Here is a 44252-nt window from a genome sequence, read left to right on the forward strand (position 1 = left end):
AAGTCCGGCATGCTGGCCGCCGAGTCGGTCTTTGCCGCGCTGGGCGAGAGCCGCCAGCACGACGAACTGGCCAGCTACCCGGTCGCCTTCGAGCAATCGTGGCTGCACGAAGAGCTGCACGTGGCGCGCAACGTCAAGCCTTACCTGAACATGGGCCTGTACGTGGGCGCCCTGATGACGGGCATCGACCAGATCATCTTCCGCGGCAAGGCGCCATGGACGCTGCACCACAGCCACGCCGACCACGAGTGCCTGAAGCCGGCCAGCCAGTTCCAGCCCATCGTCTACCCCAAGCCGGACGGCAAGCTGACCTTCGACCGCCTGTCCTCGGTGTTCATTTCCAACACCAACCACGCGGAAGACCAGCCCGTGCACCTGACGCTGAAGAACGCCAGCGTGCCGGTGGACATCAACCTGCGCCAGTATGCGGGCCCGGAGGCGCGCTACTGCCCGGCCGGCGTGTATGAGTTCATGAAGACGGACGATGGCCAGGACCGGCTGCAGATCAACGCCCAGAACTGCGTCCACTGCAAGACGTGCGACATCAAGGACCCGACCCAGAACATCGTCTGGATCACGCCGGAAGGCGGCGGCGGCCCGAACTACCCGAACATGTAAGCAGTAGATAGCAACTTGACAGCGCGGCGTGCTTGCACCCCGCGCTGTTTTTTTTCGCCAAGGGCATCAGAAAGCGGCCATAATCGAGCCGTGGCACGCCTACAGACGGGCTCAGGCGGCACCCGTGACAAATATTTTTAAAAATTTCCACGAAGCATTTAATGTCCCACCCGAAACGGTCGTCTTGTACTTGGGAGAGCACAAAGAGTCCGTTGCTCCGAACTGAATCCACCTACCAGGAGTTATTTCATGCTGAGCCTTCACACCAATGCTGCGGCCCTTTCCGCACAGAACTCGATCACGCGCACCCAGGGCAGCCTGTCGACTTCGCAGACCCGCCTGAGCACCGGTTTCCGCATTAACTCGGCAATGGACGACGCTGCCGGCCTGCAGATCGCAACCCGTCTGAAAGCACAGACCAGCGGTATGGCTGTGGCAATGCGCAACACCCAGAATTCGATTTCCATGATGCAAACGGCCGAAGGCGCGCTGGATGAGACCACCAACATCCTGATCCGCATGAAAGACCTGGCCACCCAGGCAGCAGACGGCTCGTCCAACGCTTCGGACAAGACCGCCATGCAGTCTGAATTCGACGCGCTGACCCAGGAACTGACCAACATCGTCGGCAATACCTCGTTCGGCGGCCAGAAGCTGATGAACGATACCACCGGCACCTTCGCTGTCGCTGCCGGCGTCGACTTCCAGATCGGCGCATCGACCGCGGAAAAGATGAACGTGAATGTGTCGACCCAGATCAGCACCATGCACGCATCGATCCTGGCCGCCGCTTCCGGCTATGTCAGCACCGGCGTTGCCGCCACCCCTTCCGGCACGGAACTGACCGCCTCCGCGGGCGCCACCATCGACCTGCTGAAGACCGCAATCGATGACGTCGGCACCGTCCGCTCGCAACTGGGTGCAGCATCGAACCGCCTGGACCACGTGTACAACAACCTGGCCAACGTCTCGACCAACACCAAGGCCGCAACCGGCCGTATCATGGACACCGACTTCGCGACCGAATCGTCGAACATGACCTCGAGCCAGATGCTGCTGCAAGCCGGTACCGCGATGCTGAAGCAAAGCAACAGCACCTCGTCGCTGGTTATGTCCCTGCTGCAATAACTGTAGCGCTGCCCTGATCTGCCTGCAGACAGGAGCACCAGGAGCCAACCGGCGATCCGGTTGGCTTTTTTTTGGCCTGCGAGACACGAGTTAGCACCATGGCATTTGACCGCATCGGACCCACCACCGCACCGCTGAGCGTGCCGGACCGCCCCCACCCGCAGCCGCAGCCGGGTGCGGCCACCGGCGGCGATGGCGGCGACTATCCGCTCGCCCCCGCCCTGCCGGTCGAGGCCGGCCTGCTGGTCGATGGCGCCGAAGGCCTGCCCCTGCCGCATGCCGGGCTCGACACCCTGGCCGCCCAGCTGGCGGCCGACACCCCCAACGCCGGCGATCCGGCCGCCATGCACCCCAACCAGGTCTTCCTGTCGCGCCAGCTGGTCTGGGCCCCGCCCGACACGGCCAGCATGGCCGGCTCCTGGGCCGTCATGGTCTACACCTACGCCCAGCAACGCGCCGCCCTGCAGGAACAGGCCAACGGCCAGCACGTCCCGTCCAGCCTGTTCATGGCCGACCACACGCCGGCCGTGCTGCGCGAAGGCCGCGGGGCGCCGCCCCTGGTGACGGAACTGGAGCCGTGGCGTTTCGCCGTCTATGCCTGGGGCGCCGAGCAACTGGTGCTGCGGGTGGTCATCCGGGACCAGGATGGCGACGACGACCATCCGCGCCGGCGCGGCCCGCGCGTGGCGTTACGGCTGGAATTGATGCTGCCCGGCATAGGCCGGGTGGTGATCCAGATGGAGCCGGCCGGTGGCGGCGTGGTGCTGGAAGTGGGCGCCCAGCAAAGTTCGGCCATGCAGCACATGCGTGAAATGCTGCCCCAGGTGGCGGCCACGGTCAGCCGGGCCGGCCTGACCATCATCCGCTGCCGCCTGGTGCGCGAAGTGCCGCTGGCGACCCATCACTACCCGGAGCGGGCCCAGATCGCCGCCCTGACCCCGATCGTCTTCAAGGCCATGGCCGAAGTGGCCGTGCTGCTGTCCCACCCCCTGCCGCCGGACGACCTGTACTCCGAATCGGCCTGAAAAAAAACGGGACGAAAAAATGGGGACGTACCCCATTTCCGCGGAAATGGGGTACGTCCCCATTTTTTCCCCGGCTTCCAAACCGTGTTACGTCCCCGGTTCTTGCTAGCCCACCGTGCCGATGATGCTCACTTCCCGGTTCTCGGGGATCTCGTTGTAGGACAGCACGTGCAGGCCGGGCGCGAACAGGCGGGCGTAGCGCGCCAGCAGCGGCCGGATCTGCGGCAACACCAGCAACAACGGCGGCGTGGCCTGCTGCTTCATCTGCTCGCGCGCCACCGGCATGTTGACCTGCAGCTGGGCCAGCAGGTGCGGGTCGATCGGGTAGTTGTCCAGCACCACCTTGCCGCTCTGGCGCGCCTGGTTGAGCGAACCGAGCAGCATGTTCTCCAGCTCGCCACCGAGATTGAAGGCCTGCATCTCCGTCTTCTGCCCGAACAGGCCGGTGACGATCTGGCGCCGCAGCGCGCAGCGCACTTCGGCCGCCAGCAGGATGGGGTCCTTGGTGGTCTCCGAACTGTCGACCAGGGTGGTGGCGATGGGCACGATATCCTTCAGCGACACGTTCTCGGCCAGCAGCACGCGGAACACGCGCAGGATCTGGGTGTGGGTCAGGGCCTTGTCGAGCGCCGAAGCGAGCTTGGGCGAGAGCGCCGTCAGCCGCTCCATCATGGCCGGCACGTCTTCATGGCGGAACAGTTCGGGCAGGTATTCGCGGATCAGCTTGGACAAGTGGGTGGCGATGGCGCTGGGCGCCTCCACCACCTGGTAACCGAGCCCCAGCGCGTTGGCCTTCTCGCCCGCTTCGATCCACGTGACGGGCATGCCATAGGCCGGCTCGACGCCGGGGATGCCGTCGATCTGGCCATACACATTGGGCGACGGGATGGCCATCAGCCGGTCCGGGAACACTTCAGCCTGGGCCACCACGCTGCCCGACAGCACCACGGCATACTGGGACGGCTTCAAGCCCAGGTCGTCGCGCACGGTGATGGGCGGCAGCAGCAAGCCCATCGCTTCGGACAGGCTCTGGCGCACGCCCTTGACCCGCTTGGCCAGCGGCTCGCCATGGGCCTTGTCGATCAGGCCCACCAGTTTGTAGCCCAGCGTCACCTGCAGCGGCTGCACGGCCGGCAGGCTTTGCCAGTCCAGTTCCGCCACCTTTTCGTCGCGCAGGGCCGCCTCGATGGCGGCCAGCGCGTCCGTCTCGGGCGCCTTGACCCGCTGGCCCAGGCGGTAGCCGACATAGGCCAGCACGGCGGCAAAGGTGAGGAACATGGCCCACGGCATGCCCGGCACCAGGGCCAGCACGAACATCATGCCGGACGCCGACAGGATCACGGACGGCGAGGCCAGCAGCTGGCTGCCCACCTGCTGCTCGAAGTCGCCCGCGTCGCTGATGCGGGTCACCAGGATGGCGGCCGCGGCCGACAACAGCAGGGCCGGCACCTGGGCCACCAGGCCGTCACCGATGGTCAGCAGCGCGTACTGGCGGAACGCATCGCCGAAACTGAGGTCGTGCATCACGGCGCCGATTGCCACCCCGCCCACCATGTTGATGATGAGCACCAGGATGCTGGCCACGGCGTCGCCTCGCACGAACTTGGAGGCGCCATCCATGGCGCCGTAGAAGTCGGCCTCGGCCGCCACTTCCAGCCGGCGCGCCTGGGCTTTTTCCTGGTTGATCAGGCCGGCGTTCAGGTCGGCATCGATGGCCATCTGCTTGCCCGGCAGCGCGTCCAGCGTGAAGCGGGCCGACACTTCCGAAATGCGCTCGGCGCCCTTGGTGACGACGACGAAGTTGATGATCATCAGGATCACGAACACCACCATGCCGACCACGTAATTGCCGCCGATGACGACCTTGCCGAACGCTTCGATCACCAGGCCGGCGGCGGCCGTGCCTTCGTGGCCATGCAGCAGCACCACCCGGGTCGAGGCCACGTTCAGCGTCAGGCGCAGCATGGTGGTGGCCAGGATCACCGTGGGGAACACGGAGAAGTCCAGCGGCCGCCTTGCCGTCACGCTGACCAGGATCACGATCAGGGCCAGCACGATGTTGAAGGTGAACATGACGTCCAGCAGCGCCGGCGGCAGCGGCAGGATGATCATGGCCAGGATCACCATCAGGAAGGCCGGGGTGGCGAACTTGTGGCGGCGCATTTCGGCGACCAGGCGGTTCAGGAAATTCATGACGGGACAACCTCGCTCAATGCCGGTGGTACGACCACCTCGTTAGGGAATGCTGGCTGGACGGCGCGCCGCCCAGTACGGAATGCCTGCAGCTGCAGCACATAGTTCAACACCTGCGACACGGCCTGGTACAGCTGCACCGGGATCTGCTGGTTGACCTGGCTGGTGTTGTAGATGGCCCGCGCCAGCGGCGGCAGGGGCAGCACCTCGATCTTGAATTCGACGGCCAGCTGGCGGATGTAGAGCGCCATCTCGTCCACCCCCTTGGCCACCACAAAGGGCGCCTCGGCCTTGTTCAGGTCGTACTTCAGGGCCACCGCGTAGTGCTCCGGGTTGACGATCACGACGTCGGCCGTGGGCACCGTCTTGCGCGCGCTGCGCCGGGCCAGCTGGCGCTGCAGCTGGCGGATGCGGTTTTTCACCTCGGGCCGGCCTTCGTTGCTTTTGTGCTCTTCCTTCATGTCCTGCTTGCTCATGCGCTGGTTCTTGGCGAAGAAATACGCCTGGGCCGGCACGTCGATCACGGCGAAGATGATAAACACGGACACCAGCGACATCAAGCCGTCCAGCATCAGGCTCGAGCCGGCCATCATGGCCTGGCCCATGGCCATGTGCTCGAGCTGAGTGTAATCCTTGACGGTGGAACGGGCCACGTGCACCAGCACCCAGATCAGCACGCTAGCCTTGCCGACCGACACCAGCAACTCGAAACCATGCTTGGACGAGAACAGCCGGCCCAGGTTGGCCGCCGGACTGAGGCGCTCCATCTTCGGTTCCCAGTGGCTCATGCTGATGACCCAGCCGCCCGGCACCATGGCGCCCAGCACGATGAACAGCGGCACCACGAACAGCGGCAGCACCATCTGCACCAGCAGCCACATGGCTTCGCCGAACACCACCGACAGCGCGTTGTCGATGGCGCCCACGCTGCCCAGCGGCGCGAAACCGAGTTCGAAGATGGCCTGAAACTGGCGGAAATACGACGGCAGCAGGTAGACGAACAGCTTGAGGCTGACCAGGATGCCGATCGCCGTCGACAGGTCGCGCGAGCGCACCACCTGCCCTTCCTGGCGCGACTTCTTCAGCTTCTGCTGTGACGCCTTTTCGGTCTTGTCGCCCGTACTCGATTCAGCCATGGCCCGCCGCCTGCATCTGTTGCCGTATCAGTTCCAGCACCTGGCCCGTCATGCGCACATAGTGCTCGGGGACGAAACGCACCACCTGCCCCAGCATCAACAGGCCGAACAGGGTGATGACGGAAAAGCCCAGCGCGAACAGGTTCAGGGTGGGCGCCACCCGGTTCAGGAAGCCGAAGCCCAGCTGCACCACCAGGGTCGAGAACACGACGGGCATGGCCAGCAGCATGGCGGCCGAGAAGATCCAGGCCGCGTTGTAGGCCACGCTTTGCAGCAGCAGCGGGCCGTAGCCATGGCCCAGCGGCCAGGCCTTGAAGCTTTGCCCGATCACGCCGGCCACCACCAGGTGGCCGTCGATGGAAAAGAACACGATGATGGCCAGCACCGACAGCAGGGCCGACACCACGTCCGACGACTGGCCGTTCATGGGGTCGTTCATCACGGCCATGGAAAAGCCCACCTGGGACGAGACGAGAAAGCCGAGCACGCCGATCACGGACATGGCGAAGTGGAACGCCAGCCCCAGCACGCCGCCGATCACGGCCTGCTCCAGCGTGGCCAGCACGCCCTGCAGCGACAGCGGGTCGATCACGGCCGCGCCCTGGGTCAGCGGCAGCATCAGGATGGCCAGCACCAGCGCGGCCAGGATGCGCACCGTGACGGGCGTGACGGCCTCGCCCAGCACCGGCACGGCCGTCAGCATGGCCAGCACGCGGCAGAACGGCCACCACAGCGCGTTGAGCAGGGGCAGCAGCTGGTCCAGGACGTGTTCCATGGTGCGCGCGGGGCCGCTAGCCGACCAGGGTGGCGGCGCGGGTGAAGATGGAGACGCAGAAATCCATCAGGTAGCCCGACATCCAGCGGCCCATGAGGATGATGGCCAGCAGCGTCACCAGCAGGCGCGGCAGGAAACTCAAGGTCTGCTCGTTGATCTGGGTGGCCGCCTGCACCAGCGCCACCAGCAAGCCCGTCACCAGGCCCGGCACCACCAGCAGCACCACCAGCAGCATCACGATGTGCAGCGCTTCCACGATCAGGTCGACGGCAACTTCAGGAGTGAGCATAGGGCGCCTGTCAGTAAGCCTGGATGCTCGTCACGAGCGTGTTGACGGTCAGGGTCCAGCCATCGACGAGCACGAACAGCAGCAGCTTGAACGGCAGCGAAATGACCAGCGGCGACAGCATCATCATGCCCATCGCCATCAGCACCGACGACACCACCAGGTCGATCACGAGAAACGGAATGAACAGCATGCAGCCGATCTGGAACGCCGTCTTCAGCTCCGACAGCACGAAGGCGGCCAGCTTGACGGTAAAGGCGTGCTCGGCCGGCACGGCCACCTTGTCCTCGCCGGCCAGGTGGGCGATCTGGGCCAGCGCGGCCTTGCTGGTCTGGGCCAGCATGAAGCGCGAGACGGGCTTTTCGGCGATCTTCAGGGCCTCTTCCAGGCCGATCTTGTCCTTGTCATAGGGCACGAAGGCATCCGTCCACACCTGGTCGCCGATGGGGCGCATCACCAGCAGCGTGAGGATCAGGGCCACGCCGGTGACGATGCGGTTGGGCAGGCCCTGCTGCAGGCCCAGGGCCTGGCGCAGCAGCGACAGCACGATGACGAAGCGGGTGAAGCTGGTCATCATCATCACCATCACGGGCAGCAAGCCCAGCAAGGTCATGATGATGAGGATCTGGGTCTTGACCGTCAGTTCGGTCTTGGCGCCGGGCACCACATTGGCCAGCAAGTCCACCGCCTGGGCGGGCGCCCAGCAGCACAGCAGCAACAGCGACAAACCGGCGGCCGCCAGCGCCGGCCACCGGCGCCGGCGCACCGGCAACATCGGCCACCACGTCATGGCGCCATCATGTCGAGATTGAGTCCGTCCAGGTCGATCACTTTGAGTCCGTAATTCTCGCCGGCCACCACCACTTCGGCGCGGCCGATGGCCGTGCCGTTGACCTTGATGACGAGCGGCTCGCCGGCCAGCACGTCGAGCTCGACGACGCTGTCGGGCCCGATGGCCATCAGTTCCTGCAGCGAGATGCGGGCCGAGCCCACCTCCAGCGTCAGCGTGACGGGGATCTTGCGCATCATTTGCGGCAGGTCGCGGCGCGGACGGGGCTCGGGCTCGTCGGCCAGCGTGCCGCCCACCTGGTCGATGATCATTTCATCGGACAAGTCTTCCAGCAGGGCGTCGCTCGGCGTGGTTGCGTTCATGTTCATCATGTTATTCGACATCTTCAAAAGAGGTTAAACAGAGTTTGCCCTTGTGCTCGGTGACGGCGGCCGTAAACAGGCGCGAATCGTCGAGCAAGACGTCGGCCCGGTGCAGGCTGACGGGAATGATGTCGCCCACCTGCAGGTCGAACAGGCTGCCCAGCGCCACTTCCTTGCTCACCAGCCGGCCTTGCAGGCCCACTTGCAGACGCTGGGCCAGCGGCCCGGCGCTCTTGTTTTTCTTGCCCTGCTCCCGTTCCGGCAGCAGGCCGCGCAGCACGCTGGCCATCAGGCTCTTGTCGAGCGCGAACCAGAAGCGCCCGGGCACGCCGCCCTCCGTCTCGGCCACGGTGACGGTGACGATCCACGTCCCCTTGGGCGGATGGTTGCCCGTGGCCGGCTTGAATTCGTCGCTGGCGGGCAAGGCCGCCTTGTCCGACTGGGGCAGGTTCAGTTCGATGCGTCCGGCCAGGGTGCCGGCCAGTTGTTGCCCCAACACCACAGCGAGCCGCTCCTCGGTGGCCGTCACCCGCACGGCGCTCTCGTCGACGGGCGCGGCCGCCTCGTTCTTGTTGCGGCCATAGCGGAAGTTGAGCACGCTCAGCAGCACCTTGCGCTCGAGCGAAAAGGCGATGTTGCCGGCCGGCGCGGCGAAGCTGAGCCAGCGGGTGCGCGGCTCATGCCCTTCGAGCCGGCTGAACGCGACGTCCTCGACGTGGAACGCGCCCCAGTAACGGCGGTTCATGTTCAGGCGCATGGCCTGGGCCAGGTCGTCGCGCAGCTGGGCCGCGAAGATGTGCAGCAAATGGACGGGCCGCCCCAACAGGCAAGGATCGAGCACTTGATACGGCGCAGTCTGTTTCATGGTAGTCATCTAGTGGTCTGGGCGGCAGCCCCATGGCGCCAGGCCATCCCCCATGCCGGGGAAATCGGCCGTCAGGTATATCGTACTTTAAGTAGGACGATCTCGGTAGCATAGGATACATGATATTTCAAACTATTTCCAAGGATCAATATTTTATTCGCCCATGGGGCTTTACAGGAAAGTTGCTGACGGGTAAGCTTGGCGCAGCCTGAGATGGCCATCCATTTTTTCTCACCCGGTACCGCAACGATAGTCGCTTTGTAGATGATTTATAACGATATTTGCTGTGCAAGAATGGTTTCTTCTCAAGAGCAACGGAATGGCGCGCCCCGCCCCCGCCGCGGCGGCGCAACCGCCGCGCCATCAAGGTGGCACTTGTGCCGGAACAACGATCCGGCACGTGATGTCAGACATTAACCGACAAACACTTTCCAGATGACCGACGCAACGTTGACACCAGCGCCGGACGCGCAGCACGCAGCACTTGCGCCGGCCCACCAGCGGACCACAACGTGCTTGCTGCCGGCATGCATTCTAGATAAGGTTATGAAGCGTGATTAACGTTGCACGAACGGAGGTGGCAAGATGAGTAACACGATCTCGACCCTGATCCAGGCCGACCTGGCATCGCTGACCAACGCGGCCGACAGCCTGGCCCAGGCCACGGTCGCGCCGGCCGCCCAGTTCGGCGGCCAGTCCCAGCCCGCATTCTCCTTTGCCCAGACCATGCACGACGCCATCGGCAAGGTCAACGACGACGACCGCCTGGCGGCCCAGCGCATGGCCGACGTGGACGCCGGCAAGAGCGACGACCTGGTCGGCGCCATGCTGTCCAGCCAGGAGGCGAGCCTGTCCTTTTCCATGTTGATGCAAGTACGCAACAAGGTGATGGGCGCCGTCGACGAACTGATCAAACTCCCCCTGTAAGCCTGCGGAAGCCCCAACGTGATCGACACCCTCAAGTCCGCCTTCGGGCGCTGGCGCGCGAGCCCTGTGCCCGCCGTGCCCCCCACCCTGCTCAAGAACCTGTATCCGATGCTGCTGCTGGCCATCGGCATCACGGCCATGGTGCTGATGTACCTGTGGAACGACCAGTCGTCCTACAAGCCCGTGTTCGGCGCCCACGAGAAAGTGGCCGCCTCCGACATGATGGGCGTGCTCGACACGGACCACATCCCCTACCGCCTCCATCCCGACAGCGGCCAGGTGCTGGTGCCGGGCAGCATGCTGGGCAAGGTGCGCATGCTGCTGGCGGCCAAGGGCGTCACGGCCCAGCTGCCGGCCGGCCTGGAGCTGATGGACAAGAACGACCCGCTGGGCGTGTCCCAGTTCGTGCAGGATGTGCGCTTCCGGCGCGGCCTGGAAGGCGAGCTGGCCCAGTCCATCATGACGCTGGACGCCATCGCCCACGCCCGGGTCCACCTGTCGATCGCCAAGTCCACCTCGTTCGTCTCGTCGGACGGCGAAAAATCGTCGGCCTCGGTGGTGGTGGCCGTCAAGCCGGGCCACACCATGTCGCCCGAGGCGATCGCCGCCGTCGTCAACATGGTGGCCGGCAGCGTGGCCAGCCTCAGTCCGCAGCGCGTCAGCCTGGTCGACCAGAGCGGCAACCTGCTGTCGTCCCACGTCGACCTGAGCGAAGGCTTCGACGCCGCCAACGCCGGCGGCGAGAACGGCAAGCGCTACCAGGACGATGTCAAGGCCAACGTCAAGAACCTGCTGGGCCCCATCATCGGCGAAGACAATTTCCGCCTGTCCGTGTCGGCCGCCGTCGACAACGACAAGGTCGAGGAGACGGTGGAGAAATACGGCGCCGATCCCAAGGTCACCAGCGAGGCCACGCGCGAAGAACAGGACCGCAACCGGCTCGTGATGGGCGTGCCGGGCACGCTGTCGAACCGGCCGCCGGTGGCCGCGGCCGACCCGGCCGCCGCCGCCAAGCCGGGCGACGCCACCCCGCCGGCCGACGGCACGGCCCGCAAGAACGCCACCACCCGCCAGTACGCCTACGACCGCAGCATCGTCCAGACCAAGCGCAGCCGCGGCCGCCTGCAGAAGCTGAGCGTGGCCGTCGTGCTGGCCCAGGCCGCCGCCCCCTTCCCCAAGACAGGCTGGAGCCCGGCTGAAATCGCCAACATCGACAAGATCCTGCGCAACGGCCTGGGCATCGACGCCGACCGCGGCGACCAGCTGGTGGTGTCGGCCATGAACTTCCCGCCCAAGGCGCCGCTGACCCCATGGTGGCAGGAGCGCGACACGGTGGTCGACTTCAGTTCCTGGATCCTGTACGCCGTCGGCGCGCTGCTGGGCTACCTGTTGCTGCTGCGGCCCCTGATGCGGCTGCTGACGGTACGCCTGACGCCGAGCCCGGCCGCCGCCGTGCGTATCGCCGCCGAGCGCCGCATGGCCGAGGCGGCCGCAGCCCAGGCGGCGGCCCAGGCCGCCGGCGCGCCCGCCCTCGCCTCGCCGGGCGCGCCCGGCCTGGCCGGCAACCCTGCCGTGGCCGGCGCCCTGCCCGGCGTGGAAGGGGGCACGCCCGGCATGCCGGTGGTGCCGCTGCTGGAAAACTATGACTTGCCGCCGGCCGGTTCGCCGGTGGACGTGATGGTCGATCACTTGAAGGTGCTGGCGGAGAAAGAACCCGAACGCGTCGCCGAAGTCGTCAAACAATGGATGCAGAAAAATGGCCGAGCTCAATAGCATACAAGAGTCCCAGGAAGCGCAACCGGTCTACCTGACCCCGGTCGAGCAGGCCGCCATCGTGCTGCTGAGCATAGGCGAGGAGCCGGCCGCGGCCGTGCTGCGCTGCCTGTCGCGCGAGGAATTGCTGGAAGTGACCCAGGTCATGTCGCGCATGAGCGGCATCAAGGTCGAGTCCGTCAAGCACGCGATGCAAACCTTCTTTGACGACTACCGCCAGCAGTCCGGCGTGCACGGCGCCTCGCGCAGCTACCTGAAGCGCTCGCTGGACCTGGCGCTGGGCGGCGACATCGCCAATACCGTGCTCAACAGCATCTACGGCGACGAGCTGCGGCCCAAGATGGCGCGCCTGCAGTGGGCCTCGCCCAAGTGGCTGGCCGAATACATTTCCAACGAGCACGTGCGCATGCAGGCCGTGTTCCTGGCCTTCCTGCCGCCGGCCCTGGCCGGCCAGATCATCGACGCCCTGCCCGTCGAAGGGCGCGACCTGGTGCTGCTGAACCTGGCCCGGCTCGACGAGATCGACCGCGACCTGCTGCTCGAACTGGACCAGCTGGTGCAGCGCTGCCTGGGCACGTTCGACATGCAAAGCACCAGCGTGGAGGGCATCCGCCAGGCGGCCGAGATCCTCAACCGCCTGCCCAGCAACCGGGCCCAGATGGTCGAGCTGCTGCGGGCCCACGACCCGGAAGTGGTGGCCCAGATCGAACTGTCCATGTACGACTTCTTCATCCTGTCGACCCAGTCGGAAGTGGCCATCACCCGCATCATCGAGGAAGTGCCGCTGGAACAGTGGGCCATCGCCCTCAAGGGCGCGGAAGTGTCGATCCGCGACGCCGTGCTCAAGACCATGCCCAAACGCCAGGCCCAGGCCTTCGAGGACATGATGCGGCGCGCCGGTCCCATCCCCATGTCGCGCATCGAGCAAACGCGCCAGGAAATCATGGCCACCGTCAAGGCCCTGGCCGACGCCGGCGAGATCGAGATCCAGCTGTTCGCCGAAACGGTGGTCGAATGAAGCAATTCCGTCCCTACCGCTTCCCGCCCCTGTCGCAGGTGATGGCCGCCTCCGTGCGGCCGCACGGCAGCGCCGGCGACGGCGCCCAGTGGCAAGCGTCGGTCAGCCAGGGCTTCGAGCAGGGCCAGCGGGACGGTTACGAGATCGGCCTGGCGCGCGGCCAGGAAGACGGCTACGAGGCCGGCCGCGCCCAGGGCCAGGAACAAGGGCGCACGGAAGGCCGGCACGAGACGCTGGTGGCCTACGACCAGCTGGCCCGTCCGGTCGACGCCATGCTCAAGAGCCTGAAAAAGCTGCGGGCCGACTACCGCGCCGCCCAGCGCAAGGAAGTGGTGGACCTGGTGGCCAAGGTGGCGCGCCAGGTGATCCGGGCCGAACTGGCCCTGCAGCCGGTGCAGATCATGGCCCTGGTGGACGAGACGCTGGCGTCCATGCCGCCCACCCGGGAAGAGATCGACGTCTACCTGAACCCCGAGGAATTGAAGCGCATCAGCGAGCTCGACCCCAAGCGCGCCAAGCGCTGGAACCTGATCGGCGACGCCCGCCTGGACGCCGGCGAATGCCGGATCCGGGCCGGCGACAACGAAGTCGATGCCGGATGTCATCAACGCCTTGCTGCCGTCATGGAACAGGTCGATAATCAGTTACAGGCTGCCGACGGCGGCGACGAGACCGAGAGCGAAGAATGATAGCCGACGCGCTACGCAATCTGGAACTGGACGCCGTGCCCGTGGCCACCCCGACCGGGCGCCTGGTGGGCGCCTCCGGCCTGCTGCTGGAGGCGGCCGGCTGCCGCCTGCACACGGGCCAGCGCTGCCAGATCGAGACCGTGGGCGGCCCCTGGCTGGACGCCCAGGTGGTGGGCTTTCGCGACAAGCTGTCATTCCTGATGCCGTTCAAGAAGGCCACCGGCCTGACCACGGGCGCGCGCGTGCTGCCCACGCCCGACAAGGTCAGCCTGCAGATCGGCCCCGGCTGGCTGGGCCGCATGGTCAACGGCCTGGGCGAGCCGATCGACGGGCTGGGCAAGCTGGGCGGCGAATTTCCGCTCGATGCGCTGCCGCCGCGCATCCATCCCCTGAAGAAAAAACCCGTCACCGAAGCGCTGGACGTGGGCGTGCGCGCCATCAATGGCATGCTGACCCTGGGCAAGGGCCAGCGCGTGGGCCTCATGGCCGGCTCCGGCGTGGGCAAGTCCGTGCTGCTGGGCCTGATCACGCGCCAGACCGTGGCCGACGTGGTGGTGGTGGGCCTGATCGGCGAGCGTTCGCGCGAAGTGCGCGAATTCGTCGACATGTCGCTGGGCAAGGAAGGCTTGGCCAAGGCCGTGCTGGTGATCGCGCCGGCCGACGAGAGCCCCCTGATGCGCATCATGGCCACCGAACTGTGCCACTCGATCGCGGCCCACTACCGCGACCAGGGCAAGAACGTGCTGCTGCTGGTGGACTCGCTGACCCGCTATGCGATGGCGCTGCGCGAAGTGGCGCTGGCGCTGGGCGAGCCGCCGGCCACCAAGGGCTATCCGCCATCCGTGTTCTCCAGCCTGCCGCAACTGGTGGAATCGGCCGGCAACGGCGAGAACCCGGCCGGCAGCATGAGCGCCATCTACACCGTGCTGGCCGAGGGCGACGACCAGCAGGACCCGGTGGTCGACACGGCGCGCGCCATCCTCGACGGCCACATCGTCATGACGCGCGAACTGGCCGAACGGGGCCACTACCCGGCCATCGACATCGGCGCCTCCATCAGCCGCTGCATGACCCAGATCATCAGCAAGGAACACATGCTGGCCGCGCGCGCCCTGAAGGCGGCCATGGCGCGCCACGACCGGGTGCGCGACCTGATCCCGCTGGGCGCCTACGTGCCGGGGGCCGACCCCGTCACCGACAAGGCCGTCAACCTGCATCCCCAGATCGAAGAATTCCTGTGCCAGGGCACCAAGGAAGCGGCGCCCTTCCCCGCCTGCGTCGAACAACTTGAGAGGCTGATGACATGAGCCAGCACATGATACGCAACCTGACCACCCTGGTCGCCCTGCGCAACACGGAAGTGGAACGGCTGCAGACGGCCATGGCGGAAAAGACCAGCTTGCGCGAACGCTACCAGAAGAACCTGGAACGGCTGACCGGGCTCTACACCAACAGCGGCGCGTCCGGCAATTTGCCGCTGGCCCTGGCCGGCAACTGCGGCGACTACAAGCAAGCGGTGATGCAGATGGCCGACAACCACCGGCTCGACCTGCACATGCACGAGGCCGACATGGCCGTGGCGCAGCAGGCGCTCAACGCGGCCTGGGTCAAGCGCGAAGTGCTCGACAAGGTGCTCAGCAAACAGCACAAGGCGGTGCAGCAACAGCACAGCGTCAAGGAACGCAAGCAACATGACGAACTGGCAACGCAATTGTGGTTCCGCGGCCAGAAATAGGCCAGGCGGACGGTGGCACGACAGGTTTTTTTCCGACTATTTTCATATGGAAACGATTTGGGTCGCCTTATAACGAGGTACACTTCCTAATAATTTCCCTGGAGCACGATCATGTCAGTCATCAACAGCCCTACCTACGACCCGATCACCACTGCCACCAACCTGGCCAATGCCTACGTGGCGGGCCACAAGGCCATCCTGGATGACCAGACCAGTAGCGCCAACGCCACCGCCACGGCGCTGGGCACGCTCGGTACGGCCATGAGCGCGTTCCAGAGCGCCCTGAACGCGCTGGCCTCCTCCACCAACGCCGTCACGGCCAACAGCGCCGTGTTCAGCAACACCGCCATCGGCACGGCCAGCGCCAAGTCGAGCGCCGTGGCCGGCACCTACGCGTTCTATGTGGAACAGCTGGCCACGGCCGGCCAGGTTTCGTACGGCAACGTGCCCGACAACACGGCCGCGGCCGGCGCCGGCACCCTCAGCGTCACCCTGGCCGACGGCACCTCGTTCCAGATCGACCTGGCCAACGCCGACAGCAACCACGACAACGCCCTCTCGACCAAGGAAGTGGCGGCCGCCATCAACATCGCGGCCGGCAATAATTCGCGTGTGACGGCCTCCACCATGACCATCAACGGCCAGACCACGCTGGTGCTGAGCGCCACCCAGACGGGGGCGAACAACGCCGTGTCGCTGGACGCGAGCGGCGTGACGGACGCCACCTTGCAGACCCAGCTGAGCGCCGGCAACCAGACGACGGTGATCACGGCCCAGGACGCCATCGTCTGGGTCGGCGCGCAGGGCACGGGCACCAAGGTGCAGCAGGCGTCGAACACCTACAACCTGATCGACAACGTCTCCATGACCATCACCAAGGCCCAGGCGGCGGCCGAAGCGCCGGTCACCTTGACGGTGGCCAACGACGCCAGCGCCACCAAGGCCAATGTGCAGAAATTCGTCGACGCCTACAACGCGCTCAACACGGTGCTCAACACCCTGACCCAGGCCGGCGACGCCAGCAAGAGAACCAGCCCCGGCCCGTTCGCCGCCGACGCCGGCGTGGCGGCCCTGCGCAACCGCATGGTGGCGGCCGTGCGCACCGTGGCCGCCAACGGCCAGACCCTGGTGGCCTACGGCATCACGGCCCAGCGCGACGGCAGCCTGGCGCTCGACAGCAGCCGCCTGAGCAAGGCCATCGCCGCCAATCCCACCGGCCTCGACACGCTGTTCGGCAGCGCCACGGCCGCCACCGGCACGCTGGGCGCGCTCAACACGCTGGTCGGCAAGTGGACCGACATCGCGCACGGCCAGATCAGCACCCGCAAAACCTCCACCACCAAGCTGCAGTCAGCCCTGACGGAGCGCCAGGCCGTGCTGCAGACCCAGTACGACAGCGCCTACAAGCGTTACCTGACCCAATTTACCGCCTTGCAGCAGTTGCAGGCACAAATGAACAACAATTCCAACCTGTTTACGGCCCTGTTCTCCTCAGGCAGCAACAACAGTTGAGGCGGAGGGGCGCCGCGCGCGCCCGCCGCCCGCATTAATTTCAATGGTGAACATCATGATGAATCAAGAAGCCTACGGTTCCTACCACGCCGTCAACCTGGAAGCCCAGACCGCCCGCGCCACCCCGGTCGAGCTGGTGCTGGTGCTGACCGACGGCTTGCTGGAAGAGCTGGCCCGCGCCCGCGGCCACATCGTCGGCAAACGCTACGAGCTCAAGGCGAACAGCCTGAACAAGTGCGTGGAAATCATCAACGGCCTGTCGAGCTCGCTGGACTTCGAACATGGCGGCGACGTGGTGGCCAACCTGGGCCAGCTGTACGACTATTGCGCGGCGCGCCTGTACCGGGCCGGCGTGACCATGGACCCGGAACTCATCGACGAAGTGAGCAAGCTGCTCACCACCATCAAGCAAGGCTGGCTGGGTGTTCAGGCCAAGAATGGATAGGCAGCGCACCTTGCTGCAACTGGCACACAAGCTGCGCGCCGCCCTCGCCGACGACGACTGGCCGGCGCTGGCAGCCGTCAATACCATGCTGGCCACGGCCTTGCCGGCCATGACCGGCCAGGCCCCCTTGAGTCCGGCCGAACGGACGGCGCTGACGGCGCTGCAACAGTTGCACGAACAAGCGCTCGCGCGCTGCAACGCGGCGGCGGACGACATGGGAAAACGATTACACGACATGCAGACGAATAAAGAGGGCTGGCTCGCCTACGCCTTGACTAACGACAGCGCCGACACGGAAAATCCAGCATGACCTTACTGACCAGCACCACCCCTGCCGCCGCCCAGCCAGTTTGCACCGCCCCGCCGGCGGCCGGCGCCGATCCCGTCGCCGCCGCACCCGACGCCGTCACCCTGGCCGGTGCCGTGACGGCGGCCGCCCTGCCCCTGTTCGCCCAGCTGCTGACGCTGCCCGATGCCGGCACGGCCCCGGCCGCCAACAGCGACGCCCCACCCGCGGCGGACGACGCGGGCGCGCCCGCCGCGCCCGTGGCCGACGCCACCGGCGCCATGGCATCGATGGCCGCCACCATGCTGGCCGTGACGTTGCCGCAGCCGTCCCAGGCCGGCGCGGGCGCGACCGGCGGCGACGGCCAGTCGCGCGTGGACGCGCTCAACGGCGGCATCAGCCTCAACACCAGCGCCGCCCTGCATGGCGCCAGCGCCCGGCTCGACCTGAGCACGGCCGGCGTGGCCGTGACGAGCGCCCCGGCACCGGGCGCCGTCCCGGCCGCCAACAGTGCGGCCACCGGTGCCGCCCTGGCGGCCGCGACCCAGGCCAGCTTGCCCGTGCCGGCCAGCCAGCAGGCGCCTGCCAGCGGTACCGGTGACGACGCCGGCCAGGCCCAGGCCAGCGGCCGCGCCGCCGCCGACGCCGCGCTGGCCCGGACCGGGCCGGCCGGACAGCCAGCACCGGCGCTGGCGGCCCAGGCCACGCCCTGGCCGCCGTCCGCCGCGTCATCCGCCTCCGCCGCCCCGGCCCGCGCCGCCGACAGCCGCCGCAGCGACGCCAGCGCCGCCGACGGCGCCATCCGCAGCGCCCTGGCCGGCGCCGGCAAGGACGACGCCATCGCCGCCGTCAGCCGCAGCGATGCCACCGCGGCCGCCGTCAACGGCAACTATGCCGCGGCCGCGCCAGCCGCGCCGGCCGGCGACAGCGTCAAGCTGGCCGGCACGCCCGAGCAATGGCAACAGCCGCTGCGCGAGGCGCTGGGCGAGCGGCTCCAATTACAGCTGCAACGCAACGACGAACATGCCGTGATCCGGCTCGACCCGCCCAATATGGGCCGGGTTGAAATCTCGATCCGCCACCTGGGCGGCGCGCTGCAGGTGAACCTGTCGGCCAACAACAGCGAAGTGTTGCGCCAGCTCAACAGCATCGGCGACAGCGTGCGGCAGGATCTGTCGCAGCGCCAGTTCAGCGACGTGGCCGTGACGGTGTCGGCCGCGCCGCGCGGCATGCTGGCCGGCGGCGACGGCCGCGGCCGCGAACAGCAGGACCAGCAAGAAGCAGCACGCACACCGGGCCGCGCCCTGTCCGACGACAGCGACGCCGCCGCCACCTTTGCCATGTCGACTGAACGGGAGTAACGCGTAGATGAAGAATATGAAGATGATCATCGCCTTCCTGGTGGTGGCCGTGATCGGTGCCGGCGTCGCCGGCGGCGCCGTCTGGTATCTGTCCAAGGGCGCCGCGGCCGGCCCGGCCGAAGCGAAGAAGGCGGAACGCCACGACGACGGCAAGCCGCCCAAGTACTTGACGGTGGAGAAAGTGATCATCATGCTCAAGCGCAGTCCCGGCGACACGGCCACCCACTACCTTTCCGCCGACCTGGTGATCACCACCAGCGAAGAAAAGGAAAAAGTGGCCAAGGAACAATTGCCGATGCTGCGCAGCGTGGCCGTGCGCACCCTGTCGGCGCTGCCGCTGGCGACGGCGCAGACGATGACGATCGACCAGTACGCGGCCGAACTGAACAAGGCGTTCGATGAAACCTACGCCCACGACAAGCGCGACAAACCCTTTTCCGAAGTGATGATCGGCAAGCTGATCCTGGAATAGACGGACATGAATACACTGGGGGCGGGCATGGCCTACATGGAACCGGATGCCTACGGCGCCTTGCCCGGCGACGGCGGCGCACCGGTGACGCTGAGCGCGGCGGACGAGCAGCGCCACCTGCTGTCCTACGCGCCGCTGGTCAAGCGCATCGTGCGCCAGCTTAATTCGCAAGTGGCCGGCGCCATCGACCGCGACGACATGGAACAGATCGGCCTGATGGGCCTGCTCGAAGCGCTGCGCCGCTACGGCGAACCGGACGCCGCCTTCGGCAGCTACGCCAGCCTGCGTATCCGCGGCGCCATCCTGGACGAACTGCGGCGCCAGGACTGGCGGCCGCGCGCCGTGCGCCAGCACAGCCATAAGCTGCGCGACGCCGTGCGCGCGCTGACCCGCAAGCTGGGGCGCGAGCCGAGCGAGCAGGACATCATCAGCGGCCTGGGGCTGACGCCGGAAGCCTACCAGGCTTACCAGCTCGACGAGAGCGCGGAACTGATCGCCAGCTTCGACGAAGTGCTGCAGGACAGCGTGGGCCAGGACAGCGCGCCCAGCCCGGAAGAGCAGCTGATGGTGCGGCGCAGCCTGGAGCAGGCGCTGCGGGGCCTGGACGAACGCGAACAGCGGGTGGTGCAGATGTATTACGAGTTTGAACTGAGCTACAAGGAAATTGCCGCCGTGCTGGACTTGACCGATGCCCGGGTCTGCCAGCTGAACAAGGCGGCCCTGGGCAAGATGAAAGCGGTGCTGAAGAGCACCTGACGGCCAGCGGGCACCACTGGGATTAGAACATGAAGCAGAAAGGCGCATCATCATGCAACAAATAATCGGCATCTTTATCGTACTGGGCAGCGTCTTCGGCGGCTTTTTCATGATGGGCGGGTCCTTCCATCAGATCTGGCAACCGATCGAGCTGATCGTCATCGCCGGTTCCGGCCTGGGCGCCATCGTGCTGGGCAATCCGCGCCACGTGCTGGCCGAGATGGGCAGCCAGATCAAGAAGATCGTCACCCGCAAGAAGTACGACTCGGAATTCCAGCGCCAGTTGCTGCTGCTCATGTACGAGCTGCTGCAGCTGGCCGCCGGCGGCCTCAAGGCGCTCGACGCCCACGTGGAAGCGCCCAAGGACAGCCCCCTGTTCCAGCGCTATCCGCGCGTGCTGGAGGAATCGAAGCTGCTGGCCTTCATCGTCGACAACTTCCGCCTGATGGCGATGGGCAAGATCAGTGCGCACGAGCTCGAAGGCGTGCTGGACCAGGAACTGGACGCCATCCACGAGGAACTGAACCAGCCGGCCAAGTCGCTCAACAAGATCGGCGAAGCGATGCCCGGCTTCGGCATCCTGGCCGCCGTGCTGGGCATCGTGATCACCATGAACACGGTGAGCGAAGGGGCCAGCTCGGGCGACATCGCCGAGCACGTGGGCGCGGCCATGGTGGGTACCTTCATCGGCATCTTCTTCTGCTACGGCGTGCTGGACCCCATTTCCAACATGATGAAGCAGCTGGTGGGCCAGGAATCGTCCAACAAGGAATGCGTGAAGGTGGTGCTGGTGACCCACGTGGCCGGCAAGCCGCCGCTGCTGGCCATCGACGCCGGACGGCGCCTGGTGCAGCTCAACATCAAGCCCAGCTTCGCCCAGCTCGAGCGCTGGATCAACGACCTGGAAGGCCGCGACAGCGAGCCGGAAGCCACGTCGCGCCGGGGAGGTGGCCGTGCTAAAGCCGCATGACAAGGGTCACGAACAAACCATCGTCAAGCGCGGCGGCGGCAAGCACGCGCACGACGAGCACGGCGGCGCCTGGAAAGTGGCGTTCGCCGACTTTTGCCTGGCGCTCTCCTGCCTGTTCCTCGTGCTGTGGTTGATGGCCTCGCGCAACACGGAATCGCTGCAGCAAATCCTGACGGAAGCGGACGGCGCCAAGACCGACCAGGGCAAGGGCGTGATGCCGGAGCAGGTGGGCGGCCCGCGCGGCAGCCTGATCGAACGCTTCCCCATGCCGCGCACCGGCAATTCGGACGCGCCCGGCGCCCAGCTGGCCAGCGGCGAAGCGGCCCCCGTGGTGACGCCGCCGGCCAAGGTCAAATACGACAGCCCCAACGACCTGCAAGCGCTGTCCAAGGCCTTGACCCAGATGAGCGCCGAATTCGGCCTGACCAGCAACCTGGAAACCATCGTCACCCCCTACGGCTTGCGCGTGATGCTGCACGACACCGACCACCAGGGCATGTTCGTGCGCGGCAGCGCCGTCCCCACCGACAAGTTCCGCGCCCTGCTGCGCAAGATGGGCCCCCTGTTCGCGCGCATGGAAAACCAGATGCTGGTGGTCGGCCACACCGATTCGCTGCAGTACGCCGACACCAGCTATTCGGCCTTCTCCAACTGGACCCTGTCGAGCAACCGGGCCATGTCGGCGCGGGCCCAGCTGCTGGCCGGCAGCATGAATCCCGATTCCGTGCTGCAGGTGGTCGGCATGGCCGACCGCGCCCCGCTCGACGCCAAGCGGGCCGACGCCGGCGTCAACCGCCGCATCGAACTGCTGATCCTGACCACCGGCCAGGCCAAGAGCATCGCCGCCATGTTCGGCGTGCCCAACAACAAGAGCGCGCTGACGCAAGACATCGACACCGCCCTGCCCGACAACAGCGTGCTGCAAAAGCTGCGCGAGCGCTTGCTGCCGCAGGCGGACAAGCAAGCCCACCCGAGGTAACAGCGCATGCGCACCACCACCACCACTTCACGCCGGTGCCGGCGCCAGGCGGACTGACATGGAAACCAAGACCACACGAGGCAGCCGCATGAGAATTTCCACCGCCACCCCGGACGGCCTGGCCGTCACCCGCGTGGCCGACAGTGCCCCGGCCGAGGCGCCCGCCCCGGTCGCGCCGGCGGCGGCCGAGGCGCCGCTGCAGTCGGCCGTACTGCAACCGGCCCTGGCCGCCCTGCGCGCCATGCCCGACGATATCGACCACGACAAGGTAGCCCTGCTGCGCGATGCGCTGGCCAAGGGCGAGCTGCCGTTCGACCCGGCCAAGCTGGCCGGCCTGATCCAGCGCTTCCACGGGAGCGAGTCGTGACCGCGGCCAGCCCGGCCAGCCGCCAGGATGCCATGCGGGCCCTGCTGCAAGGGCTGGCGGCCGACCTGCTGGCCTATCCCCAGCTGCACGACTTGCTCGAGCAGCAGTTCGACGCCGCCGTGCGCCACCAGAGCGCCCGCCTGACCGAGCTGGCCGACGCCATTTCAGCCCTGGTCGACACCATGGAGGGGCGCCGCGCGGCGCGCGTGGCGCTGGTACAACGCTTGCTGGGGCCGCAGGGCACCATGAGCCAGGCATTTGCCTTGCTGAAAAATCCGGCACGGGAGAGAATGGCTGCGGACTGGCAGACGCTGGAGCACAGCGTGCGCGAGTGCAAACGCCTGGGCAAGCGCAACAGCGACTTGCTGGTAGAGCAATACAGCATCATGCAGCGCGTGCTGCATGGCGAGGAGTTCATTTATGCGCCAGCTTGACGGCATGCAGCCCACACCCCCGACTGCGGCCACCGTCTCGAACATGTCTTCGGCCCGCCCCGCCGCGGCCCTGCCGGCCGCCTTCGGCGGCTGGAGCGCGCCGGCCGGCGGCGCCGGTTTCGGCGCCACCTTCCGCCAGGTGCAGGACGAGGTGACCCAGTTCCTGGCCCACGGCAGCGCCGCTTCGGCCACGCCATCGGCCCCGCCGCCGGGCTTGAGCGCGGCCGGCATGGCCCTGCGCCAGCAGGCGCGGCCGGGCGCGATAGCCGGCGCCACGGCCGGCGCCCGGGACGGGGAAGTGCAGCAACAGTTTCTCGCCTCGATACAGCCCTGGGCCGAGGAAACGGCCACCCGGCTGGGCGTGTCGCCCCACATCGTGGCGGCCCACGCGGCGCTCGAATCGGGCTGGGGCCAGCATCCGCTGCGGGCCGGCGGCGCCGACAGCAACAACCTGTTCGGCCTCAAGGCCGGCGCCGGCTGGCGCGGCGCCGTGGCCGACGCCACCACCACCGAATACGTGCACGGCACCCCCATCAAGAAGGTGGAACGGTTCCGCAGCTACCCGGACGCGGCCAGCGCCTTTCGCGACTACGCCGAGCTGTTGGCCGGCAATCCCCGCTTCCAGGGTGCGCTGCAGGCCGGCGACGACGCACGCGCGTTCGCCCAGGGGCTGGCGCGCGGCGGCTACGCCACCGATCCGGCCTATGCCGACAAGCTGAGCACGCTGGCGGCGCGCCTGCAGCGCGGCGCCGCCCTGCCTCAGTCCGGCGATTGAGCGGAGACAGGCATGTCGGCCGGTTCCACCGTCCCCTCGCCCGTGACCCGGGCCCGCAACACGGTGCCGTTGGCGTTGCGCACCCGCACCAGCGCGCCCCTGGCGCCGCTGTCGAGCGCCTCGCCGGCCATGCTCACTTCGATCTGCTCGCGCCGCGCCACGATGCGCACGGCGTCGCCGCGCTTGACGACGGTGGGCGCGGCCAGCAATCCCATACGCAACACTTCGCCGCTGCGCAAGGTGCGCTTGCCCGTCATGCCCAGCACGTCGCGCGGCGCGGCCACGGCGTCCGCCAGCGAGGCCAGCTCGTGGCGCTCGAGCAACAGGTCCTCCTCGGCCAGTACCTTGCCGGCCGGAATGTCCGTGGCGCTCACCACCACCTGCGCCGACACCTGGGCCCGTACCACGAATTCATACCGCCAGCCGTCCGGACCGGGGCAGACGGCCGCAAAGCGCATGCGCGCCGGCAGCCGGGTGTCGACCGCCTCCACCGTCACGGCCCGGGCGCAGGCGGCCAGCGGCCGGCTGCCGCGCACCACACTCACCTCGGCCTGCGGCGCGCTCAGCCCGGCGCTGGCGGCCTGCGCCAGTACATGGGCGCGGGCCGCCAGCTGGACCTGGGCCAGCACTTGCTCGGGACCGGGCGCGGCCGCCTGGGCCAACGTGAAAATTCCGTTGAGCAACATCAGGCCGGATCGGGTTACAATAGATTTGTTGAGCATGAGCAATACCTCTACTATGATGCCAGGAGCGGCGGGGGCGCGTGACGCCGTCGGCCGCCATTTTACATGGGGAGGGGCCGTTGCCGTGCCCACCACCGCGTTCATTGCCAAGAAACAGGGGAAGACAGATGGGGATTAATTTCAAGGATGCCGTGGGCCTGCACCCGGAAGCGCTGCAATTGCGGGCCGAGCGCACCCGCATCCTGGCCTCCAACATCGCCAACGAGAACACGCCCGGCTTCCAGGCCCAGGACATGGATTTCGGCGCCATGCTGGCCAGCACCCAGGAGGCGGCCGACGGCGTGCCCGCTTTCGACAGCGACGGCAACGCCCTGTACCGCGTGCCCTACCACCCCAGCCGCGACGGCAACACGGTCGAGATCGGGGTCGAGCAGGCCGCCTTCGCCCAGAATGCCAACGACTTCCAGACCAGCCTGACCTTCATCAATATGACGCTGAAGGGCCTGGCCAAGGCCATCAACGGACAATAAGCGGCGCCGCGCGCCAGGAGACGCCATGTCATTCAAGAGTATTTCGGAGATTGCCGGTTCGGCCATGGCGGCCCAGACCGTGCGCCTCAACACCATCGCCAGCAACCTGGCCAACGCCGATTCCGTGGCCGGCACCGAGGCCGACACGTACCGTGCCCGCAAGCCCGTGTTCGCGGCCGTCATGACGGAGTCGATCGACGCCATGGACGCGGCCAGCGGCAAGGTGCAGGTGCTCGACGTGGTCGAGTCCAGCGAGCCGCTGCGCAAGGTGTACGACCCGGGCCATCCGATGGCCAACGCGGACGGCATGGTGTTCTATCCCAACGTCAACCAGGTGGCCGAGATGACCGACATGATGTCGGCCTCGCGCGCCTTCGAGACCAATGTCGAAGTGCTGGGGCGCATCCGCACCATGCAACAATCCCTCCTTAAACTCGGTGAAGGTTAAGCCATGCAAACGAGCCTCCTCAACAATGCCGCCGCCGGCGCCGGCAACACCGGCGCCACCAACATCACGGGCAACACGGCCAGCCAGACCCAGGACATGTTTACCAAGCTGCTGGTGGCCCAGATCAAGAACCAGGATCCGCTGTCGCCCACCGACCCCAGCCAGTTCATCAACCAGCTGACCCAGCTGTCGCAGACGGAGTCGCTGCAGAACCTGTCGACCCTGACCAGCGCCAACGCCAGCGTGCTGCAAAGCATGCAAGTGCTGGCCCTGGGGGCCCAGGTCGGTTCGGACGTGATGGCCACCAGTTCCACCGTCACGCTCGACAACAGCACCGTGCATGGCCAGATGACCCTGGGCAGCACCAGCACCAGCACCACGCTGGTGCTGACCGACGCAGCCGGCAACAAGCACAATGTGAACCTGGGCGTGCAGGCGGCCGGCACGGTGCCGTTCGCCATCGACCCCACGGCGCTGGGCCTGCCGCCGGGCACCTACACCATGTCGGTGCAGACCAGCACCAAGGAAGTGCCGCCGATCGACCTGGCCGGGCGCCTCAACAGCGTGCGCCTGTCGCCCACCGGCAGCATCGTCATCAGCGTCGCCCATGTGGGCGACGTGGCGCCCACCGCCATTACCGCCTTCAACGGCAAATCCGTCGCCTCCGCTTCCGCCACTCAATCTAGTCTCTAAGAAAGGACTCCGTCATGAGTTTCGATATCGCATTGTCTGGCATCCAGGCCATCAACGAGCAGCTCGACACCGTCAGCCACAACATCGCCAACGCGGGGACCTTCGGCTTCAAGTCCGGACGCGCCAACTTTTCGGCACTGGTGGCGGGCAGCCAGCCGACCGGCACGGAAATCGGGTCTGTCACGCAAAGCATCGGCCTGTCCGGCGGCGTACTCAACACGGGCCGCTCGCTCGATGCCTCGATCAATGGCCGCGGTTTCTTCGTTACCAAGACGGCGCAGAACGAGACCCAGTACACCCGGGTCGGCATCTTCGACGCCGACAAGTCCGGCTTCCTGGTGGACGCCACCGGGCGCCGCGTGCAGGGCTTCGGCCTCAAGCCGCCCAGCACCATCCTGGGCGCGCTGGGCGACCTGGCCATCCCCACCGGCCAGATCCCGGCCGTGCCGTCCGACAAGATGAGCTATGTGGGCAACCTGTCGGCCGACTGGACCCCGCCGGCCAACGCCTGGGTGGCGCCCGACGCGGCCACGGCCGTGCTGGCCGACCCCACCACGTTCAATATGTCCAAGTCCTCCATCGTGTACGACACCCTGGGTGGCCAGCACACGCTGACCCAGTATTTCGTGGCGCAGGCGCCGGCCGCCCCCACTGAAAGCGTGCTGGTGCACTATGTGCTCGACGGCACCGACACCGGCGCCTCGGAAACGCTGGGCTTCGATACCACCACCGGCCAGTTGACGGCCCCGGCCGGCCCGCCCGTGGGCCAGTATGCGCTCGACCTGACGGCCATCACCACCCCTTCCGGCGCCGCCCTCAAGACCGTCGATATCGACTACACCGGCACCACCATGTTCGCCGGCGAGGCCACCACCTCCACCAACGCCGTCAACGGCTACGCCTCGGGCACCTTCGCCGGGGTCGACCTGGCGACCGACGGTTCCGTCATCGCCAAGTACACCAACGGCCAGAAACAGTCGGTGGGCAAGATCGCCATCGCCACCTTCCCCGACGAAGGCGCGCTGGAGTCCGTCAACGACACCAGCTGGATCGCCTCCACCGGTTCCGGCACGGCCCTGGTGACCACGCCCGGCAGCGGCATGGCCGGTTCGCTCAACACCAGCGCGCTGGAACAGTCGAACGTGGACATTACCTCCGAGCTGGTGGGCCTGATGACGTCGCAGCGCAACTACCAGGCCAATTCCAAGGTGATCCAGACGGAAAGCACCATGATGCAGTCGCTGATGCAGGCAATCTGAGGCCGCCATGGATGCCTTGATCTACACCGCCATGAGCGGGGCCGAACGGGCCCTGCGCGGACAACAGGTGCACGCCAACAACCTGGCCAATATGGACACGGGCGGCTTTCGCGCCAACATGGAACTGTCCACGGCCCAGCCCCTGTCCGGCTACGGCTACGACGACCGCCACATGTCGCAACTGCAGGCCAACGCCGTCTCGACCCGGCCCGGCACCCTCAAGGCCACCGGCCGCGAACTGGACGTGGCCATCAGCGGCGACGGTTTCTTCGCCGTCCAGGGTCCCACGGGCGAAGCCTACACCCGGGCCGGCGCCATCACGCTCGACGCCGACGGCACGCTCAAGGTGAACGGCAACACCATCCTCGGCGAGGGCGGCCCCATCGCCGTGCCCGAATACACCAAGATCGCCATCGGCCAGGACGGCACCGTGTCGATCCAGAGTCCCGGCACGGCCATCATGCAGACCATCGACAAGCTCAAGCTGGTCAAGGCGGAAAGCTCGGAGCTGACCAAGAACGAAGCCGGCCTGCTGGTGGCCCGCAACGGCCAGCCCCTGCCCACCGACCCCACCGTGCTGGTGCGGGCCGGCCACCTGGAAGGCAGCAACGTGTCGGCCGTGGAGGAAATGGTGGCCACCATGAGCTTGAACCGCACCTTTGAAATCCAGATGAAGCTGCTGACGGCGGCCGATACCAACGTCCAGTCCGGCAACAAGCTGATGGGCGCCTGAGCGCCCGCGTAACCATTACAGGGGAATACCATGAATCCAGCAATGTGGATCAGCAAGACCGGGGTCCAGGCCCAGGATGAGAAACTGCAGGCCATCGCCAACAACCTGGCCAACGTCAACACGGTCGGCTTCAAGAAGGACCGCGTGATGTTCGAGGACCTGTTCTACTCGATCGAGCAGCAGCCGGGCACCCAGCGCGCCGACAACAACACGCTGGCGCCGTCCGGCGTGCAGCTCGGTAACGGCACCCACATGGTGGGCACGCAGAAGGTGTTTACCACCGGCAGCCTGCAAACGACGGGCAACGCGCTCGACGTGGCCATCACCGGCAACGGCTTCCTGTCCGTGCGCCGCCCCAACGGCGAGACGGCCTACACCCGGGCCGGCCAGCTGCAGGTGGACGCCAACGGCATCCTCGTCAACGCCCACGGCCTGCCCCTGATCCCGCAGATCACGGTGCCGGCCAACGCCACCGCCATCACCATCGGCGAGAACGGCATGGTCACGGCCACCATTCCCGGCAACACGGCCGGCAGCGAACTGGGCCAGCTGACCCTGACCAGTTTCATCAACCCCACCGGCCTCTTGGCCCTGGGCGAGAACCTGTTCCAGGAAACGGCCGCCAGCGGCACGCCCACGGAAGGCAAGCCGGGCGAAGCCCAGCTGGGCAAGCTCAAACAGGGCGCGCTGGAAGGCTCCAACGTCCAGGTGGTCGAAGAGATGGTCGACATGATCGCCGCCCAGCGCACCTACGAGATGAACACCAAGGTGCTGACGGCGGCCGACAACATGCTGCAATACCTGTCGCAGGCGGCCCGCTGATGCAAGCCGCCCTGCCCGCGTGCGCGCTGCTGGCCCTGGGCCTGGCCGGCTGCGCCAGCCTGGCGCCGCCGCCCGTGCGGCCCGGGCCCATGGACGAACCGCCGGCCGTGTCGCGCTTCGTCGGCCCCAAGGGCACCTCGGGCGGCGTGTTCAGCGCCGACCTGACGCTGTCGCTGACGTCGGACTCGCGCGCGTTCCGGGTGGGCGACGTGGTCACCGTCAACCTGCTCGAAACCACCCAGGCCAGCAAGAAGGCCGGCACCAGCTTCTCCAAGGACAGCGCGGCCTCCGTCACCGCGCCCAGCGTGCTGGGCAAGACGCTGCCCAAGCTGGGCCTGGACACCTCGGCCCAGCGCTCGTTCGCCGGCGACGCCACCAGCACCCAGCAGAACGCGCTGACGGGTGCCATCACCGTGATCGTGCAGGAAGTGCTGCCCAACGGCCTGCTGCGGGTGGCCGGCGAGAAAAGCCTGACCCTGAACCAGGGCGAGGAATTCGTGCGCCTGCGCGGCTACCTGCGGGCGGCCGACATCGACGCCGACAACCAGGTGTCGTCGCAGCGCATCGCCAACGCCCGCATCGCCTATTCCGCCCAGGGCACGCTGGCCGACAGCCAGAGCCCGGGCTGGCTGACGCGCTTCTTCAACGGTCCATTGATGCCTTTCTGAGGCCGCCGCCATGACTTTGCCCCGCTCCACCCTCTTCTCTTGCACCGTGCTGCTGTGCGCCATGCTGGGCGCCGTGGCGCCGGCCCGCGCGGCCCAGGTGCTGCGCAACCTGGTCAGCATCGAAGGCATGCGCGACAACCCGCTGGTGGGCTACGGCCTGGTGGTGGGCTTGAACGGCAGCGGCGACTCGACCCAGGTCAAGTTCGCCAGCCAGTCCGTGATCAACATGCTCAAGCAGTTCGGCGTCAAGGTGCCCGACGGCACTGACGCCAAAAGCAAGAACGTGGCCACCGTCATGGTCAGCGCCGTGTTCCCCCAGGGCTACCGCCGGGGCCAGAACATCGACGTCACCGTCTCGTCCATGGGCGACGCCAAGAGCCTGCGCGGCGGCGCCCTGCTGCTCACGCCGCTGCGCGCGGCCGACAACGAAGTGTATGCCCTGGCCCAGGGCAACCTGGTGGTGGGCGGGCTGAACGCGACGGGCAAGAGCGGCTCGTCGGTCACCGTCAACACCCCCACCTCGGGCCGCATCCCCAGCGGCGCCACCATCGAACGCGAGATCAGCACCGACTTCGCCACCCGGCCCACGGTGCGCCTGTCGCTGCGCCACCCCCAGTTCCAGACGGCCATCAACATCGTCGACACCATCAACCGCAAGTTCGGCGACATCGCCACCACGGCCGACGCCACCACCATCGACGTGGTCGCCCCGGCCAACCCGACCCAGCGCGTGGCCTTCATGGCCAAGCTCGAAACGCTGGCCATCGACGTGGGCGACGACGTGCCCAAGGTGGTGTTCAACTCGCGCACCGGCACCGTGGTGATCGCCGACGGCTTGCGGGTACGGGCCGCCGCCGTCACCCACGGCTCGCTCAAGGTGGTGATCTCGGAAAGCTCCAAGGTCAGCCAGCCCGCCCCCTTCAGCCAGGGCAGCACCACCACCACCCCGCAGTCGCAGGTGTCGGTGGACCAGGGCTCGGGCCAGATGTTCAAGTGGCCGGCCGGCGCCAAGCTGCAGGCCATCATCGACGTCATCAACAGCCTGGGCGCCTCGCCGGACGACATCATGGCCATCCTGCAGGCGCTCGACCAGGCCGGCGCCATCGAAGGCGAACTGGTCGTCATCTGAGGAAGCCCATGCACACCCCATTCGATCCCAGCACGCTGCGCCTGGGCACCGTCGACCAGTTGAGCGACACGCCGCCGGCGCCGCCGGCCCCCGGCGAGAGCGCCGCCGACGCCGACTACCGCGGCAAGGCCACCGGCGCGGCCGTCAAGTTCGAAAGCTTCTTTATCGGCCACATGCTGCACCAGATGCGGGCCGGCACCCGTGCCCTGGCCGGCGAGGACAGCGTGTTCAAGGATCCCGTCACCAGCGACATGCTGGACCTGGCCGACAACCTGGTGGCCGACAAGATGGCCGGCCAGCGCGCCTTCGGCATCGCCGACGCCATCCTGCGCCAGCTGCTGCCGCCGGCCGCGCCGCCGGCTGCCGCCCCGGGGCAGACGGCCAGCACCGTGGCCGGCACGGAAAAAACGGCATTTCCTCTTAATCGGCGGCAATAAATGGTCGCCCTGTAGCGTTAACGGACCGCTGACGCGGGCGGCGCCCAGCCGCCGCGGCCGCAGGCCTCAACCAGGAAAGACCCTTGCATTATGAGCATCTCCTATAACGGGCTGACCGGCGCCCTGGCTGCCCAGGCCGCCCTCAACACGTCCAGCCAGAACATCGCCAACCTGCAGACCAAGGGCTATACCCGCCAGGGCTTGCTGCTGGCGGCCGTGCAGCCGGACGCGGGCAGCAAGCTGCCCGGCAACGGCGTGCAGGTGTCGGCCCTGCTGCGTTTCAGCGATGCCTACAAGACCCAGCAGATGTGGCGCGCCAATTCCGCGCTCGGCACCCATACCCAGGTCCAGCCCTACCTGACCCAGATGGAACGGGTGATGAACGACAGCCAGTCCAGCATCAGCGCCGGCGTCGACCAGTTCTTCAAGGCCCTCAACGCGGCCGGCGTCGACCCCACCTCCACCCCGCTGCGCCAGCAGGTGGTGACGGCGGCCGGCGCCATGTCGCAGCACATCAACAGCATCTACAACGTGACGGCCAACCAGCTGATCTCGATCCAGCAGCAGCGCGACGCCATCCTGCCCCAGATCAACCAGACGCTGCAGGGCATCGCCTCGCTCAACCAGCAGATCGCGGCCGTGGGCGTGCTGGGCACCAATACCTCGGCCCTGATCGACAAGCGCGACCAGCTGATCGACGGCCTGTCCAACCAGGTGGCGCTGGAAGTGAATGAAAACCCGGACGGCAGCCGCAGCGTGTCGCTCAAGGGGGGCCAGCCGTTGGTGGCGGGCAACCTGGCCGCCACCATGACCTTCGACACCAGCGCCGGCAGCCCGGTGCTGACGGTCAGCTTCGCCAACACCAAGTTCCAGCTTGACGACACCAAGGTGGGCGGCCAGCTGGGCGGACTGAGCGACTACCAGACCAACACCCTCAAGCCGCTGCAGCAATCGATCGCCGACATGGCCAGCCAGCTGGCCGACAAGGTCAACACCCAACTGGCGGCCGGCTTCGACGCGGCCGGCAATCCCGGCGGCCCGCTGCTGGTGTACAACCCGGCCAGCGCCACCGGCCTGCTCGAGACGACGGCCGGCTTCAAGGCGGCCGACCTGGCCTTCTCGACCGACGGCACGCCCGGCGACAGCAGCAACCTGCAGCAACTGATCGACATCAAGAACCAGAGCGTCAACCTGAGCTCGATCGGCAGCGTGCTGCTGGGCGACGCCGACACCCAGCTGGTGGGCAAGCTGGGCATCGACAGCGCGCAGAACCAGTCGCTGCTCAACACGGCCACCACCATCCGCCAGCAGGCCGAGGACGACTGGAAGTCGACCAGCGCCGTCAATTCGGACGAGGAAGCGATCAATCTGGTGGAATACCAGAATATGTACCAGGCCAACATGAAGGTGATTGCCGTCGCCAACACCCTGTTCGAGTCCACCCTGCAGATGTTCGGTTAAGGAGTCCACGATGCGTATCGCCACCAGCCAGTTCCAAGCCACCATGAACCGCGGCTTGCAGTTCAACCAGGACAAGCTGGCCCAGCTGACCGACCAGATGGCCTCGGGCAACAAGATCCAGCTGCCCTCGGACGACCCGGTCACCAATGTGCGCCTGTCGCGCCTGACCCGGGAAGAGGCCATCGTCGGCCAGTACCGGGAAAACATCGGCGCCATCAAGATCCGCCTGGAAAAGAACGAGACCTATCTGACTTCCATGACGGCCGACATCAACCAGGCCCAGGACTTGCTGGTGTGGGCCTCGGACGGCGGCAACGCGGCGGCCGACCTCGGCTCCATGGTCACGCCCCTGAGCTCGCTGCGCGACAGCCTGTTCTACGGCGCCAACGTCAAGGACCAGGAGGGGCGCTACATCTTCTCCGGCACCCTGACCAATACCCAGGCCATCACCTACGACCCGGCCGCCGCCATCGGTTCGCGCTACACTTACACCGGCAACACCGGCCAGCAGCAGGTGGTGGTGGGCAATGGCGTCACCCAGGTGGCCAACGTCGACGTGTCGGGCCTGGAAACCCTGCTCAACCAGATGGACACCTCGATCGCCGAACTGAGCGCGCCCGGCGTGACGCCGGCCACGCCATCGCTGAAGGCGGCCCTGAGCGCCAACCTGGACGGCACCAGCAGCACGCTGGACCTCATTTCCGGCAAGATCGCCGACTTCGGCGGGGCCCAGAACATCCTCACCACGCTGGCCAACAACCACGCCAACGTCAGCCTGTCGAACCAGACCGCGCTGACCACGCTGGGCCAGCTCGACTATGGCCTGGCGGCCACCGAACTGAACGGCTACAACCTGGCGTTGCAATCGTCGTACAAGGCTTACGCCAAGGTCAGCGGCCTGTCCCTGTTTAACGTCCTGTAATCCGTATGCAAATCGCTCAAACCCTCTCCCCCACCGCCAGCGCCCCCGGTCTCGCCGGCGCCGGCGCCGGTCCGGCCGATGGCACCGCGCTGGGGCTGGACGGCGAGCGCGCGGCCACGGCCACCCCCGTCACGCCCACGCCCACGGCGGCCGCCCCGCTGCGGCGCGGCATCAACCAGGGCAACGTGCCGCAGCAGGGCGACATTTCCGGCGCCCAGCAGGCGCTGGACTTCCTGGAACAGAGCGCGGCCCAGCTGCGCAGCCTGAAGTCGGACCTGTCGGCCAAGCTGGCCGCCCACCAGGTACGCGACGGCACCATCGAAGCGCGCGTACGCCAGTTCAGCAGCACCTGGCGCACGCGCCACAGCGCCTCCGGCGGCACGCTCGACGCCCGCCTGGCCTACGGCCGCAAGCCGTCGCAGCAGCGCTTCACGGTGCGCGGCATGAACCTGGCCCACCTGCGCAGCGGCGGGCGCGAAGTGCTGGCCATCGCCGTCGGCGCCAGCGCCCAGAGCCTGCGCTCGGTGAGCCTGGAACCGGGCTTGAGCGACGACGACATCACCCAGCGCTTCGACGAGGCGCTGGCGCCGGCCGGGGTGCGGGTATCGACCGACGACGACGGCAACCTGGCGTTTTCCACTGCGGAAGGGGACTGGGCCGGCGTGCGCGACAGCTTTGCCGTGCAAGGTGGCGGCATCCGCTTCCCGGCCGGCCAGCTGAACCGGATCAAGGCCGAACCGGAAGCGCCGGCCATCGATCCCGACAGCTGGCAGACGTCGGACGCCGATGCCCTGCGCCAGACCTTGCAGCAAGTGGTGCAGGCACTGGCCCAGGTGGAACAGGCGATCGCTGCCGTCAACGGCGCCCTGAGCCAGGCCAGCAGCGCGCTGCCGGTCGCCGCGACGGCGGGCACCGACCAGGCCGGCATGGGCCAGGTGGCGCAGAATTTCGTCACCACCACCAGCCAGCCCGGCTACCAGTCGCTGCTGTCGATCACGTCGGCCCTGGCCGGCATCAGCCGCGAGCGCGTCGTTTCGCTGCTGGGCCTGCGCTGATCAGGCCGGCGCCGGGGGCGGCAGGCCGCGCTCGGCCAGCGCCGTGAACTGGTCCGCCGGCAGCGCCTGCGCATACACATAGCCTTGCCCGAAGTCGCAGCCGGCCAGCGCCAGCAGTTCGCGCTGGGCGGCCGTCTCCACCCCTTCCGCCACCACCCGCAAGCCCAGTTTATGGGCCATGGCGATCACCGCTTCGCACAAGGCCAGGTCGCCCGTGTCGGCCGCCAGCTCGCGCACGAAGCTGTGGTCGAGCTTGAGATAATCGATGTCGAAATGCTTGAGGTGGGCCAGCGAGGAGTAACCGGTGCCGAAGTCGTCCAGCGCCACCTGCAAGCCCATCTCGCGCAAGGCGCGCAGCCGCGCCACCACCGGGCTGGCGCTGTCGAGCAACACCCCCTCCCCGATCTCGAGCACGATGCTGCGCGCAGGCAAGCCCAGCGCCTGCACGCATTCCTGCCAGCCCCGGTACAGGGCCGGCTCGCCGCGCAGCTGGCCCGGCGACAGGTTGACGCTGATCTGGAACCCGGCCCCGAAGCGCTGCTGCCACAGCCGGGCCTGGGCGGCGGCCTGGCGGAACACCCAGTCGCCCATGCCCAGCATCAGGCCGCCCGATTCAGCCTGCGGCAGGAACTGGGCCGGCGCCAGCAGGCCGCGCTCGGGATGGCGCCAGCGCAGCAACGCCTCGGCCCGCTCGATGGTGCCGCTGCGCAGGCTGACGATGGGCTGGTAGTGCAACTCGAACTGGCCCTGGGCCTGGGCCAGCCGCAAGTCCTGGCCCACCCGCAGCCTGGCCTGGGCCGCGTGCTGCAATTCCGGCGTGAAATAGCTGTAGCGGTTGCGCCCGCCGTGCTTGGCCGCGTACATGGCCTGGTCGGCGTGGCGCAGCAACTCGTCCGGCTCGTCCGCGTCGGACGGGAACAGGGCGATGCCCACGCTGGCCGACACCCGGCCCTGCTGTTCGCCCAGCTGGAACGGCCGGTTCAGGTTGGCCAGGATGTTCTGGGCGATACGCTCCACGCTGGACACATGGTCCAGCCCCGACAGGATGATGGTAAATTCGTCGCCCCCCAGCCGGGCCAGCGTGTCGGAAGCGCGCACGCAGGCGCCGATGCGGCTGGCCGCCTCCACCAGCAGGGCGTCGCCCTGGGCGTGGCCGAGCGTGTCGTTGACCTGCTTGAAGCCGTCCAGGTCGATGAACAGCAGGGCCAGGAACAGCCCTTCGCGGCGCGCCTTCTTCATTTCCTGGCCCAGCCGGTCCTGGAACATGTGGCGGTTGGGCAGGGCCGTGAGGGCGTCGAAATTGGCTTGCCGCCAGATCAGCTCGGACGTCTCGCGGCGCGCCGTGATGTCCGTCACCAGCGCCAGCGCCCCCAGGTACAGGCCTTGCGGATCGAAGATGGGATTGGTGGCCAGCGTGGCCCACAGCTCGCTGCCATCCTTGCGCTGGAACTTGAATTCATGGCGCTCGGCGATGCCGTCGCGGCGGCGCGCGATGTTGCGCTCGAGGATGGTGCGGCCCTCCTCGTCCATGAAGTTGACCAGCGGCTGCTCGAGCATCTCCTCGATGGTATAGCCGAGCATGGCGGCCATCTTGGGATTGACGAAGCTGGTGCGGGCCTGGTCGTCGATTTCCCAGATGCCTTCCTCGGCCGTGTGGACGATGCGCCGGAACCGCTCCTCGCTGCGCTCGAGCGCGGCCAGCTTGCCCTCGGCCAGCTCCAGCACCACCCGGAACGCCTGGCCGCCCAGGTCGGCGCTGGCGCGCAGCGTGGCCGGAAAGCCGTGCTGCTCGTGGGCGCGCAGCAACTGCAAGTCGCAGCGCTGGGCGTCGCTGCTGTTGACGGCGGCCTGCACGAAGCGGTCGAAATCGGCCAGGAAACGGGGGCAGACGAAGTTGCGGAAATGGACGCGCTCGGGATTCTGGCGCGGCACGCCCAGCAGGTCTGCGCCCACCAGGTTCATCTGCAATATCGTCGTGTCCAGCCCCAGCACGAAATAGCCGACCGGCGCCAGCAGGTAGATATCGTTGAAATAGGCATGCTCCTGCTCCAGCCGCAGCCGTTCCGGCGTCAGCGGACTGTTGCCTGCCTGCGCGGCCAGCGCGGCGCCGGCGCCCGGCGCCAGCGGCACGGCCATGTCGGCCAGCGGCGCCAGCATGGCCGCCATGGTGGCGTGGCGCCCGGGCCGGCTGGCCGCCTGCGATTCGTCGTCCATGATTCCCTTCCGCGCCAGGCGCGCAATGGCTAAGTCATGCAATTAGGATAATAAATTTCGGCGATTCAAGCCTAGCATTTAAGTCCGACCCTGTCGAGCGTCCTGCGCAGTGTGCTAGCGATGGGCCCGGTTCAAGCGGCGCTCGGCGCGCCGCTGCACGGCCTCGAACGCCAGGCTCAGCAGCCAGTAGACGGCGGCCGCCGCCAGATACAGGGGCAAGGGGCGAAACGTCACGGCGATCACGTCCTTGGTGGCCAGCATCAGCTCCGTCATGGTGATGACGGACACCAGCGAGGTATCCTTGATCAGGCTGATCAGGGTATTGCTCATGGCCGGCACGGCCACCCGCAGCGCCTGCGGCAGCACCACATGGTACAGGGTGCGCCAGTAGCCCAGGCCCAGGCTGTAGCTGGCGGCCCACTGCCCGGGCCCGACGGCGGCGATGGCGCCGCGCAGGCTTTCCGACAGGTAGGCGCCGGCATTGAGGCTGAGCGCCAGCACGCCGGCCGTGACGGGTGAAAATTCGATGCCCGCGCTGGGCAAGCCGTAATACAGCACGAAGATCTGCACCAGCAGCGGCGTACCCCGCATCACGCTCACATACAGGGCGGCCGGCCAGCGCACGGCGCGCCACGGCAGGCCGCGCAACACGGCGGTGGGAAAACCGAGCAGCAGCCCGCCCAGCATGGCCGCCAGCGCGAACAGCAGCGTGTAGCCGGTGCCGCGCAACATGGCCGGCGCCGCTTCACGCAGCAGGGCCAGGATCTCCATCTCAGGGGGCCCGGCTGACGTCAGTGCCGAACCACTTGAGCGAAATGGCCTGCAGGCTGCCGTCCGCGCCGGCCTCGGCCAGCGCCTTGTCGAGCGCGGCCTTGAAACGGGGATTGCCGCGCTGGAAAGGGATGCCCATCCGTTCCAGCTGGCCCACGCGGGCCCCGGCCTTCAGCGGCAGGCGCGTGTTTTTCAGCAGCCAGGCCACCATCAGGCTGTCGTTCAGGGCCGCGTCGATGCGCCCGGCGGCCAGGTCCTGCATGGTCTCGGCCGCGGCCGGGTAGCTGCGCACTTCGATCCCGGGCACGCTCCTGGCCTGCTGTTCGTACACACTGCCCTGCCCCACCCCCAGCCGCTTGCCCTTGAGCGCGGCCAGGCTCGCATAGTTGGCCGGCTCGTCCTTGCGCACGATCAGCTGCGGGGTCGAATAAGTGTAGGGTAGGGAAAAATCGAAGGCCAGCTCGCGCTTGGCGTTGATGCCCACCTGGTTGACGATCACGTCGTACTTGTTGCCGGCCAGGCCGGCCAGGATGCCGGACCACTCGGTGCTGACGAATTCCGCCTTCAGGCCCAGCCGGCCCGCCAGCAGGCGCGCCACGTCCACGTCGTAGCCGGCCAGGGCGCCCGTCCTGGGGTCCTTGAAATTGAACGGCGGGTAGCTGCCCTCGAGCGCCACGCGCAGCGTGCCGCGCGCCTGCACGGTGGCCAGCAGGTCGGCCGCGGCGGCCGGCCCGGCCGCCAGCAGCGCGCCTGCCAGCAGCAGTCCCATCAAGCGCCAGGTCGGTGTCGTCATGGTGCTCCCGTGGTCGGTGATCGCTTCAGCGCGCCAGGCCGGCGTGACGGCGGCGGCCGAACGGATGGCCCACCACCAGCATGGAACTGGCGATCAGGCTGCTCAAGCCTATCATCAGCTGGATCAGCTTGTCGTCCGGCAGCACCCACAGCGCCCCCTGGGGCGGCTCGATCCGGGCCACGGCCGCGATCAGGGGCGCCACCCAGGCCGCCTCCGGCGTCACATCGAGGATGACGGCGCCGTCCGGGCTGGTCTGCAGGAAGATTTCGCCCCCTTCGGCCAGCGTGAAGCACACGCCGTAACCGGTTTCGTGGCGGCCGATGTGGTCCTGCATGCTGCGGTTGTGTTCCTCTATCCACAGCTCGACGTCGGCCGCGTCCTCCAGCGCCATCCACGGCACCGGCTTGAAGCGCGGCGCGCCGCTGTCATTGTTTTGCTGCATGGTCTTCCCGGGTTGAGTTCGTTGCCCTAGTTTACCCGATCCGCTCCCGGCACACGGGGCGAAAAAGGACTAGCATGGTAGTACGTGACGCAGCCAGTCTGCCAAGGAGGACGCCATGAAACACCGACCCAGCTGGTATGGTCCCGGCGGCGCGGTCTACCAGTCCGAATTCACCCGCTTCATCGACGGCTATCTGCACGAGCATCCCGCCGTGGTGCGCGACCAGCAACTGGGCTGGCGCATCTGGTGGGAACGGCCCGTCAAGCTCGACGAATTGGAACGGGCGCAGCAGGACAACGTGCCGCTGCCGCCCTATTACTACACGTGAGCTGCCCGTGCACGACGCGTGCGCGCCCCGTGCGCGACACGGGCCGCAGGCGCGTGCTCAGCCCTGCCAGGTGCGCTTGAGCCCGGTATCGGCATGGATCCAGCCGCCACGCGGGCCGGCCCGGTAATAAAAGCCCACCCCGCCCTGGCGGAAGCTGCGCACCAGGCCGCCCAGCACTTCCGCGTTCAGGTTGGCGATGCGGATGTCGGCCGCCCGGCCCGAAATGTGGAGCGACTGGCGCGCCGCCGGCACGCCGGCCTCGATCAGCTTGCGGTTGGAACTGGCGGTGCGGTAGCCCGACAGGATCTCGAGCGGCTGTTCGATGCCGTAGCGGGCCACGAAGGCCTGGGTGCCCCACAGCGTCTCGAACAGCTTGGGATCGATGGGCGCCGTTTCCTTGCCGTTCACGTCGCGCATCAGGTGGCACAGCTCCTGGTAGGCCGAATCGATGATGTCGCCATCCTTCCAGTACAGTATCCTGGCCCGTTCGCCGCTGGCCGGGCGCGTCACGTCGATCACGCGCGGCTTGAGCCAGAATTCCAGGTCCAGCGCCTGGGCGTCGAAGATGTCCGGCGGCGGCGCCAGCTCGGCCGGCGGGGCCGGCGTGTCGGCCTGGGCCAGGGTGACGGGCCGGGCCGGCTTGGCGGCCGCCGCGTGCGGGGCCGGTTTCACGGGCGCGGCCGCCGTGTGGGTGACGCTGCGCGCCGCACAGCCGATCAGCGGCGTGCCCAGGAAAGCGGTGGCCGTCAAGCCCATTCCCTGTTGAAGAAAAGTTCTGCGCGTTACCATATTGCTGCCTATAAAAACAATGCGCTTACTATAACGTAGCGGAGGGAAATGAGAAACCTCCGCGCGCCGCCCGAAGCCAACTTTTTTCATGCCCCGCCGCCCTGCGGCGGCGCCCGTCCGTCACTTTCAAAGTTGCAGTTTGGTTCATCCATCAGCTACCATGTGCCGATTGACGACGCTTCAACATTGCAGGGCAAGATGCAAACGACTATCGCAATCATTGAAGACAACCGCGACTTCCTGCGCCGCTACGCGGCCATGGTCGATGCCGCTGCGGACATGCGGCTGGTGGGCACGGCCACCAACGGCCGCGATGGCCTGGCCATGCTGGAACGGAGCCGGGCCGACGTCTACCTGATCGACCTCGGGCTGCCCGACATGGACGGGGTGGACGTGATACGCCAGGCCGTGCGGCGCCATCCGGCATGCGACGCGGTGGTGGTGTCCGTGTTCGGCGACGACGCCCACATCCTGGCCAGCATCGAAGCGGGCGCCAGCGGCTACCTGCTCAAGGACAGCTCGCCGGCCGACATGCTCGACGGCATCCGCACCCTGCGCGACGGCGGCGCCCCCGTCAGCCCCGTGATCGCGCGCAAGATCCTGCAACGCCTGCAGGGCCGCCCGCCCGGCGCCGGCGACGCGTTGCGGGCGCGCAGCCTGCTCACCGGGCGCGAAATGGAAGTGCTGCGGGCCCTGGCCAAGGGCCTGACCTTCATCGAAATCGGCGTCCTGTACGAGATTTCGCCCCACACCGTGGCGCGCCACGTCAAGAACATCTACAAGAAGCTGGCCGTGCACTCGCGCGGCGAGGCCGTCTACGAAGCGACCGCCCTGGGCTGGCTGTAATGCCGGCCGCGCCGCCGTCCCGTCCGGCCCTGGCGCGCCAGGTGATCGGCGCCGTGATCGTGCTCAACCTCGTGATCGGCGCCATCCTGCTGCTGTTCCTGCGCCAGAGCTACCGCCAGCAGCAGGAGCACGCGGCCAACACGGCGCACAACCTGTCCACCGTGCTGAAGGAAAACATCTCGGCCACCGTCCGGGAGATCGACATGGCGCTCGACAGCCTGGCGCTCGACATCGCCGAGTTGCCCGAACCGCAATCGGCCGGACCGCTGGCCGCGCTGCTGCAGCGCCAGCAGGACCGCCAGCCTGCGCTGCGCCCCCTGCGCGTGTACGATGCGGCCGGCCGGCAACGCTACGGCCCGCCGCTGGAGGCAGGGGCGCGCAGCAGCGTGGCCGACCAGGACTACTTCCTTGCCCTGCGCGACAGCACGGCGCCTGGCCTGGCGCTGAGCCGGCCGCAGCACGACGCCGCCCCGCAGCAGTGGCATGTGCAGTTCGCCCGCGCGCTGCGCAAGGCCGACGGCCGCTTCGACGGCATCGTCTGCGCCGAAGTGAACTTGCAACGGCTGGGCCATGCCTTTTCGCTGATACGGGTGGGGCCGCACGGCGCCATGACGCTGGCGTCGGCCGACGAACTGGTCTACGCCCGCTATGCCAACCTGCGCGAGGATGCCAGCATGACGGGCACCCTGATTCCCTCGCCCAGGCTGCGCGACTACGTACGCACGGGGCACCGGCCGGACAGCTATCTGTTCCGCTCCCGCTACGATGGCCTCGAACGGCTGATCTCGCTGCAACGCGTGTTCGACGACCAGGTCCTGCTACTGCCGCGCAACCTGTACTTCAGCGTCGGCCTGGCCACCGACGATTACCTGCAAAAATGGCGCAAGGAAGTGCTGCTGGCCCTGCTGCTGATGCTGCTGTGCGTACTCGCCAGCAGCGCCGGGGCCTGGCTCCTGATCCGCTTCTGGCGCGAACGCCGCGCCAACCAGCAGCGATTACGCGGCTTCGAACGCGAACATGCGGCCAACGAAGAGCGGCTGCGCATCATGCAGGATTTGCACGATGGCGTAGGTTCGACCCTGGTATCGACCTTGATGCTGGTCCAGAGCGGCAACGCCGGCACGGCGCAAACGGTCGCCATGCTGCAGGAATGTATGGATGACATGCGGCTGGCGATCGACGCCCTGTCGCCGGACGAGCCCGATCTGCTGCCCGTGCTGGGCAACTTCCGCTACCGCATGGAAGCGCGCTGCAAGGGCGTGGGATTGGCATTGCGCTGGACCAACCACAACCTGCCCGAGCAGCTGGCAATTGCCCCGCACGACGGCTTGCAAGTGCTGCGCATCCTGCAGGAGGCGCTGACCAATGTCCTGCGCCATGCCGGCGCGCACGCCGTCACGGTCGACCTGCACTTTTCGACGGATGCGTTTTCGGCACAGATACGTGATGATGGATGCGGATTCGAGCCCGATGCGGACAGCCGCGGACACGGCTTGGCCAATATGCGGCTACGGGCGCGGCGCATAGGGGCCACCCTGCGGATTTCCCCGCTGCAGCCCGGTACGGCCGTGGAACTGCGCTTGCCGCTCACGGTGCCGGCCATGAGCAACTAGCCGTTATTGCAGTTGCAAAAACGCTTGCGCTTGGCGTCGGGTGCTCCTGCGCCCAGCTGCTTCCAGAAGAAGATCGTTTCCACGCCATAGGGCGAGCGCACCTTGCCCGAGTGGATATAGCCCTGGCTGGCGAAGAAGGCTTCGCCGGTCGCCGTACTGTGCAATTGCAGGGCCTTGACACCCCAGCTGCACGCCTGCTGTTCCACGCGCGCCAGCAAGGCCTTGCCGGCGCCCTTGCTGCGCGCCTCGGGCAACAGGTAGCACAGGGCCAGCTTGCCGGCCCCCGTCAACAGGGCCACGCCGATGACGACGCCGTCCTCCAGCGCCACCAGCGAAAAATTGGTGGGCGAACTGAACCAGCTCGCCACCATCTGCGGCGTCTTGTTGCCCAGCCAGGCGTCCAGGATGGCTGGATCGTTCTTATGATCCAGCACACAACATTCCGTAATAGAACGTCGCAGGACATTGCATGCTGCAAAAGCATCTGTCGAAGCAGCAATACGAATTTCAAGACTCATGTACGCTCACAAAATATTTCAATAGCAAAATGTGGTGCCTGAGGCGCTACGCTGTGCATGCAGCGACTATACACCAAGCAGGGCAAGCCGTTGCGGGCAGGCCCGACCGGGCTGGCCGGCCCTGCCTGATCCGGCCGGAATTCTACACCAGAGCGCACTTTTCCATCCGTGCGCATGCGCGCCGGACAAGAATGCCGCCGCCACCGTGGATGACGGCACGATGCTTGCACGCCGGCAGCTTGCGGCAAGGTTGCGGCCAAGACCGCGTCCTGCGCGCGACAGCCGGGTTCGATTGGCCCAAGTTCAATAGACGAGAATTCACTTTAATGTTATTGTCTATCCTCAGGAAAATATTGCCGCATTGCCAGAAATGTTGTGCGACGCGCCGCAGCCTGCGGTCCGATAGACTCCTCTTTCCTCCTAAAACCACATGCTCAAGAAAATAGTTGCTGTAGTACTGAGTTCGTTTGCTGTCGCTGCATGCGCAGTACCACTCGGTTCGCAGTCTGTGCTGGTGGTCGAAAACGACACCGGCAAAGTGCTGCTCGAAAAGAATTCCAACATGCAAGTACCGATCGCCTCGCTGACCAAGCTGATGACGGCGATGGTGGTACTGGACTCCAAGCCTGACATGGACGCCATGATCAGCATCGACAAGACGGACGTCGACACCCTCAAGCACAGCACCTCGCGCGTGCCGGTGGGTGCCGAGATCGCCCGCCGCGACGTGTTGCAACTGGCCCTGATGTCGTCCGACAACCGCGCCGCCGCCTCGCTGGCCCGCACCTATCCCGGTGGTCCGACCGCGTTCGCGGCCGCCGTCAAGGCCAAGATCCACGCCCTGGGCCTGACCCAGACCGTGATCGAAGAGCCGACCGGCCTGTCGCCGAACAACAAGTCGACGGCCGCCGACCTGGTCAAGATGGCCACGGCCGCCGCCGCCTACCCGGAAATCCGCCGCATCACGACCGATGCCAAGGATGTGATTAACATCAAAGGCCGCAAGGTCGAATATCACAACACCAATCGCCTGGTGGGCGCCAAGGGTTGGGATATCGGCATGTCCAAGACCGGCTATACGGAAGAGGCGGGCCGCTGCCTGATCATGCGCATTAAATCGGCCGGCAAGAACGCCACCCTGGTATTACTGAATGCCAAGGCCAGTTCGGCGCGCCTGATGGATGCGCTCAATATCCGCCGCTTTATTGCCGGACCAGAAGAAGAAGGCAAAATAGTCACAGCGTCGAGCAGCCATCACAAGAAACACGGCCATATCAGCGGCCACCGCCGCCGCGCCTGAACCATCGGCGCGCCGGCATCAACCGAAACCGGGCCCCAGGGCCCGGTTTTTTATTGCCCGCAGAATATATATTGCCCAGGTACGCCGGGCGCCTCCCCCACCTGCCAGCCCACCCGAGGCC

The 44252-nt window shown here is 67.1% G+C and carries 50 protein-coding genes (1 of these 50 only partly in view); 36 read left to right on the top strand and 14 right to left on the bottom strand.

Translation table 11 applies throughout. The features are described 5' to 3' along the window. The 3 genes from AC3WOS_RS15360 to AC3WOS_RS15370 all read left to right on the top strand — a co-directional run. On the top strand, positions 1-618 hold the final stretch of the coding sequence (locus AC3WOS_RS15360) for an electron transfer flavoprotein-ubiquinone oxidoreductase (protein ID WP_492716936.1). 1011 nt of this gene lie to the left of the window's left edge; the window shows 618 of its 1629 coding nt (coding positions 1012-1629); its start codon lies beyond the left edge, outside the window; its stop codon occupies positions 616-618. Positions 619-867: 249 nt separating this feature from the next. Beyond that, positions 868-1746 (top strand): flagellin N-terminal helical domain-containing protein, encoded by an 879-nt coding sequence (locus AC3WOS_RS15365; protein ID WP_492716886.1) that lies wholly within the window; start codon positions 868-870, stop codon positions 1744-1746. Positions 1747-1844: 98 nt separating this feature from the next. After that, positions 1845-2771 carry a hypothetical protein gene (locus AC3WOS_RS15370; protein WP_492716887.1) on the top strand — a complete coding sequence of 309 codons (927 nt, stop codon included), beginning with the start codon at positions 1845-1847 and terminating at the stop codon, positions 2769-2771. Positions 2772-2876: 105 nt separating this feature from the next. Here the strand turns inward: AC3WOS_RS15370 and AC3WOS_RS15375 are convergent, their stop codons facing one another. Genes AC3WOS_RS15375 through AC3WOS_RS15405 form a run of 7 tightly spaced genes read right to left on the bottom strand, consistent with a single transcriptional unit; the run spans position 2877 to position 9178 of the window. Then, the gene (locus AC3WOS_RS15375; protein ID WP_492716888.1) at positions 2877-4964 is read right to left on the bottom strand and encodes a flagellar biosynthesis protein FlhA; all 2088 of its coding nucleotides are present in this window, start codon (positions 4962-4964) and stop codon (positions 2877-2879) included. After that, a complete protein-coding gene (locus AC3WOS_RS15380; protein ID WP_492716889.1) occupies positions 4961-6100 on the bottom strand; it encodes an EscU/YscU/HrcU family type III secretion system export apparatus switch protein in 1140 nt (379 codons plus the stop codon). The genes AC3WOS_RS15375 and AC3WOS_RS15380 overlap by 4 nt, the downstream gene beginning before the upstream one ends. Continuing rightward, positions 6093-6875 (bottom strand): flagellar biosynthetic protein FliR, encoded by a 783-nt coding sequence (locus AC3WOS_RS15385; protein ID WP_492716890.1) that lies wholly within the window; start codon positions 6873-6875, stop codon positions 6093-6095. The genes AC3WOS_RS15380 and AC3WOS_RS15385 overlap by 8 nt, the downstream gene beginning before the upstream one ends. A gap of 16 nt (positions 6876-6891) precedes the next feature. After that, positions 6892-7164, bottom strand: a complete 273-nt coding sequence (locus AC3WOS_RS15390; protein WP_492716891.1) for a flagellar biosynthetic protein FliQ — start codon at positions 7162-7164, stop codon at positions 6892-6894. Positions 7165-7174: 10 nt separating this feature from the next. Further along, positions 7175-7951, bottom strand: a complete 777-nt coding sequence (fliP, locus tag AC3WOS_RS15395; RefSeq protein ID WP_492716892.1) for a flagellar type III secretion system pore protein FliP — start codon at positions 7949-7951, stop codon at positions 7175-7177. Further along, a complete protein-coding gene (locus AC3WOS_RS15400; RefSeq protein ID WP_492716893.1) occupies positions 7948-8319 on the bottom strand; it encodes a FliM/FliN family flagellar motor switch protein in 372 nt (123 codons plus the stop codon). The genes fliP and AC3WOS_RS15400 overlap by 4 nt, the downstream gene beginning before the upstream one ends. 4 nt (positions 8320-8323) lie before the next feature. Continuing rightward, positions 8324-9178, bottom strand: a complete 855-nt coding sequence (locus tag AC3WOS_RS15405; RefSeq protein ID WP_492716894.1) for a FliM/FliN family flagellar motor switch protein — start codon at positions 9176-9178, stop codon at positions 8324-8326. Positions 9179-9763: 585 nt separating this feature from the next. Between AC3WOS_RS15405 and fliE the strand changes: the two genes are divergently transcribed. The 17 genes from fliE (at position 9764) to AC3WOS_RS15490 (ending at position 23677) form a co-directional block, all read left to right on the top strand. Next, positions 9764-10105, top strand: a complete 342-nt coding sequence (gene fliE / locus AC3WOS_RS15410; RefSeq protein WP_492716895.1) for a flagellar hook-basal body complex protein FliE — start codon at positions 9764-9766, stop codon at positions 10103-10105. A gap of 18 nt (positions 10106-10123) precedes the next feature. After that, a complete protein-coding gene (gene fliF, locus AC3WOS_RS15415; RefSeq protein WP_492716896.1) occupies positions 10124-11878 on the top strand; it encodes a flagellar basal-body MS-ring/collar protein FliF in 1755 nt (584 codons plus the stop codon). Continuing rightward, positions 11862-12896 (top strand): flagellar motor switch protein FliG, encoded by a 1035-nt coding sequence (locus tag AC3WOS_RS15420; protein WP_492716897.1) that lies wholly within the window; start codon positions 11862-11864, stop codon positions 12894-12896. Before fliF ends, AC3WOS_RS15420 begins: the two co-directional genes overlap by 17 nt. Further along, positions 12893-13585, top strand: a complete 693-nt coding sequence (gene fliH / locus AC3WOS_RS15425) for a flagellar assembly protein FliH (RefSeq protein ID WP_492716898.1) — start codon at positions 12893-12895, stop codon at positions 13583-13585. Before AC3WOS_RS15420 ends, fliH begins: the two co-directional genes overlap by 4 nt. Next, positions 13582-14892 (top strand): flagellar protein export ATPase FliI, encoded by a 1311-nt coding sequence (fliI, locus tag AC3WOS_RS15430; protein ID WP_492716899.1) that lies wholly within the window; start codon positions 13582-13584, stop codon positions 14890-14892. Before fliH ends, fliI begins: the two co-directional genes overlap by 4 nt. Beyond that, positions 14889-15320 (top strand): flagellar export protein FliJ, encoded by a 432-nt coding sequence (locus AC3WOS_RS15435; RefSeq protein ID WP_492716900.1) that lies wholly within the window; start codon positions 14889-14891, stop codon positions 15318-15320. The genes fliI and AC3WOS_RS15435 overlap by 4 nt, the downstream gene beginning before the upstream one ends. 111 nt (positions 15321-15431) lie before the next feature. Continuing rightward, positions 15432-16832 carry a flagellar filament capping protein FliD gene (gene fliD, locus AC3WOS_RS15440; RefSeq protein ID WP_492716901.1) on the top strand — a complete coding sequence of 467 codons (1401 nt, stop codon included), beginning with the start codon at positions 15432-15434 and terminating at the stop codon, positions 16830-16832. Positions 16833-16887: 55 nt separating this feature from the next. Continuing rightward, positions 16888-17277 carry a flagellar export chaperone FliS gene (fliS, locus tag AC3WOS_RS15445; protein ID WP_492716902.1) on the top strand — a complete coding sequence of 130 codons (390 nt, stop codon included), beginning with the start codon at positions 16888-16890 and terminating at the stop codon, positions 17275-17277. 10 nt (positions 17278-17287) lie between these two features. Further along, positions 17288-17587 carry a hypothetical protein gene (locus tag AC3WOS_RS15450; protein ID WP_492716903.1) on the top strand — a complete coding sequence of 100 codons (300 nt, stop codon included), beginning with the start codon at positions 17288-17290 and terminating at the stop codon, positions 17585-17587. Then, positions 17584-18924 carry a flagellar hook-length control protein FliK gene (locus AC3WOS_RS15455; protein ID WP_492716904.1) on the top strand — a complete coding sequence of 447 codons (1341 nt, stop codon included), beginning with the start codon at positions 17584-17586 and terminating at the stop codon, positions 18922-18924. Before AC3WOS_RS15450 ends, AC3WOS_RS15455 begins: the two co-directional genes overlap by 4 nt. 7 nt (positions 18925-18931) lie before the next feature. After that, entirely contained in the window at positions 18932-19396 is a 465-nt protein-coding gene (locus AC3WOS_RS15460) for a flagellar basal body-associated FliL family protein (RefSeq protein ID WP_492716905.1), read from the top strand. A gap of 27 nt (positions 19397-19423) precedes the next feature. After that, entirely contained in the window at positions 19424-20152 is a 729-nt protein-coding gene (locus AC3WOS_RS15465; RefSeq protein ID WP_492716937.1) for a FliA/WhiG family RNA polymerase sigma factor, read from the top strand. A 52-nt stretch (positions 20153-20204) separates the two neighbouring features. Continuing rightward, positions 20205-21122, top strand: a complete 918-nt coding sequence (gene motA / locus AC3WOS_RS15470) for a flagellar motor stator protein MotA (RefSeq protein ID WP_492716906.1) — start codon at positions 20205-20207, stop codon at positions 21120-21122. Beyond that, positions 21106-22101, top strand: coding sequence for a flagellar motor protein MotB (locus AC3WOS_RS15475; protein WP_492716907.1), 996 nt, complete (start codon positions 21106-21108; stop codon positions 22099-22101). Before motA ends, AC3WOS_RS15475 begins: the two co-directional genes overlap by 17 nt. An 88-nt stretch (positions 22102-22189) precedes the next feature. Then, the gene (locus tag AC3WOS_RS15480; RefSeq protein WP_492716908.1) at positions 22190-22468 is read left to right on the top strand and encodes a flagellar biosynthesis anti-sigma factor FlgM; all 279 of its coding nucleotides are present in this window, start codon (positions 22190-22192) and stop codon (positions 22466-22468) included. Continuing rightward, positions 22465-22902: a flagellar export chaperone FlgN gene (gene flgN / locus AC3WOS_RS15485; RefSeq protein WP_492716909.1), complete on the top strand. Its 438-nt coding sequence runs from the start codon at positions 22465-22467 to the stop codon at positions 22900-22902. Before AC3WOS_RS15480 ends, flgN begins: the two co-directional genes overlap by 4 nt. Continuing rightward, positions 22889-23677, top strand: a complete 789-nt coding sequence (locus AC3WOS_RS15490; protein WP_492716910.1) for a glycoside hydrolase family 73 protein — start codon at positions 22889-22891, stop codon at positions 23675-23677. The genes flgN and AC3WOS_RS15490 overlap by 14 nt, the downstream gene beginning before the upstream one ends. Here the strand turns inward: AC3WOS_RS15490 and flgA are convergent. Next, complete coding sequence (flgA, locus tag AC3WOS_RS15495) at positions 23662-24363, bottom strand: flagellar basal body P-ring formation chaperone FlgA (protein WP_492716911.1); 702 nt, start codon at positions 24361-24363, stop codon at positions 23662-23664. The two genes, AC3WOS_RS15490 and flgA, sit on opposite strands and share 16 nt — an antisense overlap. A gap of 164 nt (positions 24364-24527) precedes the next feature. On the opposite strand from flgA, the gene flgB reads away from it, so the two are divergent. From flgB to AC3WOS_RS15555, 12 genes are all read left to right on the top strand, one after another. Next, a complete protein-coding gene (gene flgB, locus AC3WOS_RS15500; RefSeq protein ID WP_492716912.1) occupies positions 24528-24890 on the top strand; it encodes a flagellar basal body rod protein FlgB in 363 nt (120 codons plus the stop codon). 25 nt (positions 24891-24915) lie between these two features. Further along, complete coding sequence (gene flgC / locus AC3WOS_RS15505) at positions 24916-25338, top strand: flagellar basal body rod protein FlgC (protein ID WP_492716913.1); 423 nt, start codon at positions 24916-24918, stop codon at positions 25336-25338. Between the two features lie 3 nt (positions 25339-25341). Then, complete coding sequence (locus AC3WOS_RS15510) at positions 25342-26031, top strand: flagellar hook capping FlgD N-terminal domain-containing protein (RefSeq protein ID WP_492716914.1); 690 nt, start codon at positions 25342-25344, stop codon at positions 26029-26031. Positions 26032-26045: 14 nt separating this feature from the next. Beyond that, on the top strand, positions 26046-27290 hold the full coding sequence (locus AC3WOS_RS15515) for a flagellar hook protein FlgE (RefSeq protein WP_492716915.1): 1245 nt from the start codon (positions 26046-26048) through the stop codon (positions 27288-27290). A gap of 7 nt (positions 27291-27297) precedes the next feature. Further along, complete coding sequence (gene flgF / locus AC3WOS_RS15520) at positions 27298-28023, top strand: flagellar basal-body rod protein FlgF (protein ID WP_492716916.1); 726 nt, start codon at positions 27298-27300, stop codon at positions 28021-28023. Positions 28024-28053: 30 nt separating this feature from the next. Next, on the top strand, positions 28054-28845 hold the full coding sequence (gene flgG / locus AC3WOS_RS15525; protein ID WP_492716917.1) for a flagellar basal-body rod protein FlgG: 792 nt from the start codon (positions 28054-28056) through the stop codon (positions 28843-28845). Then, positions 28845-29513 (top strand): flagellar basal body L-ring protein FlgH, encoded by a 669-nt coding sequence (gene flgH, locus AC3WOS_RS15530; protein WP_492716918.1) that lies wholly within the window; start codon positions 28845-28847, stop codon positions 29511-29513. The genes flgG and flgH overlap by 1 nt, the downstream gene beginning before the upstream one ends. 10 nt (positions 29514-29523) lie before the next feature. Next, entirely contained in the window at positions 29524-30642 is a 1119-nt protein-coding gene (locus AC3WOS_RS15535; RefSeq protein ID WP_492716919.1) for a flagellar basal body P-ring protein FlgI, read from the top strand. A gap of 8 nt (positions 30643-30650) precedes the next feature. Continuing rightward, positions 30651-31079: a rod-binding protein gene (locus AC3WOS_RS15540; protein ID WP_492716920.1), complete on the top strand. Its 429-nt coding sequence runs from the start codon at positions 30651-30653 to the stop codon at positions 31077-31079. A 90-nt stretch (positions 31080-31169) separates the two neighbouring features. Beyond that, on the top strand, positions 31170-32540 hold the full coding sequence (gene flgK, locus AC3WOS_RS15545) for a flagellar hook-associated protein FlgK (protein ID WP_492716921.1): 1371 nt from the start codon (positions 31170-31172) through the stop codon (positions 32538-32540). A gap of 10 nt (positions 32541-32550) precedes the next feature. After that, positions 32551-33462 carry a flagellar hook-associated protein FlgL gene (gene flgL, locus AC3WOS_RS15550; protein WP_492716922.1) on the top strand — a complete coding sequence of 304 codons (912 nt, stop codon included), beginning with the start codon at positions 32551-32553 and terminating at the stop codon, positions 33460-33462. A gap of 5 nt (positions 33463-33467) precedes the next feature. After that, positions 33468-34517, top strand: a complete 1050-nt coding sequence (locus AC3WOS_RS15555) for a hypothetical protein (protein WP_492716923.1) — start codon at positions 33468-33470, stop codon at positions 34515-34517. On the opposite strand, the gene AC3WOS_RS15560 is transcribed toward AC3WOS_RS15555, so the two are convergent. The 4 genes from AC3WOS_RS15560 to AC3WOS_RS15575 all read right to left on the bottom strand — a co-directional run bounded on the left by AC3WOS_RS15560 (position 34518) and on the right by AC3WOS_RS15575 (position 38737). Next, on the bottom strand, positions 34518-36731 hold the full coding sequence (locus AC3WOS_RS15560) for a putative bifunctional diguanylate cyclase/phosphodiesterase (RefSeq protein WP_492716924.1): 2214 nt from the start codon (positions 36729-36731) through the stop codon (positions 34518-34520). A gap of 114 nt (positions 36732-36845) precedes the next feature. Beyond that, a complete protein-coding gene (locus AC3WOS_RS15565; RefSeq protein WP_492716925.1) occupies positions 36846-37502 on the bottom strand; it encodes an amino acid ABC transporter permease in 657 nt (218 codons plus the stop codon). A 1-nt stretch (position 37503) separates the two neighbouring features. Next, positions 37504-38295, bottom strand: coding sequence for a transporter substrate-binding domain-containing protein (locus AC3WOS_RS15570; protein ID WP_492716926.1), 792 nt, complete (start codon positions 38293-38295; stop codon positions 37504-37506). A gap of 25 nt (positions 38296-38320) precedes the next feature. After that, positions 38321-38737 carry a hypothetical protein gene (locus tag AC3WOS_RS15575; RefSeq protein WP_492716927.1) on the bottom strand — a complete coding sequence of 139 codons (417 nt, stop codon included), beginning with the start codon at positions 38735-38737 and terminating at the stop codon, positions 38321-38323. A 115-nt stretch (positions 38738-38852) separates the two neighbouring features. On the opposite strand from AC3WOS_RS15575, the gene AC3WOS_RS15580 reads away from it, so the two are divergent. Next, on the top strand, positions 38853-39065 hold the full coding sequence (locus AC3WOS_RS15580; RefSeq protein WP_492716928.1) for a DUF3460 family protein: 213 nt from the start codon (positions 38853-38855) through the stop codon (positions 39063-39065). Positions 39066-39122: 57 nt separating this feature from the next. Here the strand turns inward: AC3WOS_RS15580 and AC3WOS_RS15585 are convergent, their stop codons facing one another. After that, positions 39123-39821 carry a YcbK family protein gene (locus AC3WOS_RS15585; protein ID WP_492716929.1) on the bottom strand — a complete coding sequence of 233 codons (699 nt, stop codon included), beginning with the start codon at positions 39819-39821 and terminating at the stop codon, positions 39123-39125. 231 nt (positions 39822-40052) lie between these two features. On the opposite strand from AC3WOS_RS15585, the gene AC3WOS_RS15590 reads away from it, so the two are divergent. Together AC3WOS_RS15590 and AC3WOS_RS15595 are read left to right on the top strand one after the other, a co-directional pair. After that, positions 40053-40700: a response regulator gene (locus AC3WOS_RS15590; RefSeq protein WP_492716930.1), complete on the top strand. Its 648-nt coding sequence runs from the start codon at positions 40053-40055 to the stop codon at positions 40698-40700. Further along, a complete protein-coding gene (locus tag AC3WOS_RS15595; RefSeq protein WP_492716931.1) occupies positions 40700-42313 on the top strand; it encodes a cache domain-containing sensor histidine kinase in 1614 nt (537 codons plus the stop codon). The genes AC3WOS_RS15590 and AC3WOS_RS15595 overlap by 1 nt, the downstream gene beginning before the upstream one ends. Here the strand turns inward: AC3WOS_RS15595 and AC3WOS_RS15600 are convergent. After that, entirely contained in the window at positions 42310-42831 is a 522-nt protein-coding gene (locus tag AC3WOS_RS15600; RefSeq protein WP_492716932.1) for a GNAT family N-acetyltransferase, read from the bottom strand. The two genes, AC3WOS_RS15595 and AC3WOS_RS15600, sit on opposite strands and share 4 nt — an antisense overlap. 430 nt (positions 42832-43261) lie before the next feature. On the opposite strand from AC3WOS_RS15600, the gene AC3WOS_RS15605 reads away from it, so the two are divergent. Further along, positions 43262-44131 carry a serine hydrolase gene (locus AC3WOS_RS15605; RefSeq protein ID WP_492716933.1) on the top strand — a complete coding sequence of 290 codons (870 nt, stop codon included), beginning with the start codon at positions 43262-43264 and terminating at the stop codon, positions 44129-44131. Positions 44132-44252: the final 121 nt, after the last annotated feature.

The organism is Rugamonas sp. FW305-51, assembly GCF_058786935.1.

Excerpts from the sequence above, each read along its gene's own strand:
- AC3WOS_RS15435 (WP_492716900.1), top strand. The coding sequence starts at position 14,889 with ATGAGCCAGCACATGATACGCAACCTGACCACCCTGGTCGCCCTGCGC.
- AC3WOS_RS15515 (WP_492716915.1), top strand. The coding sequence starts at position 26,046 with ATGAGTTTCGATATCGCATTGTCTGGCATCCAGGCCATCAACGAGCAG.
- flgA (WP_492716911.1), bottom strand. The coding sequence starts at position 24,363 with ATGTTGCTCAACGGAATTTTCACGTTGGCCCAGGCGGCCGCGCCCGGT.
- AC3WOS_RS15605 (WP_492716933.1), top strand. The coding sequence starts at position 43,262 with ATGCTCAAGAAAATAGTTGCTGTAGTACTGAGTTCGTTTGCTGTCGCT.
- AC3WOS_RS15585 (WP_492716929.1), bottom strand. The coding sequence starts at position 39,821 with ATGGGCTTGACGGCCACCGCTTTCCTGGGCACGCCGCTGATCGGCTGT.
- flgH (WP_492716918.1), top strand. The coding sequence starts at position 28,845 with ATGCAAGCCGCCCTGCCCGCGTGCGCGCTGCTGGCCCTGGGCCTGGCC.
- AC3WOS_RS15480 (WP_492716908.1), top strand. The coding sequence starts at position 22,190 with ATGAGAATTTCCACCGCCACCCCGGACGGCCTGGCCGTCACCCGCGTG.
- AC3WOS_RS15570 (WP_492716926.1), bottom strand. The coding sequence starts at position 38,295 with ATGACGACACCGACCTGGCGCTTGATGGGACTGCTGCTGGCAGGCGCG.
- AC3WOS_RS15535 (WP_492716919.1), top strand. The coding sequence starts at position 29,524 with ATGACTTTGCCCCGCTCCACCCTCTTCTCTTGCACCGTGCTGCTGTGC.
- fliD (WP_492716901.1), top strand. The coding sequence starts at position 15,432 with ATGTCAGTCATCAACAGCCCTACCTACGACCCGATCACCACTGCCACC.
- AC3WOS_RS15540 (WP_492716920.1), top strand. The coding sequence starts at position 30,651 with ATGCACACCCCATTCGATCCCAGCACGCTGCGCCTGGGCACCGTCGAC.
- fliS (WP_492716902.1), top strand. The coding sequence starts at position 16,888 with ATGATGAATCAAGAAGCCTACGGTTCCTACCACGCCGTCAACCTGGAA.
- AC3WOS_RS15600 (WP_492716932.1), bottom strand. The coding sequence starts at position 42,831 with ATGAGTCTTGAAATTCGTATTGCTGCTTCGACAGATGCTTTTGCAGCA.
- AC3WOS_RS15590 (WP_492716930.1), top strand. The coding sequence starts at position 40,053 with ATGCAAACGACTATCGCAATCATTGAAGACAACCGCGACTTCCTGCGC.
- AC3WOS_RS15555 (WP_492716923.1), top strand. The coding sequence starts at position 33,468 with ATGCAAATCGCTCAAACCCTCTCCCCCACCGCCAGCGCCCCCGGTCTC.
- fliI (WP_492716899.1), top strand. The coding sequence starts at position 13,582 with ATGATAGCCGACGCGCTACGCAATCTGGAACTGGACGCCGTGCCCGTG.
- flgC (WP_492716913.1), top strand. The coding sequence starts at position 24,916 with ATGTCATTCAAGAGTATTTCGGAGATTGCCGGTTCGGCCATGGCGGCC.
- AC3WOS_RS15575 (WP_492716927.1), bottom strand. The coding sequence starts at position 38,737 with ATGCAGCAAAACAATGACAGCGGCGCGCCGCGCTTCAAGCCGGTGCCG.
- flgK (WP_492716921.1), top strand. The coding sequence starts at position 31,170 with ATGAGCATCTCCTATAACGGGCTGACCGGCGCCCTGGCTGCCCAGGCC.
- AC3WOS_RS15390 (WP_492716891.1), bottom strand. The coding sequence starts at position 7,164 with ATGCTCACTCCTGAAGTTGCCGTCGACCTGATCGTGGAAGCGCTGCAC.
- AC3WOS_RS15595 (WP_492716931.1), top strand. The coding sequence starts at position 40,700 with ATGCCGGCCGCGCCGCCGTCCCGTCCGGCCCTGGCGCGCCAGGTGATC.
- fliP (WP_492716892.1), bottom strand. The coding sequence starts at position 7,951 with ATGACGTGGTGGCCGATGTTGCCGGTGCGCCGGCGCCGGTGGCCGGCG.
- AC3WOS_RS15385 (WP_492716890.1), bottom strand. The coding sequence starts at position 6,875 with ATGGAACACGTCCTGGACCAGCTGCTGCCCCTGCTCAACGCGCTGTGG.
- AC3WOS_RS15560 (WP_492716924.1), bottom strand. The coding sequence starts at position 36,731 with ATGGACGACGAATCGCAGGCGGCCAGCCGGCCCGGGCGCCACGCCACC.
- flgB (WP_492716912.1), top strand. The coding sequence starts at position 24,528 with ATGGGGATTAATTTCAAGGATGCCGTGGGCCTGCACCCGGAAGCGCTG.
- AC3WOS_RS15405 (WP_492716894.1), bottom strand. The coding sequence starts at position 9,178 with ATGAAACAGACTGCGCCGTATCAAGTGCTCGATCCTTGCCTGTTGGGG.
- flgF (WP_492716916.1), top strand. The coding sequence starts at position 27,298 with ATGGATGCCTTGATCTACACCGCCATGAGCGGGGCCGAACGGGCCCTG.
- flgL (WP_492716922.1), top strand. The coding sequence starts at position 32,551 with ATGCGTATCGCCACCAGCCAGTTCCAAGCCACCATGAACCGCGGCTTG.
- AC3WOS_RS15365 (WP_492716886.1), top strand. The coding sequence starts at position 868 with ATGCTGAGCCTTCACACCAATGCTGCGGCCCTTTCCGCACAGAACTCG.
- AC3WOS_RS15490 (WP_492716910.1), top strand. The coding sequence starts at position 22,889 with ATGCGCCAGCTTGACGGCATGCAGCCCACACCCCCGACTGCGGCCACC.
- AC3WOS_RS15370 (WP_492716887.1), top strand. The coding sequence starts at position 1,845 with ATGGCATTTGACCGCATCGGACCCACCACCGCACCGCTGAGCGTGCCG.
- AC3WOS_RS15580 (WP_492716928.1), top strand. The coding sequence starts at position 38,853 with ATGAAACACCGACCCAGCTGGTATGGTCCCGGCGGCGCGGTCTACCAG.
- AC3WOS_RS15510 (WP_492716914.1), top strand. The coding sequence starts at position 25,342 with ATGCAAACGAGCCTCCTCAACAATGCCGCCGCCGGCGCCGGCAACACC.
- AC3WOS_RS15375 (WP_492716888.1), bottom strand. The coding sequence starts at position 4,964 with ATGAATTTCCTGAACCGCCTGGTCGCCGAAATGCGCCGCCACAAGTTC.
- motA (WP_492716906.1), top strand. The coding sequence starts at position 20,205 with ATGCAACAAATAATCGGCATCTTTATCGTACTGGGCAGCGTCTTCGGC.
- AC3WOS_RS15420 (WP_492716897.1), top strand. The coding sequence starts at position 11,862 with ATGGCCGAGCTCAATAGCATACAAGAGTCCCAGGAAGCGCAACCGGTC.
- flgG (WP_492716917.1), top strand. The coding sequence starts at position 28,054 with ATGAATCCAGCAATGTGGATCAGCAAGACCGGGGTCCAGGCCCAGGAT.
- fliH (WP_492716898.1), top strand. The coding sequence starts at position 12,893 with ATGAAGCAATTCCGTCCCTACCGCTTCCCGCCCCTGTCGCAGGTGATG.
- AC3WOS_RS15565 (WP_492716925.1), bottom strand. The coding sequence starts at position 37,502 with ATGGAGATCCTGGCCCTGCTGCGTGAAGCGGCGCCGGCCATGTTGCGC.
- AC3WOS_RS15455 (WP_492716904.1), top strand. The coding sequence starts at position 17,584 with ATGACCTTACTGACCAGCACCACCCCTGCCGCCGCCCAGCCAGTTTGC.
- AC3WOS_RS15380 (WP_492716889.1), bottom strand. The coding sequence starts at position 6,100 with ATGGCTGAATCGAGTACGGGCGACAAGACCGAAAAGGCGTCACAGCAG.
- AC3WOS_RS15465 (WP_492716937.1), top strand. The coding sequence starts at position 19,424 with ATGGCCTACATGGAACCGGATGCCTACGGCGCCTTGCCCGGCGACGGC.
- AC3WOS_RS15460 (WP_492716905.1), top strand. The coding sequence starts at position 18,932 with ATGAAGAATATGAAGATGATCATCGCCTTCCTGGTGGTGGCCGTGATC.
- AC3WOS_RS15400 (WP_492716893.1), bottom strand. The coding sequence starts at position 8,319 with ATGAACATGAACGCAACCACGCCGAGCGACGCCCTGCTGGAAGACTTG.
- fliE (WP_492716895.1), top strand. The coding sequence starts at position 9,764 with ATGAGTAACACGATCTCGACCCTGATCCAGGCCGACCTGGCATCGCTG.